This is a genomic window from Candidatus Dependentiae bacterium (genome assembly GCA_026389065.1).
Lineage (GTDB): Bacteria > Babelota > Babeliae > Babelales > Chromulinivoraceae > JACPFN01.
The window spans coordinates 1-57,671 of sequence record JAPLIP010000036.1 but is presented as its reverse complement, the minus strand read 5'-3'; the positions used below and the strand labels follow the sequence as shown (position 1 = coordinate 57,671).

General features: G+C 35.6%; 51 protein-coding genes, 1 tRNA gene, 1 other RNA gene and 1 pseudogene (1 of these 54 running past the window's edge). 27 read left to right on the top strand and 27 right to left on the bottom strand.

The window, feature by feature from the left end; genetic code table 11:
* The 6 genes in view from atpD to NTU89_02335 are tightly spaced (at most 42 nt apart) and all read left to right on the top strand, a layout consistent with a single transcriptional unit that may run on beyond the window.
* A protein-coding gene (gene atpD / locus NTU89_02360; protein MCX5923388.1) for a F0F1 ATP synthase subunit beta crosses the window boundary here: on the top strand, positions 1-473 show its 3' portion. It extends 967 nt beyond the left edge of the window; the window shows 473 of its 1,440 coding nt (coding positions 968-1,440); its start codon lies off the left edge, out of view; its stop codon occupies positions 471-473.
* Positions 474-475: 2 nt separating this feature from the next.
* Positions 476-721 carry a hypothetical protein gene (locus tag NTU89_02355; protein MCX5923387.1) on the top strand — a complete coding sequence of 82 codons (246 nt, stop codon included), beginning with the start codon at positions 476-478 and terminating at the stop codon, positions 719-721.
* Complete coding sequence (locus NTU89_02350; protein MCX5923386.1) at positions 718-2,316, top strand: DUF87 domain-containing protein; 1,599 nt, start codon at positions 718-720, stop codon at positions 2,314-2,316. The genes NTU89_02355 and NTU89_02350 overlap by 4 nt, the downstream gene beginning before the upstream one ends.
* 42 nt (positions 2,317-2,358) lie before the next feature.
* Positions 2,359-3,129, top strand: coding sequence for an ABC transporter substrate-binding protein (locus NTU89_02345; GenBank protein MCX5923385.1), 771 nt, complete (start codon positions 2,359-2,361; stop codon positions 3,127-3,129).
* Positions 3,129-3,788 carry an amino acid ABC transporter permease gene (locus NTU89_02340; GenBank protein ID MCX5923384.1) on the top strand — a complete coding sequence of 220 codons (660 nt, stop codon included), beginning with the start codon at positions 3,129-3,131 and terminating at the stop codon, positions 3,786-3,788. The genes NTU89_02345 and NTU89_02340 overlap by 1 nt, the downstream gene beginning before the upstream one ends.
* Positions 3,775-4,470, top strand: a complete 696-nt coding sequence (locus NTU89_02335; GenBank protein MCX5923383.1) for an ATP-binding cassette domain-containing protein — start codon at positions 3,775-3,777, stop codon at positions 4,468-4,470. Before NTU89_02340 ends, NTU89_02335 begins: the two co-directional genes overlap by 14 nt.
* 283 nt (positions 4,471-4,753) lie before the next feature.
* Here NTU89_02335 and NTU89_02330 read toward each other — a convergent pair whose 3' ends face one another.
* On the bottom strand, positions 4,754-5,776 hold the full coding sequence (locus NTU89_02330) for a hypothetical protein (GenBank protein ID MCX5923382.1): 1,023 nt from the start codon (positions 5,774-5,776) through the stop codon (positions 4,754-4,756).
* Between the two features lie 110 nt (positions 5,777-5,886).
* Positions 5,887-8,232, bottom strand: coding sequence for an endopeptidase La (gene lon / locus NTU89_02325; protein ID MCX5923381.1), 2,346 nt, complete (start codon positions 8,230-8,232; stop codon positions 5,887-5,889).
* A gap of 150 nt (positions 8,233-8,382) precedes the next feature.
* Here lon and NTU89_02320 point away from each other — a divergent pair, with 150 nt between their 5' ends.
* Complete coding sequence (locus NTU89_02320; GenBank protein MCX5923380.1) at positions 8,383-9,114, top strand: ATP-binding cassette domain-containing protein; 732 nt, start codon at positions 8,383-8,385, stop codon at positions 9,112-9,114.
* 25 nt (positions 9,115-9,139) lie between these two features.
* On the opposite strand, the gene NTU89_02315 is transcribed toward NTU89_02320, so the two are convergent.
* Entirely contained in the window at positions 9,140-9,904 is a 765-nt protein-coding gene (locus NTU89_02315; GenBank protein ID MCX5923379.1) for a hypothetical protein, read from the bottom strand.
* A gap of 141 nt (positions 9,905-10,045) precedes the next feature.
* On the opposite strand from NTU89_02315, the gene murJ reads away from it, so the two are divergent.
* The gene (gene murJ / locus NTU89_02310) at positions 10,046-11,620 is read left to right on the top strand and encodes a murein biosynthesis integral membrane protein MurJ (protein ID MCX5923378.1); all 1,575 of its coding nucleotides are present in this window, start codon (positions 10,046-10,048) and stop codon (positions 11,618-11,620) included.
* Between the two features lie 78 nt (positions 11,621-11,698).
* Here murJ and NTU89_02305 read toward each other — a convergent pair.
* Positions 11,699-11,775, bottom strand: a tRNA-Met gene (locus NTU89_02305).
* Positions 11,776-11,992: 217 nt separating this feature from the next.
* Here NTU89_02305 and ssrA point away from each other — a divergent pair.
* From ssrA to pth, 3 genes are all read left to right on the top strand, one after another.
* Positions 11,993-12,382, top strand: a transfer-messenger RNA (tmRNA) gene (gene ssrA / locus NTU89_02300).
* Positions 12,383-12,851: 469 nt separating this feature from the next.
* Positions 12,852-13,694 carry an OmpH family outer membrane protein gene (locus tag NTU89_02295; protein MCX5923377.1) on the top strand — a complete coding sequence of 281 codons (843 nt, stop codon included), beginning with the start codon at positions 12,852-12,854 and terminating at the stop codon, positions 13,692-13,694.
* Positions 13,687-14,247 (top strand): aminoacyl-tRNA hydrolase, encoded by a 561-nt coding sequence (pth, locus tag NTU89_02290; protein ID MCX5923376.1) that lies wholly within the window; start codon positions 13,687-13,689, stop codon positions 14,245-14,247. The genes NTU89_02295 and pth overlap by 8 nt, the downstream gene beginning before the upstream one ends.
* 13 nt (positions 14,248-14,260) lie before the next feature.
* Here the strand turns inward: pth and NTU89_02285 are convergent, their stop codons facing one another.
* From NTU89_02285 to NTU89_02275, 3 genes are read right to left on the bottom strand one after another with little or no spacing between them, the layout of a single operon-like run.
* Positions 14,261-15,100, bottom strand: coding sequence for a hypothetical protein (locus NTU89_02285; protein MCX5923375.1), 840 nt, complete (start codon positions 15,098-15,100; stop codon positions 14,261-14,263).
* Between the two features lie 32 nt (positions 15,101-15,132).
* The gene (gene alaS, locus NTU89_02280) at positions 15,133-17,736 is read right to left on the bottom strand and encodes an alanine--tRNA ligase (GenBank protein ID MCX5923374.1); all 2,604 of its coding nucleotides are present in this window, start codon (positions 17,734-17,736) and stop codon (positions 15,133-15,135) included.
* A 3-nt stretch (positions 17,737-17,739) separates the two neighbouring features.
* The gene (locus NTU89_02275) at positions 17,740-18,246 is read right to left on the bottom strand and encodes an HIT domain-containing protein (protein MCX5923373.1); all 507 of its coding nucleotides are present in this window, start codon (positions 18,244-18,246) and stop codon (positions 17,740-17,742) included.
* A 231-nt stretch (positions 18,247-18,477) separates the two neighbouring features.
* On the opposite strand from NTU89_02275, the gene NTU89_02270 reads away from it, so the two are divergent.
* On the top strand, positions 18,478-19,356 hold the full coding sequence (locus tag NTU89_02270) for a glycosyltransferase (protein MCX5923372.1): 879 nt from the start codon (positions 18,478-18,480) through the stop codon (positions 19,354-19,356).
* A gap of 1 nt (position 19,357) precedes the next feature.
* Here the strand turns inward: NTU89_02270 and NTU89_02265 are convergent, their stop codons facing one another.
* Together NTU89_02265 and NTU89_02260 are read right to left on the bottom strand one after the other, a co-directional pair.
* Complete coding sequence (locus NTU89_02265; GenBank protein ID MCX5923371.1) at positions 19,358-20,146, bottom strand: SET domain-containing protein-lysine N-methyltransferase; 789 nt, start codon at positions 20,144-20,146, stop codon at positions 19,358-19,360.
* A gap of 18 nt (positions 20,147-20,164) precedes the next feature.
* Positions 20,165-21,379: a serine hydroxymethyltransferase gene (locus tag NTU89_02260; protein MCX5923370.1), complete on the bottom strand. Its 1,215-nt coding sequence runs from the start codon at positions 21,377-21,379 to the stop codon at positions 20,165-20,167.
* Between the two features lie 141 nt (positions 21,380-21,520).
* Between NTU89_02260 and efp the strand changes: the two genes are divergently transcribed.
* From efp to NTU89_02245, 3 genes are read left to right on the top strand one after another with little or no spacing between them, the layout of a single operon-like run.
* The gene (gene efp, locus NTU89_02255; GenBank protein MCX5923369.1) at positions 21,521-22,087 is read left to right on the top strand and encodes an elongation factor P; all 567 of its coding nucleotides are present in this window, start codon (positions 21,521-21,523) and stop codon (positions 22,085-22,087) included.
* Positions 22,087-22,644 (top strand): transcription antitermination factor NusB, encoded by a 558-nt coding sequence (gene nusB / locus NTU89_02250; GenBank protein ID MCX5923368.1) that lies wholly within the window; start codon positions 22,087-22,089, stop codon positions 22,642-22,644. Before efp ends, nusB begins: the two co-directional genes overlap by 1 nt.
* A complete protein-coding gene (locus NTU89_02245; GenBank protein ID MCX5923367.1) occupies positions 22,637-22,840 on the top strand; it encodes a hypothetical protein in 204 nt (67 codons plus the stop codon). The genes nusB and NTU89_02245 overlap by 8 nt, the downstream gene beginning before the upstream one ends.
* Before the next feature lie 120 nt (positions 22,841-22,960).
* Here the strand turns inward: NTU89_02245 and NTU89_02240 are convergent, their stop codons facing one another.
* From NTU89_02240 to NTU89_02230, 3 genes are all read right to left on the bottom strand, one after another.
* Positions 22,961-23,260, bottom strand: a complete 300-nt coding sequence (locus NTU89_02240) for a hypothetical protein (protein ID MCX5923366.1) — start codon at positions 23,258-23,260, stop codon at positions 22,961-22,963.
* Between the two features lie 9 nt (positions 23,261-23,269).
* The gene (locus tag NTU89_02235; protein ID MCX5923365.1) at positions 23,270-24,100 is read right to left on the bottom strand and encodes an AAA family ATPase; all 831 of its coding nucleotides are present in this window, start codon (positions 24,098-24,100) and stop codon (positions 23,270-23,272) included.
* Positions 24,101-24,293: 193 nt separating this feature from the next.
* Positions 24,294-25,133: a hypothetical protein gene (locus tag NTU89_02230; protein MCX5923364.1), complete on the bottom strand. Its 840-nt coding sequence runs from the start codon at positions 25,131-25,133 to the stop codon at positions 24,294-24,296.
* 121 nt (positions 25,134-25,254) lie between these two features.
* Here NTU89_02230 and NTU89_02225 point away from each other — a divergent pair, with 121 nt between their 5' ends.
* Entirely contained in the window at positions 25,255-26,076 is an 822-nt protein-coding gene (locus NTU89_02225) for a class I SAM-dependent methyltransferase (protein MCX5923363.1), read from the top strand.
* 146 nt (positions 26,077-26,222) lie between these two features.
* Here NTU89_02225 and ndk read toward each other — a convergent pair whose 3' ends face one another.
* The 3 genes from ndk to NTU89_02210 form a co-directional block, all read right to left on the bottom strand.
* Entirely contained in the window at positions 26,223-26,630 is a 408-nt protein-coding gene (ndk, locus tag NTU89_02220) for a nucleoside-diphosphate kinase (GenBank protein MCX5923362.1), read from the bottom strand.
* Between the two features lie 17 nt (positions 26,631-26,647).
* Positions 26,648-28,516, bottom strand: a complete 1,869-nt coding sequence (locus NTU89_02215; protein MCX5923361.1) for a 30S ribosomal protein S1 — start codon at positions 28,514-28,516, stop codon at positions 26,648-26,650.
* Positions 28,517-28,653: 137 nt separating this feature from the next.
* On the bottom strand, positions 28,654-29,064 hold the full coding sequence (locus NTU89_02210; protein MCX5923360.1) for an iron-sulfur cluster assembly scaffold protein: 411 nt from the start codon (positions 29,062-29,064) through the stop codon (positions 28,654-28,656).
* A 128-nt stretch (positions 29,065-29,192) separates the two neighbouring features.
* On the opposite strand from NTU89_02210, the gene NTU89_02205 reads away from it, so the two are divergent.
* Positions 29,193-30,326 carry a hypothetical protein gene (locus NTU89_02205; GenBank protein MCX5923359.1) on the top strand — a complete coding sequence of 378 codons (1,134 nt, stop codon included), beginning with the start codon at positions 29,193-29,195 and terminating at the stop codon, positions 30,324-30,326.
* 78 nt (positions 30,327-30,404) lie between these two features.
* Here NTU89_02205 and NTU89_02200 read toward each other — a convergent pair whose 3' ends face one another.
* The 4 genes from NTU89_02200 to NTU89_02185 form a co-directional block, all read right to left on the bottom strand.
* On the bottom strand, positions 30,405-30,626 hold the full coding sequence (locus tag NTU89_02200) for a hypothetical protein (protein ID MCX5923358.1): 222 nt from the start codon (positions 30,624-30,626) through the stop codon (positions 30,405-30,407).
* Between the two features lie 167 nt (positions 30,627-30,793).
* Positions 30,794-30,940, bottom strand: coding sequence for a hypothetical protein (locus tag NTU89_02195; protein MCX5923357.1), 147 nt, complete (start codon positions 30,938-30,940; stop codon positions 30,794-30,796).
* Positions 30,941-31,281: 341 nt separating this feature from the next.
* Positions 31,282-31,527, bottom strand: a complete 246-nt coding sequence (locus NTU89_02190; protein ID MCX5923356.1) for a hypothetical protein — start codon at positions 31,525-31,527, stop codon at positions 31,282-31,284.
* Between the two features lie 101 nt (positions 31,528-31,628).
* Positions 31,629-34,253: a pitrilysin family protein gene (locus tag NTU89_02185; protein ID MCX5923355.1), complete on the bottom strand. Its 2,625-nt coding sequence runs from the start codon at positions 34,251-34,253 to the stop codon at positions 31,629-31,631.
* A 100-nt stretch (positions 34,254-34,353) separates the two neighbouring features.
* Here NTU89_02185 and NTU89_02180 point away from each other — a divergent pair, with 100 nt between their 5' ends.
* The 4 genes from NTU89_02180 to infB all read left to right on the top strand — a co-directional run bounded on the left by NTU89_02180 (position 34,354) and on the right by infB (position 40,449).
* A complete protein-coding gene (locus tag NTU89_02180) occupies positions 34,354-35,487 on the top strand; it encodes a ComEC/Rec2 family competence protein (GenBank protein MCX5923354.1) in 1,134 nt (377 codons plus the stop codon).
* A gap of 45 nt (positions 35,488-35,532) precedes the next feature.
* Positions 35,533-36,993, top strand: coding sequence for a clostripain-related cysteine peptidase (locus NTU89_02175; protein ID MCX5923353.1), 1,461 nt, complete (start codon positions 35,533-35,535; stop codon positions 36,991-36,993).
* Between the two features lie 466 nt (positions 36,994-37,459).
* Entirely contained in the window at positions 37,460-38,524 is a 1,065-nt protein-coding gene (nusA, locus tag NTU89_02170; protein ID MCX5923352.1) for a transcription termination factor NusA, read from the top strand.
* Between the two features lie 29 nt (positions 38,525-38,553).
* A complete protein-coding gene (gene infB, locus NTU89_02165) occupies positions 38,554-40,449 on the top strand; it encodes a translation initiation factor IF-2 (protein MCX5923351.1) in 1,896 nt (631 codons plus the stop codon).
* Between the two features lie 282 nt (positions 40,450-40,731).
* On the opposite strand, the gene NTU89_02160 is transcribed toward infB, so the two are convergent.
* Positions 40,732-41,595 (bottom strand): deoxyribonuclease IV, encoded by an 864-nt coding sequence (locus tag NTU89_02160; GenBank protein ID MCX5923350.1) that lies wholly within the window; start codon positions 41,593-41,595, stop codon positions 40,732-40,734.
* A gap of 143 nt (positions 41,596-41,738) precedes the next feature.
* Between NTU89_02160 and NTU89_02155 the strand changes: the two genes are divergently transcribed.
* From NTU89_02155 to NTU89_02145, 3 genes are all read left to right on the top strand, one after another.
* The gene (locus tag NTU89_02155; protein ID MCX5923349.1) at positions 41,739-43,658 is read left to right on the top strand and encodes a hypothetical protein; all 1,920 of its coding nucleotides are present in this window, start codon (positions 41,739-41,741) and stop codon (positions 43,656-43,658) included.
* Between the two features lie 42 nt (positions 43,659-43,700).
* Complete coding sequence (gene aspS / locus NTU89_02150) at positions 43,701-45,476, top strand: aspartate--tRNA ligase (GenBank protein ID MCX5923348.1); 1,776 nt, start codon at positions 43,701-43,703, stop codon at positions 45,474-45,476.
* Positions 45,477-45,634: 158 nt separating this feature from the next.
* Positions 45,635-46,333 (top strand): hypothetical protein, encoded by a 699-nt coding sequence (locus tag NTU89_02145; protein MCX5923347.1) that lies wholly within the window; start codon positions 45,635-45,637, stop codon positions 46,331-46,333.
* Here the strand turns inward: NTU89_02145 and NTU89_02140 are convergent.
* Positions 46,330-48,450 (bottom strand): AAA family ATPase, encoded by a 2,121-nt coding sequence (locus tag NTU89_02140; protein ID MCX5923346.1) that lies wholly within the window; start codon positions 48,448-48,450, stop codon positions 46,330-46,332. The genes NTU89_02145 and NTU89_02140 overlap by 4 nt on opposite strands.
* A gap of 165 nt (positions 48,451-48,615) precedes the next feature.
* Between NTU89_02140 and NTU89_02135 the strand changes: the two genes are divergently transcribed.
* The 3 genes from NTU89_02135 (at position 48,616) to NTU89_02125 (ending at position 52,230) form a co-directional block, all read left to right on the top strand.
* Positions 48,616-49,785, top strand: coding sequence for a glycosyltransferase family 61 protein (locus NTU89_02135; protein MCX5923345.1), 1,170 nt, complete (start codon positions 48,616-48,618; stop codon positions 49,783-49,785).
* Between the two features lie 31 nt (positions 49,786-49,816).
* Positions 49,817-50,974, top strand: coding sequence for a glycosyltransferase family 61 protein (locus tag NTU89_02130; protein MCX5923344.1), 1,158 nt, complete (start codon positions 49,817-49,819; stop codon positions 50,972-50,974).
* A 101-nt stretch (positions 50,975-51,075) separates the two neighbouring features.
* A complete protein-coding gene (locus tag NTU89_02125; GenBank protein ID MCX5923343.1) occupies positions 51,076-52,230 on the top strand; it encodes a glycosyltransferase family 61 protein in 1,155 nt (384 codons plus the stop codon).
* Positions 52,231-52,311: 81 nt separating this feature from the next.
* Here NTU89_02125 and NTU89_02120 read toward each other — a convergent pair whose 3' ends face one another.
* The 6 genes and pseudogenes from NTU89_02120 to NTU89_02095 all read right to left on the bottom strand — a co-directional run.
* Positions 52,312-52,587: a hypothetical protein gene (locus NTU89_02120; GenBank protein MCX5923342.1), complete on the bottom strand. Its 276-nt coding sequence runs from the start codon at positions 52,585-52,587 to the stop codon at positions 52,312-52,314.
* A pseudogene (locus tag NTU89_02115) lies at positions 52,517-53,106 on the bottom strand (macrocin O-methyltransferase). Before NTU89_02115 ends, NTU89_02120 begins: the two are co-directional and overlap by 71 nt.
* Before the next feature lie 178 nt (positions 53,107-53,284).
* Positions 53,285-54,448, bottom strand: a complete 1,164-nt coding sequence (locus tag NTU89_02110) for a hypothetical protein (protein ID MCX5923341.1) — start codon at positions 54,446-54,448, stop codon at positions 53,285-53,287.
* 49 nt (positions 54,449-54,497) lie between these two features.
* Positions 54,498-55,643 (bottom strand): glycosyltransferase family 61 protein, encoded by a 1,146-nt coding sequence (locus NTU89_02105; GenBank protein ID MCX5923340.1) that lies wholly within the window; start codon positions 55,641-55,643, stop codon positions 54,498-54,500.
* A gap of 48 nt (positions 55,644-55,691) precedes the next feature.
* Positions 55,692-57,203: an FkbM family methyltransferase gene (locus NTU89_02100; protein MCX5923339.1), complete on the bottom strand. Its 1,512-nt coding sequence runs from the start codon at positions 57,201-57,203 to the stop codon at positions 55,692-55,694.
* A gap of 9 nt (positions 57,204-57,212) precedes the next feature.
* Positions 57,213-57,671, bottom strand: a 459-nt coding sequence (locus NTU89_02095; GenBank protein MCX5923338.1) for a hypothetical protein, incomplete at its 5' end; no start/stop codon positions are given.

The following is a 57,671-nucleotide window of genomic DNA, read 5'->3' as shown; positions in this document are numbered from 1 at the left end:
TTACTGATCCGGCGCCAGCTACAACATTTATGCACCTTGATGCAAACACCGTTCTATCTAGAAAGCTTGTAGAGCTTGGACTATATCCAGCAGTTGATCCACTTGCATCAACATCAAAAGGACTATCGCCACACATTGTTGGCGAAAAACATTATAATATCGCTCGCCAAGTAGAATCAATTTTACAACGATATAAAGAATTACAAGACATTATCGCCGTTCTTGGTATTGATGAGCTTTCAGATAAAGATAAAGTTATTGTTCGTCGCGCAAAGCGTATTCAAAAATTTTTAACACAACCAATGTTTACCGCAGAATTTACCACCGGAATGCCTGGAAAATACATACCGCTCGCTCAAACTCTTCAAGACTTTGAAAAACTTGTAAATGGTGAGTGCGATGCTATTCCAGAACAAGCTTTTTATATGGTTGGAAGCCTTGAAGAAGTTTACCAAAAGGCAAAAAGTTTATAATTATGAAACTACATATTATTACGACACAAAGAACAAACGAGCTTGAAATTAATTGGGCAGAGTTCAACACCCCAACTGGAAACATGGTTATTCAAGAAGGCCACGCTCCAATGATTATCGAGCTATCTTCTGGATATGAACTCTTATACCAACTAAAAAGCGGTCAAACTGAATCTATGATGATTGTTCAAGGTGTTGCACATGTGACAAGAACAGGGGTAAAAATTTTATTACCTATCGATCTATGAACAAACCGCTTGGCTATATAATAGAAGGATCTTTAACTGATGGTTTTGTCATGCGAGTTTCGCAGGAAGCAAACATTGAAGAAGTTAAAGCTGGTAAATTTGTCGCTATCGCTGGCAATGAATATACTTTTTTTTCTATGATCACAAATCTTACGCTGCAAGTGACGCACCCTGATATTTTGCTATATCCTCCAAGCGAAAGCGAAGGATTTTTGCGAGATTTTTTAAAAAAGAAAAGCATTTATGCAACAGCGCAAGTAAAACCAATGATTACTTTAAACAAGCAAGGACGAACTCTTCCGGTTAAAACAGTGCCGCAACATTTTGCATCAGTTCATGAAGCAACCGAGCGCGACGTAGCTGCCATTTTTGGATCTGAAGCAGAAAAAACAAAAAAATATTTCAACATGGGCAGCCCACTTGATATGAATGCTCCTGTTTGCATAGATCTAGAAAAACTTGCTGAAAGAAGTAGTGGAGTCTTTGGAAAAAGCGGAACAGGAAAAACATTTTTAACCCGACTGCTTTTAGCAGGACTCATAAAAAGACAAGCTGCCACAATACTTGTTTTTGATATGCACAATGAGTATGGACTTCAGGCAAGGCAAGAATCTGATGCGAAATTTGTTAAGGGATTAAAATCTTTATTTCCATCAAAAGTCGCAATTTTTTCTTTGGACCCTGCTGCAACCATGCGGCGCGGCGCAAGCCCTGACGTCGTCGTACAACTTTCCTACGAAGATATTCGCGTTGAAGATGTTTTGTCACTTCAAGCAGAGCTTAATTTGCATAGTACAGCACTTGAAGCTGCATACTTAATTCATAATAAATTTGGAAAGGAGTGGTTGCTTGCACTTTTAGAACAAGGGCACGATGCAAAAGAATTTGCATCACAAACTGGAGCTCATCCTGAATCGATAGCAGCGCTTTATCGAAAATTAAAACGCATTGAAAAATTACCATTCTTTGTAAAAAAATTACCAAGAAGCGAGTCCGTCATTGACCGATTGCTTGAATACCTTGCAAAGGGAACACATGTAATTTTTGAGTTTGGAAATTTTACCTCTACTTTTTGTTATTTGCTCATGGCAAACATTATCACTCGAAGAATTCACCATGAATATGTAAAAAAAACAGAGCATTATCTAGGCACCCAAAAAGCCCATGACGAGCCAGAAAAACTTATGATTGTAATCGAAGAAGCTCATAAATTTTTAAATCCAATCGCCGCAAGCCAAACAATTTTTGGAACTATTGCTCGAGAAATGCGAAAATATTATGTAACTTTGCTCATTATTGATCAGCGACCATCTGGAATTGATGCTGAGGTATTATCACAAATTGGAACAAAAGTAGTTGCTCAGCTCAGCGACGAAAAAGACATTCAAGCTGTTTTAAATGGTGCGCCAAACGCTACAACGCTACGAGCTGTTCTTGGATCACTTGACACTAAAAAACAGGCTTTGCTCATTGGTCACGCAATCACTATGCCAATGGTTATTGAAACCAGAACTTATGATGAAAGTTTTTATGAAGCAATGCAAGATCCATTAATGGTTCGCCCAATTAAACAAGTGATTGACGAAATTTTTTGATCATTGTTTTATTTAAAAAAATATTTTGTTAGGCTACTTTTTATGAAGATATCAAGAATTATTATTATCATTTTTTCCTGCCTGATCTTTGCATACATTTTTAAATGGATAGCATCGTCTACACCTACCCCAAAAGACCAATCTGTTTTAATAGTTGGAACAAGCGCAGACTATCCACTTTATGAATTTATCGACGTAAAAACCGGCGCAATTATTGGATTTGACATAGACGTCGTCACTGAAATAGCGAACAGACTTGGTAAAAAACTTAAAATAAAAGACATGCCGTTTTCTGCTCTCATCTTTGGACTTTTAACAAACGATGTTGACATGATTGCCTCAGGCATGAGTCCAACACAGCGCCGAGCTCGCGTTGTATCTTTTACCCAACAGTATTTGCATGGCGCGCCACTTGTTATTTTAACAAAAAAATCACACTTCGAACCAACAAGCATCAAAGATTTGATTGGCAAAACCGTTGCCGTCAACCTTGGATATGTTGCAGATATGCACATGTCAACGGTACCAGGAGTCAATCTTATTAAATTAGATTCACCCGCAAAGTGCTTTATGGCTCTAGATTCTGGAAGCGTTGATGCTTTTGTCTGTGCACAAAGCCCAGTAAAAACATTTTTACAAAACAATTCTCATGCAGATCAATTTGCAACAAAAGAAATAGCTGGAACTGGTGAAGATTGCGCTTTTGCCATAAATAAACAAAACACACAGCTCTTAAATGAAATAAACATAGCGCTTAAATCAATAAGCGATGATGGAACGTTAGAATCTTTAAAACAAAAATGGGAATTTTAATGATTGATCTAGAAATACTTAAAGAGTATGGGCCACTATTTTTTAACGGGCTTACAATGTCCCTTCGCATCGCCTTTTTAAGCTGCTGCTTAGGCACTTTATTTGGTACGGTGGCTGGAATTATTCTTGCTGGATCTTCTAAGGTCCTTCGTTTTTTTGTAACATTATATGTAACAATTATTCGTGGCACACCGATGCTTATTCAAATTACTGCAACATATTTTCTATTAATTTATGCCGGCTTTCAAATTTCTGCTTTATATTCTGCAATTTTTTCCATTGGGCTAAATAGTGGAGCCTACGTTAGTCAAATTGTTTTATCTGGAATTAAATCTGTTGGCAAGGGTCAAATCGAAGCTGCAAAAGTGCTTGGATTTAGCCAAGGGCAAATCATTTCACTCATAGTCTTGCCACAAGCATTAAGAAATGTTCTTCCTGCTCTTGGAAACGAATTTGTAACGCTGGTCAAAGACTCTAGCCTTGCCTCCATCATCGGAGTTTATGAATTAACAAAACAAGGCGACATTGTCATGAGTCAAACATATGATTATCCAGCCGTTTATTTAATCATAGGTCTTTGTTATTTAAGCATAACAACCATAGTTAGTTTATTAATTTCTATGCTTGAAAAAAGGTTAAACAAACATGCTAGTCGTTAAAAATATTACAAAAAAATTTCATGATAAAAAAGTAATTGACGACATTTCTTTTTGCGTAAAGCCGGGAGAAATAGTTGCCCTACTCGGACAGTCTGGTGTTGGAAAATCAACAATGCTCAGAGTACTTAGCAACCTAGAAACAATTGACAACGGGAGTATGGAGCTCGACGGAAAATCTCTTGATTTCAAAAAAGTTGGTATGGTTTTTCAGGACTTTAATTTGTTTTCTCACATGACCATTGAGCAAAATTTAATTTTGCCTCTCATGAAAGTTGCGCTAAAAACAGAACAAGAAGCACAAAAAATAACTCGCGCGCTACTAGATCAATTTAATGTTTTATCAAAAGCTAAAAACTACCCTGTTTCGCTTTCTGGCGGACAAAAACAACGTGTCGCAATTGCAAGAGCTCTTTGCATGAACCCTAAAGTCCTATGTCTTGATGAACCAACTTCTGCGCTCGACCCAAAGCTAACAAGTGAAGTAGCTCAAATAATTACGCAGCTTGCGCAACAAAAAATTATGATTGTTATTGCAACGCATGATATTGGACTTCTTGAATCACTTTCAAGCACAATACATCTGATGAAAGATGGTAAGATTATTGAAACCGCATCAACGCAAGAACTGCAGCAAAACAGTACTTCTTTTGAAAAAATAAAAAACTTTATAATGGGAAAATAGCTAGCTACCGCTTTTTTGTTTAAATAGGAAATAATGACTTTATTTCTTTCTTGACAATGAGATAGGAGCTTGTTACTCTTTTTCTATAAAAAACGTCCCTAATCGAATGATACCTTTGAGTATCATTCACCCCCCTAACCCTTCAGCTTTTCTAAGTTGAAGGGTTTTTCTTTTGATGCATTTTCTTAATTTTGTTGCGCAATGAAAAACATAAAAAAACAACGCACGACAGAAACAATATTGCTGTCGTGCGTTAAAAATTATAAATTAAAATGATTATTTTTTATCTTGCATCATCTGCTTGCATTCTTATAAAAAGATCAAAAACAAAACTAAGCCGAGCTAGTTTTTCTTCAATTATTAATTGATCATAAGAAAAGAAAAACAACTGAGAACAACGAATTGCTTTTGCAGACTTAAGTATCTTTAAATAGCTACGCAAACAAACCATCTCTTCTTGCAGGTCGCTAAAAAATAGCTGACACAGTTGTTTTTTAGGACTGCTCGAGTGATTTAGGTAATGTTTTTTTTGCAAATCTATATTCAATTGAGATACCAAATCTTGATTACTTGCAAGCGCAAGATGATGTAAAGGGACAGCTGATTTCCAGTTGCACCAAGAATCATGGGAGCTTAAAATCTGATTTGCTAGATGAATGCGATAGGTAGTCCAGGCATATGAAAAGCACACTGCAAGCCCAAAAATCTTTAATTTGTTATCCAATAAAAAAGCAAAAGAGTGTAGACCTGGTTCATCACGCTTTTTATCGACGGCAGCACCGCTTCCATCGTTTACAATAGAAGAGAGCTGAGTAGAATTTTGCTCATCTTGCTTAACCATAGAGCCCTGCATAGAGTTTTGAAGATCCTGTTTAATCTCAGAATCTTGAACAAGATTTTGCGCAGTGTGATCGATCCCAGAATCCTTCATAGAATTTTGCGCATCCTGAATAGATTTTTGCACAGCGTGTTCAATTTCAGAATCCATAATGGAGTTACTGACATCCTGATCAGCATCGCAAGAGACATCAAGGTCCGTAGCAGAATCAACTGTTGCACCCGCTTGAGTTTCTTGAGTAGCCGTATTTGTTGCTGTTGCATTACCATTATTTACAATAGATTTGTCATTCATATGAAAATGAACAACAAAAACAGTTGGGCTTCCAGGAAACTGTATCGACTGTGTGGGATTGGTATATGGATCTTTTATATAAACTTTTTCAGCACGCGATGCATCTGACAATTCCACGATTCCATGCTGAAATGAGAAAAAAAGAATAGAAAATAGTAAGGTTTTTTTATTCATAGAAAATGTCCTATTTGTGTATACTTTGCTTATGTTTAGAGACGAGGGCTACCTCTAGATAATTGGTGTTATTATCTAGAATAGCCCTCATTTATGCTTTTAACAAATGATTATTTTACAAGTGGCATAAGAACATGAGCGAGAACCTCATCTGCATGCTTTACCCAAATAATATTCATGTCTTCAATAATATCTTTGATACTATTCCAGTCATTTCTATTATCTTCTGGTAAAATTACCGTTGTAAGATTATTTCTTTTTGCGGCAAGTACTTTTTCTTTCACTCCACCAATTGGCATAACTTCACCACGCAAGTTCAATTCACCAGTCATTGCAAAAGAAGCATTAACTGCACGACCAGTGTAAGTTGAAAGCATTGAAGAAAGAAGAGTGATTCCTGCAGACGGACCATCCTTTGGAACAGATCCTGCCGGAACATGAATATGCAAATCAAATGCCGTAAATTTTAATTGATCAATGTTATGCTCTGCGGCATGCACTCGAGCATAACTTAAGGCTGCTTGCGCAGACTCTTTCATTACTTCGCCCAAGTGACCAGTCAAAATTAATTTTCCTGTCCCTGGCATAAGCACGGATTCAATTTTTAAAACATCACCACCAAAAGATGTCCAAGCAAGACCATTTGTCATACCAACCATGTTTGTTTTATCAAGCCTGTCTGCTGGGTACTTTTTAGGGCCTAAAAATCTTTCTAGATTTTTTTTGGTAATTGTTACAACTTCTTGATTTTCTACAAAAGCTCTTGCTGCCTTAGCGCAAAGTTTTTTAATAATTTGTGCTAAGTTTCTCACTCCAGCTTCTCTGGTATATTCATAAATAACCGTATCAATTACCGACCTTGCAAGTTGCAACGAGTCTTCTTTTAATCCTGCTTCTGCAACAGCTTGCTTAATCAAATATTTTTTAGCAATTTGCTGTTTTTCTTCAATCGTGTAACCAGAAAGCTGTATCAACTCCATACGGTCTAGAAGAGGCCCAGAAATAGCACCAGCATCATTACAGGTTAAAATAAACATCACAGAAGAAAGATCAAATGGAACACCTAAATAGTTGTCGTAGAAATCTTTGTTTTGATTTGGATCTAACACCTCAAGAAGCGCCGCAGAAGGATCACCCTTAAAATCAGCACCAAGCTTATCTACTTCATCAATTAAAATAACTGGATTCATAGATCCAGACTTTTTTATAGCCTGAATAATTCTTCCTGGCATTGCTCCAACATACGTTCTTCTATGCCCACGAATCTCAGATTCGTCTTTAACGCCACCTAGAGAAATTCTATGAAAATTTCTACCAAGAGCATTTGCTATAGATAGACCCAGTGATGTTTTTCCTGTTCCTGGAGGACCCGCAAAACAAATAATTGGACTTGCTCCATCAGATTTTAAATTCTTTACCGAAATAAAATCTAAAATGCGATCCTTTACATCGTCAAGTCCATAGTGATCTTTATCTAGGACTTCTTTTGCATGTTGAATTTTAAGATTGTCTTTTGTATAGACACCCCAAGGCATAGAAAGCATAAGCTCTATATGATTACGAGTTATTGTCGCTTCCATTGAGTCTGGAGAGATACGCTCAAGCTTATCAATCTGTTTTTCAATCTCTTTTTTAATATCATCGGGAATATTTTTAGTTTTCATAGATGCCTTTAAATCATCTATTTCATCTACCAAGTCTTCGCCAAGCTCTTTTTTAATTGCCTTAAGCTGTTCACGCAAATAATATTCGTGCTGATTTTTATTAATAGAATCACGCGTGTTCGTTCGAATACGCTCTTGAACTTCAACTATCGATATTTCTTTTGCAAGTTCTTCATAAACACCCTGCAATAAATCATCTACATTTGTACACTCTAAAAGCATCTGAGACGCATGGCTTTTCACTTCAAGATGCGACAGAACAAACTCTGCTATCTTTTCTGCATCATGCATTTTAGAAAGTATTGCATAAAAATCTGGTGTTATGGTTTGACTCGTGATCGAAAGCTGCTCAGAAATATCTTTAATATTTTTAATAATTGCCTGAGTTGCTTGAGTATTTTCATTATTGAATGGAATTGGTGTAATTTCGGCCAGTAACATATCATCTCGTATCGTTAGATCTGTTACCGATACGCGCTGTATGCCCTGTACCAAAACTTTAATTCCATCATTTGGTACATTGATGACACGCATGATTGTTGCAACTGTTCCAACTGTATACAAATTATCAGTGTCAATTTCTTGACCCTCTTCCCCTGAATCACGAGCAGAGAGCAAGAGAACGTACTTCTCTGTCTCAACCGCCTGCTTAATGCCATTCATGATTCTATCGTCAAGAACCAAAAGAGGCATAATCATGTTTGGAAAAACGGTAACATTTATTGTTGGTACTACCGGAATAACTTTTGGGACAGTTTCTAAAGAGTGATCTTCTGCGAGATTGATTTCCATACTTCCCCCTTCAAGGTTTTGGTGACTTTCTCCCAATTTCTTTACAGCAGTCTAAGCAACGAGTCTTTGCAAAAACAATAGCTTTACTGTTTTTTCTATATAAATGAGCATCGGTAACTTTTTTTCTTGAAAAAAAGTTACCCAAGACTTATGATTAAAATTCGCAAACGTTCTATGTTTCGATTTTTTTATACAAAGGGCCAAGCCATAGAAACGCAAATTTTTTCTATCAAAAATCTTTCGAAAAGCTTTCTACAGGCTGGCATCACCATAAAAATACTTGATAATGCCTCTTATGAATTTAATGGTAACAAGTCATATGCCATCATGGCACCATCAGGAGTTGGAAAATCAACTCTTTTACACATGCTTTCTGGTATCGATCATCCCTGCTCAGGCTCAATAAGCCTAGGAGATCAAAAAGCTTCCGAGCTTTGTTTTCATAAAAAAACGGATCTTTTAAAAAAATCGATAGGGATTGTCTTGCAGCAATCTTACTTAATAAACGAACTGACCGTAATTGAAAATGTTATGCTCAAGGGCATTATAAGCCATGGACAGGCAGATGAAGATAAAAATCATGCTACTAAGCTTCTTAAAGAAATCGAACTTGAAACCAAGGCTCATGCATTTCCAGAATCTTTGTCTGGTGGTCAACAACAAAAAATTGCTATTTTACGATCAATCTTTCAAGCCCCTGAATTCTTACTAGCAGATGAGCCTACGGGAAACCTAGACGAATCATCTGGCAATCAAATTATCCAGCTACTTTTGCACTATCAAAAAAAATATGCCATGGGCCTAATCATTAGCACCCATGACATAAAAATTGCAAATCAATGTGATATAATTGTGCGAATTGAAAATCAAAAATTAATTTAACTATCTATTCTATTGCGACAAATATCTATCTATTTGCATTCGCTTCAAGCATCTGATGAGTTCTCATCGTTTGAAGCTCTTGTGAATACTCAGGCATCTCTGATAAAAGCTCCGCAAAAAGCTCTAACTTCTCAAGCATTTGGTTCAAAAGTTCTTGCTCAGGACAATTTGTATATTTTTTATCTTTTATAAAAGCAATTTGACGAATCATCTTTTGATAACAAGCAACGCATGGGAACATACTGATATGAACAAATGTTTGACGAGCGTTACGCAGTACGTCTGCGCCAGTGACAGCATCTGCAAGAGCATTCAGTTCTGCATAGGTTGTTAAAATAGAAGCGACTTGAATTTGATTAAATCTTAATTTTTGCTCAGAAGTCCAGTTCCATGGGCATACCCATGAACCATATGAATTATAAAGCGACTGCTCTAAAAACATAACTTCTTTTTTTAATGTTTTACTTGCGATAGTTGCAAGCGCAGAATTATCGACAGTTTTAATATTGTTAATCTCTATGCATCTTGTTAATTGATTGTAGCAGTTACTCACTCGAGAAGAATACTCACCATGCCAGCTTACATCGTAAGCGATTTTTCCAGACAGAGCTAACCCTGCAACAACAAAAACAACACTGTCTTCAATTTCTTGCTTGTTCATCAAGCGAAAATTGACACCAAAAAAATTAAAGACCTTGCTGGTCTTAAGCTGCGCAGAGTAAACGGAACTGTCAAAACATGGCGCAAACAGCATTGCGAGCAATGCTAAAAATAATTTATTTTTTTTCATAAAACCCTTACTTAAATAAGCACTAAAATAACATAAAGTTAATCTTATCAAAAATAGCCTTTTTAGCAAAACAATTTATACTAAATCCCATACTACAAAGCATTAATTTTGCTTAAGCCATATATTTAAAGGTTAACAAAAATGTCACGCTCTATTCTTAAACAAAGTTCTAAAATTGGCGCCTTTGCACTGATAAGTCGATGCATAGCATTTATTCGCGAAATTCTTTTAATTAGATTTTTAAGCGTTGGTGAAACTTCTGATATTTTTTATACGGCTTTTCGAATTCCAAACACCATGCGAAAAATATTTGCAGAAGGAGCTCTGGCTTCAGTACTTGTACCAGCTCTTATCAACGCTCAGCACAAAGATGGTAAGCAAGGCCTCAACCGATTAACCACTCTTTCATTTTTAATAATAGAATCTTTGGTATTTCTCATGTGCCTTGTGATATTTTTTCAAGCTCCATGGTTTATTTCACAAATAGCTCCTGGATTTCCATCTGAAAAAGCTGCTCATTCTGCAGACCTTTTAAAAATTCTAATTTCATTTATTTTATTTTTCTCTTCAAGCTCTGTCTTTGCATCAGCGCTTCAAGCACAATCAAAATTTTTTATTCCTGCTATCGCTCCATCGATATCGAATGTTTTATATGTTGCCGCAATTTTTATTTGCCTACACCTTAATCTTTCGGTTGCAAGCTTTTGCTATCTGATGATTGCATCATCAATACTATATTTTATAACTCATATCTTAGCCTACGCTTACGAAGGCTTTTACTTTCAATCGCCAGACACAGAGACCTGGAAACAGTTCAAAAAAGTTTTGGCACAATTTTTACCATGCTTTTTAAGCGTTGGGATTTTAGAAATTAATCATTTTATAAATACAGGATTTGCCTCATATCTACCAAGCGGGTCGCTAACCCTTTTAAGATATGCGTATCAATTTATAAATATTCCAATAGGAATAATTACCGCATCCCTCGTTACCGTGCTTTTGCCACACTTTTCAAAGCTTCACCTAGAATCTCCAAAAGAATTAGCCTCGCATTTAATTGAAGCCATAAAATTTATCATTTGGACAACTATGCCGATATGTTTTTTGCTTGGTTTTTTTTCAAAAGAAATCTTTCAAACTTTATTTGTCGGTGACCCTGCAGCCATTGCAAAAATTGCAGTCATTCAATCAATCTTTTTGGCTTACTTGATAGGACTACTGTTTTTCTCTTTAAATAAAGTACTTCTAAGCGTTCTTTATGCCCTGCAACTTACTATTATACCTATGCTTTCAACCCTGATGTCAATTAGTATCAACATCGTTTTAAATCAATCACTTATGCAACACTACGGAGCTGCTGGCATAGCCTTTGCATCATCTGTCGCCGCAATTGCTCAAACTATATTTTTTATAGCTTTTTTGCATATGCACCTCAAGCTTACATGGCCAAAAAGTGACTGCTTAGACTTTTTAGCCAGAAGCACCCTGCAGCTCATTACATGCTGCGCAACTTTTTGGGTCTCATATCTTGGAATGTACAAAATAATCAGCCTGATGAACTTCTCGCTAGACCTGTATTTTATAACCGTAAACCAAACATTCTTTTTACAGTCTGTGGGAATATGGATCTGGGTCGGCCCACTAGCGGCTATTTTCTTAGGCCTTTTGCACCTTACAAGAAAATCTTTTGGGATCAAACTTTCATATTTTGATTAAATCAGACAAGCCCAAAGAACAAATATTTTTAAAATAAGCAAAAAAATAAGCACCCTGAGAATTCAGAATGCTAAAAATTGGTTGCGGGGGTTGGATTCGAACCAACGACCTTTGGGTTATGAGCCCAACGAGCTACCAGGCTGCTCCACCCCGCGATATTCAAACTTAATAATTACAGTCTACAGACTTATAAGGTAAAGTCAATCAATAACCCTGTAAAATGCAGATCTGCAACTATTTTTACAAAAAATGACCGCTTTTTTCAAATAACGCTCAAATATGCCCTACGGTGCAAAAACAGACATAATCTTTTGACCGTGGCCACAAATGTGTTATGCTGATTTTACAGTAATAATTCTTTGAAAAAATACCGGGGGCGTACTGGCTTCGACGTATTTATGATGGTTGAGAGTGCATGTCGAGCTTTTGTTGAGTGCTCGTTAATAAAACAGCAAAAATAATAAATGCAGAACTTAAAACTGTGGGCGCAGCTTACTTAGCATTATTCTTAGGAATGTTTGCTGGTATGTTTGTTTCCTTAAGACGCCGTGAAGACGACTATTCTTCATTGTCTTTCGTATTATAAACCATTAGTCCTATCTGCACGATATTAGCTTTTTCATAGTGCAGATGTATAAGAAAAAGACTTTCTTGCAATGCTATGTTACCAAGGCAGCAAGTTCGTATATTTGGTAAATAAACATGTAGTACTTTTGACTTGACTCTCTACGGACATGGGTTCGATTCCCATCGCCTCCACCACTTCACTTTTTTTATACACGTTATAGATAATTTTACAGATCCAGCCAAACTTGGACCATCATAGGAAAAAGTGAAGAGCAAGCTAGCTTTATTTTTTACTGATCAACCAACTTCATATCAATTCTTAAAAGATTTTTCGTAAACTCTTTAAAAAAACAATCTAAATTTTATAAAAAAACTTAACCATTTTGCTGCCAAAACAATCTGGTAATGGACCGATCAAAAATAATTTTAAAAAAAGATTGTTTTTAGATCAAAGCAATCCTTATAGTTATTTTATGATTTTGATGAAGGGTTAGTGGGGAATCAAAATCAGTCGCCAAACTCAATCTCTTGGTAAAAATAAAAACACACAAATCTTGTCAGTCGGTTTATTGTAATAATTGACGAATTTCTATAAAAATATTATAGTCTGGTCAATAAAAGTTAACTTTTAAAAAACTAATTTTATTACAATAAAAGGACTCTCATGAAAAGCACAAAAAAAATACTACTACTTTCAACCATTTCTTTATTTTCAACATCAGTTGCTATCTCAAAAGAAGAAGTACATGTAAGCGCTTCACATAAAAACAAAATCGAATCAGTTATAAAAGAAGAAATTGTTTGCATCAGCGGCAAAGATGTCATGGAAAAATCAGAAGCCGGCGAAGCTTTACAAGCAAAGCTTCACAGCGCACAAGAAGAAGCAGCAAAACCGCTTCAATCTGAAAGCAAAAAGCTAGAAGACAAGCAAAAAGAACTACAAAAAGCTCAAACTGAAGCTCAAAATAGACAACAAGAATTACAAGCTAAAAAAGATGCTCTTGATGCTGATGTGGCAGAATTCGAAAAAACAGCAGCAAACTTATCAGAAGAAGCGCGCAATAAAAAAATTGATCCTTTGCAAGCTCGCGGACAATCACTCATGGATGACAAAAGAAAATTCGACAGAATGGTTCAGTCGCTTGAAGATGAAAGCGTAGAATTTAACCGTATGCAACAAAAGCTACAGGCTGAAGCTAAAAAGGTTGAAGCTAAAATGCAGGCTCTTTATCAAAAAGAAATGGGCGCATTCGATGCAATGGTAAAAGAAACTATTCAAGAAGTTGCTCAAGCACAAGGATGGTATCTAGTTTTAATGCAAGAAGCTTTGGTGTATTCACATCCAAGCAAATCAAAAACAGAAATGATCATTGCTGAGCTTAACAAAAAAACAAAAGCTTTAAATCAAGCAAAAAAACAGGCTATTGAAAAAAACAGCGCTAAAAAAGATACTTCTGCTGTAAAACCAAAAGCTGACTCAACAGACAGCGTAAAATCATATGGTTAATAATCAACCAACTTTTTCAGAAATTAAAGCTATCGTAGGTCTTGGAAATCCAGGACCTACCTATGCTTTTACTCCACATAACATTGGATTTTTAATTCTGGACGAACTGTGCGAGCAAAATAATGGTACCTGGTCTGAAAAAAACAACATGCTTATTTCTAGCATTAAAATAGTTGATAAAAAAAATAACGAGCAAGAAATCCTACTTGTTAAACCACAAACATTCATGAATAATTCTGGTGAGGTTTTAAAACATTTACAAAAGCGTGGGATCAAGCAAGAAAATTTATTTGTCGTTCATGATGAAATTGATTTTCCCTTTGGAAAAGTCACCATCAAACAAGGTGGTAGCGCTCGCGGACACAATGGGCTCAGGTCACTCATCGCTCATGGTGGAGAAAATTTTATACGACTACGTACTGGCGTTGGACGACCAGACAATCCAGCAGAAGTTGGAAATTTTGTCACCAAAAAATTTAATGAGTCCACAGATCAAGTCCACGAACTCATTTCAAAATCAATCGAAATTATTCTAAAAACTATCAATAACTAAACCTAACCTTCGCTTAGGTTAGTAAATCAAATTGCAAATGCGCTGATTTCTGATCTTCAGGCAGAACTTCAGATAGTTCCTTCAAAGCTCTAGGAAGATAATGATTAATCGATCGATAATCCCTATGCCCAATCGAGCTTCCATTCACTGTTAATTTAACCTGAATAACTTGATCACTTTCTAAAAATGTTTTTTTAGAAAACCAAGGAACGTTTGCATCGCTATTCTGTAATTTTTGAATATCTAAAGACTGCATCCAGTCAGACTCAGAATAAAAAGAATAAACTCTTTTTAGAAACAGGCTATTTACATATTCTCTGGTTAGCTCTTGAATTGGAAGACCTAAAAAAACAATTTCTAACTCAACATCTGATCTCAAAAAAGGCAAATAAGAAATCATATTTAATATGACATTTCCACCATGAGAAAATCCAACCAGCCTAACGGCAATGTTATCATAATCACTGCCAAGGCTATCAATTAATTTGTTTAATTGATCGAATAATTTTCGTCCTTCAATTTGTCTAGTTTTTGGACTTAAAATGGTTGAAGGCCATCCATACGTATAAAAAGTATCAACATTCCAAGAGCCATTAGATGCCGCACAAGCATGGGCCAACTTATTAAAATAATAATTTTCTGCAAGCTTTAATGCAAGATTCAATCCTGGCTCTACATACAACCATGGACGAAAGGGAGAGCTTGCATGCATCCATATTTTTTCTGGCCCAGGATTCGTTCCGTGAACCCAAACATTTATTTCTATTGTTTTAGCTTGCGCTAAAAATGCATAAAAAACAGCTACAAAAACAAAGTATATTTTTGTAGCTGTTGATATTTTTCTTCTATTCATAATCAAAATGTTTATTCCCAAGCTCTTTTATTTTAAGGTCTTTGAGCAAGCCAAGCTTTAATGCCTTCAAGGCATTTTAAACCGTTAATAGCTGCTCCACCGCCTTGAACCATCGATTGATTTCCGCCACCAGAAAGATTGCAATTTTCTTGCAGCCAAGTTTTAAATTCCTGCATAGAAACTCTTGAAACCAATGATTTATCTAGCGTGGTCAAAAATATTGTTTTTAATCCATCCGCTTGAATTAAAAAATAAAATCCTGGTTTTTGCTTTTGCAGTTGCAAAGAAATGTCTCGAAAATCATCTAGGCTGTAGCCGTTAAGATCTAAATAAAGAAATGGAATATTATTAATCATTTCTACAGAGTTAGCCCAGCTAGAAATCTGACTTTTTAAGCCAGCAGATTTAAAAACTTTAATTTCTTTTTGCAAGTCTCTTACTTCGCTTCCAAGATCTGTAACAGAATCAATTATTTTTTCTGGCTTTGTTTTTAAATCAAGACATAATTTTTTCATCAATGAAAAATCTTGCTGAAACTCCGCTAAAGCTTTTCGTCCAGTGATTGCAACAATTCGTCTTTGTCCTGCTGCAAGTGAAATTTCTTCTGTAATTTTAAACATTCCAATATCGCCAGTTGCCTTCACGTGTGTTCCGCCGCAAAGCTCTGCTGAAAATTTATCTATAATAATTGCTCGAACATTGTCCATGTTGTACTTGTCACCAAAAAAGGCTGTTACGCCACGAGCTATAGCATCTTTGTAGGTAGTTTGATCTACAACCACAGAAATATTATCCCAAATTTTTTGATTTATTAGTTCTTCAACGGTTTTAATTTCATCTTGTGATAAAGATTTGTGATATGTAAAATCAAATCTTAAATAGTCTGGCGTCACAATCGAACCAGCCTGCTTAACACCATTTCCAAAAATGTTTTGCAATGCTGCTTGAAGCAAATGAGTTGCTGTGTGATTTTTCATAGTGTCAAAGCGAATTTGCTTGTCAACGGTCATGGTGACAAGATCACCAATCATGATTTTTTCCGGTGCTATAATTTTTATAAAAATAGCATCATTAATTTTTTTCAAATCTAAAAGCGATGTGTGCTTGTTTCCAAATTCTACAATACCCACGTCATTAATCTGGCCACCACACGCAACATAAAAAGGTGATTTTTTTGCTGCAATCCAGCAAGTTGCTCCAACTTCAACGCTTTCAGCCAAAACATCATCAACTAAAATTGCAACAATTTCAGAATCCTCATGCAATTTTTGATAACCAGTAAATTCTGTTTTTACCGACTCATCTAAAACGATTTTTCCAGCGCTCGAATCTTTCATTTTTTTACCAGAACGCTGCCTTTGAGCTTCCATGCTTTTTTCAAAGCCTTGCTCGTCAACCACAAATTCCGCCTCAAGCGCAATAAGCTTTGTTACCTCTAATGGAAATCCATAAGTGTCATAAAGCATAAAAGAATAATCGCCAGTTATTAACTTGGTAGAATTATTTTCATGCATATAATCTTGTAAGATTCTTTTTCCACGAACTAAATTGTCTGAAAATCTTTCAATTTCAAGCTTCAGCACAGAAGCTATTCGCTCTTTGTTTGACTCAAGTTCTGGATAAACACTTTTCATGTCATCGACCAAAACCAAAGAAAGTTCAGGGAAAATATTTTCATCTGTTAATTTTTGAGCAAAAAGAGCAGCTCTTCGAATAATTTTTCTTAAAACATAGCCACGCCCATCATTACTTGGCGCACAACCATCTGAAATTAAAAACGTAGAAGACCTTATGTGATCGCCTAAAACATTAAATGATGCACGAATTTCTTCGCTGCTATTTTGATAATTATGACCAGTAAGAGATTCTATTTTATTAAAAATTGATTCAAACGCATCGGTCTCAAACACTGATTCTTTTTTTTGAACAACTAGTGCAAGTCTTTCTAGCCCCATGCCCGTATCAACACCTGTTTGCTTGAGCAAAATATCTGTGCCATCAGCTTGACGACTAAACTGCATGAACACATTGTTCCAGACTTCTAAAAATCTATCGCAGCCGCAATCAGGGCTACAATCTTTGCCTCCACAGCCAACTTTTGACCCACGATCAACAAATATTTCTGTGCACGGACCACAAGGACCAACGTCACCCATTTGCCAAAAATTGCTTTCACCTAGTTTGAAAATTCTATCTTTTGGAATATGCATGATTTCATGCCAAATATCATACGACTCTTGATCGCTATGATGAACCGTTACGTAAAGCTCTGCTGGATTTAAGCCAACCTCTTTAGTTAAAAAGTCCCAAGCATAAGCGATTGCTTCTTTTTTAAAATAATCGCCAAAGGAAAAATTTCCCATCATCTCAAAAAATGTTAAATGTCGTTGCGTAAACCCAACATTTTCAAGATCATTGTGCTTGCCACCAGCGCGAACACATTTTTGAATAGAAACTGCTTTTTTATAGCTTCGCTTTTCATTGCCCAAAAAAACATCTTTGAACTGATTCATTCCAGCATTTGCAAACAGAAGAGTTGGATCCTCTGTTGGAATTAAAGAAGAACTTACAACTTTTTCATGTCCATGACGAACGAAGAAATCAAAAAACTTTTTGCGCAACTCTAGCGATTTCATATTTTACCCGTTAAAACTTTTCTCAAAATGAGGCTTTAATTTTTTATATATTTTTTCTAAATCAACTGAAATTTGTTTGCTATCGCCAATGGTTGTAAAAAAACCAGTGTCTCCTGCGTACCTTGGAACTATATGCATATGAAGATGTTCAGGAATTCCTGCGCCAGCGGCTCGACCAAGATTAGCTCCAAAATTTATCCCTTGACAGCCCAGCTGATCTTTAACTATTTTCATACTTTTTGCCGCAGCACTCATAAGATGAGCAAGTACTGATTCTGGCAATAAATCAAACTCTGACTCATGATTTTTAGGCAGAACAAGAATGTGTCCACCATTATAAGGATAGAGATTTAAGACAATAACCAGGTCGCTGCTTTTAAATAAAACAAATCGCTGCTCATCTGATTCATCTTTTGTAAACAACTCACAAAAAACGCAATCTCCAGATTCTTTTCCACTAATCTGAGAGTGAACATATCGGTCACGCCAAGGAGCATATAATTTATCCATACCACATACCCTTTACTTGCTTACTCTTGCTAGCAGAGTCTATTTTATTGTTTCAAATCACTGATAACATCTTATAATTTTTCTTATTTTTTGCATAGACAAAGTTCCAAGCACCTAAATCATAAATCAGTGGTCCATAAATTTGAAAAAAAAGCTCTTTATGCTAAGCTCTGATCAAATCAAATAGTGTCAAAACAACCATCTATTCGAACTTATAAAGAAATTAAGCAAATGACAAAAAACAAAATCGGCGCCTTTATATTTAGATTTTTTACAACAATCCTTTTAAGCTCATCTTTTATAGTACCAGCACAAAAAATTTGTATTTTAATTCCAGCCTACAATGAGCAAGACCGCATTGGAAAAACGCTGTGCGCATACGCAGATTATTTTAAAAACAAGCCTGAAAAAGTTAAATTTCTTGTCGTCGCAAATGGTTGCAACAAGGATGATAAAACCGTTCAAATTTCTCAAGCCTTAAAAAAAACCTATAAAAATATCGACGTGATAAATCTTGAAAACGGCGGCAAGGGCTACGCTTTAAAAAATGGATTTTTATGGGCACTTAAGAAAAAATTCGACTTAATTGGATTTGTAGATGCTGACATGGCAACACTTCCAGAGCATTTTTATGACCTTATCGAAGCTTGTAATCAAGGTTACGATGGCGCAAATGCAAGCCGTTATGCAAAGGGTGCAAAAATTTATCCTGAAAGACCGCTCATTAGGCTAATCGGAGGGAAACTTTACAACTGGGTCCTTCGCAAACGATTTGGATTTACCTGCAAAGATACACAATGCGGAGCTAAAATTTTTACACGCGATACCATTGCAAAAGTTGCTCCACAAATGGAAGAAACTGGCTGGTCATGGGAACTTGAATTTTTTTACCTATGCCAACTTGAAGGCAAAAAAATAAAAGAAGTGCCAACCGTTTGGAGTGATCAACCCGGAAGCCACTTAGAAATTTCTACCAAAATAATTAAAGAGTTTACTTCTGCGCCTGGCCGCATCAAACAACGTCACGCGGCAAAAAGAAAAGCTCTGCACAATGCTCTAAAAAAAGAAAAACGCCTTTCAAAAATTAACAAAAAAAGCCGGTCATTTTAACCTAGTCCTGAAAACTTTCTGGCTGCACATTACGCGTTGTCCAATAATCATCTCCATAGCTTACCGTAAGCTGCTGACCTGCAGCAATATCTTTTTGCGCTATGTAACACACATGCAACTTGCCATCAGCAATCAAATAAACCGCCCTTGTGTTTGGATCTTTTGCATGATTTATAAATCGTAGCTCATTACCGCGGTATTTCCCGTCAAGGATTAACCGATCCCCGCTCGGTACCATTGCTCCATAATCCCAAGCAAACTCAGTATCTTCAAGCGCTTGTCCTGAGCACACTTCGCCAGCATATGTACCAATAAAATCGCCTGACTTTATAAACATTGTCGCAAAAATACCATGCCCAACTTTTTTTGAAATAAGCGAAATATACATAGAAGCTAGCTTTTTATTTTGTATGTCATTTCGATATTTTTCAGATAGCTCTAAAATGTTTTTGCTATCAGATTTATAATGCGCAGAATCTTTTGGATCAGGTAGCTCAGACGGTGCACACTTTATATCCATAAAATTAATATACTGACAGCCAATTGATTTAAAGAAATCACGCTTTTGTCTTTCACTTGCGTACACTTTATGGTCCTTTTGATTTTCAATTGTATCATCACTGCAATCAAAACCCATTTCAACATCATTTAACATTTCACTGATAAGCCCAGGCTCTTGAGCATCCAAAGCTTTGCAAGGCACAGCTCGGTTAACTTGATTTTTGCTAATAAAAATAAAAAAAAGCCCAAAAACACCAAAACAAATACTGATTTTTTTTAATCGAATCATAATTTTCTCCTTTTTTATTTAGACCCATTTTTCAGTAATTTCTCGCACTTTTTTATCGTACTCACCAGCACTTTTTTTACTAATAAACCCTTGTAAGACCGTATGAATTAAATCAACTATCTGCTCGCAGTCTTTTGCGGTTGCCCCACGAGTGGTAACTGCAGCAGTACCAATTCGAATACCGCCAGCAAGAAGCGGTGAATTTGTATCCAAGGGAATAGCGTTTCGATTTACAAAAATTTCAGCTTTTTCTAAAATCTGTTCTACTTGTTTTCCAGTCAGATCAAATGGCCTAACGTCAATTAAAAACAAATGAGTATCTGTTCCGCCAGAAATAACTTGGTATCCCAATTTCACAAACGACTGAGCCATAATTTGTGCATTTTTTACAACCTGCTTTTGATACTGTACAAATTCTGACGATTGCGCTTGCTTACACGCAACACCCTTTGCAGCAATAACATGCATAAATGCGCCACCCTGAATTCCTGGCATAACAGCTCGATCAATCATGCTTGCAAACTCTTTTTTGCATAAAATTACTGCACCGCGTGGACCACGAAACGTTTTATGAGTTGTCATCGTAACAAAATCAGCACATGGAAAGGGAGATGGGTGAATTCCTGCCGCAATAAGGCCTGCAATGTGTGCAATATCAGCTAAGAAGTAGGCACCAACCTCTTTTGCAATTTTTGAAAATCTCTCAAAATCGATAATTCGAGAATAGGACGAAGCGCCTGCAATAATTAATTTTGGGTTATGTTTTTTTGCCAAATCAAGAACTTGATCATAATCAATCAGCCCGGTTTTTTCATCAACACCATATGAAATAATATTATACAGCGATCCTGATAAATTAACGCTATGGCCATGGGTTAAATGCCCACCAGCAGAAAGCTTCATACTTAAAATAGTATCTCCCGGCTTGAGAACCGCAAAATAAACTGCAAAGTTAGCTTGTGATCCAGAATGAGGCTGAACGTTTGCATGCTCAGCACAAAACAACTCTTTAAAGCGCTCAATTGTCTCTTTCTCAATATCATCTACAAATGCACAGCCGCTGTAATAACGAGCTCCCACATTTCCTTCAACATATTTATTTGTCAAAACAGAACCGGTCATGCTCATTACTTCCTTAGAGGCATAATTTTCAGAAGCAATCAGATTTATTCCATGTTGTTGACGTTTGCTCTCTAGGTCCAATAGCTCAAATAAAATATCTTGTTTTTTCATACATACTCCACAAAATCGCAGTCATCAAATCTCATGACAACTTAGCACAAAATTTGTCCGTGTTTACTTTTTTTATCGATTTTTCTATACTTATAGAAGTATAAAAATGATTAGAGCGCGTTTGGCAAGGAGTTCATCCATATGATTTCAACAACAGATTTCAAAAGAGGCAAAAGAATCCTCTTCCAAAATGAACCTTACATGGTTATCGAATTTATCTCGGTAAAACCAGGAAAAGGTGGAGCATACATCAAAACAAAAATGAAAAACATGATCACTGGATTAATTCGAGAAGAAACATTTAGATCTGGTGAAAAATTCGAAGATCCAGGACTAGAGTACAAAGATATGCAATATCTTTATAATGAAGATACAATCTATCATTTTATGGATCTTGCTTCTTACGAACAATACGCTTTTAATAAAAATCAAATTGAAGAAGCTATGGATTTCTTAAAAGAACAAGAATCTTACAACATCATGTATTTTCAAAATAAGCCAATTGCGGTTACCCCTCCAATGTTTATGGACCTGCTCGTAACAGATGCACCTCCTGGACTTAAAGGAAACACTGCTCAAGGTGGTGCAACAAAGCCAATCGTTTTAGAAACGGGAGTTACCATCCTTGCACCTTTGTTTATCAAAGAAGGCGACATTTTAAAAGTTGACACACGAACCAAAGAATATATTGAGCGGATTAATAAATAATGGAAAATGATAAGCCCGCACCTATAGAAAATCCTATACCTCAGCCAGAAAATGCTTGTGAAACACTTGATCAAGTTATTCAGTCTAGGCGCAAAGTTAGATCGCTCGTGTTTCATATTTTATATGCAGTTGATGCATTAGATTATGAAGTTTCGGCTAGTAGCGTTGCTGAAAAATTAAATAGCGAATACGAAACGGATATTCCATTAAATGGGGATATTGTAAATACCGTTGTTGGAATTACTCAGCACAAACAAGAGCTAGACAATACGCTTATTCCATTTTTAGAAAACTGGAAATTTGAACGTATCGGAAAATGCACTCTTCTTGTTTTGCGCTATGCAATTTGGGAAATTTTATATACGCAGACCTCGCACAACATTATTCTAAATGAAGCAATTGAGCTTGCAAAATGCTTTTCTGAAAAAGATGCTTATAAATTTGTAAATGGAATTCTAGATAAAATTTCTAAACAATACAAAAGTAAGCACGCTGTAATTGAACCTGAAGAGCCACAACCTGAAGATGATGAAGACGATGAAGCCGACTATGAATAACTACTCTGAAAAAACATCTACCCTTGTTGCATTTTTGGCTATTAGTGCATTTGTATTGTTTCTTTGGAATTGTCCAACAATAAGAAATGCTCAAATAGGTTGGTATTCTTTTTGGCTAAATTTAAATCCGCTGTATTATTTAATTCCAGTATGGATATGGCTTCGTTTTACATATCTTTCTGATTCAAAAAAATAATCTTTATTTTCAATCAAAATAAAGACCTGATCAGCTTTAACAAAAAGAGGCATGAGTCTATCTGACTCATGCCTCTTTAGTATTTTAACTCAAAAAATCTAAAAAAGATTCATGCTAATTTTATTTTCGTTTTTCTGGAATAGATCTAACTTTTTTATCTTTAAAAAACTGCTCGCACATTTCATCAAATACATCTTTTATTTGTAAGCGCTCCCAGTAGGCATGCGATTTAATTTTCTCAAGATACTCCTGTTTAAGTATAAACGTTGCGCGAATTAAATCTTCCTGTAGCCCTCTTTTTGCAGCAGGAATAGCATAATCGAAACTATTTTTAAACAGTGGCATAGTCTTAGCTTTTCCATCTGGCTGCTCAGAAATCCACTCAAGGCCTTTTGGAATTGTGCCCAATCTTTTTTTCATGACGATCCCTTATCTTTCAAGCATTTTTTCTTTAATTACAGGCATTGCCATATTTTTAATATCTCGATTAATAAACTCTTTGCTCAGCAAATCATAGTCATAGCTTCCTGAACAGTTTTCATTGTATTCAAAGATAGTTTTTCCAAAGCTTGGGGCTTCGGCAACAGCAATGTTTTCATGAATTTTAGTAGCAAATAAACCTTTTTCAAACTTATCTTGCAAGCACGAAAGTACTTCATTATGAATATTTCTACGATTGAATCGAGTGCAAACTACTCCACAAATTGCAAGCTGTGGATTCATACTTTTTTGCAAGCTGTCGATAGTGTCCATAAGCTGAGAAACTCCTTGCAGCCCAAAAAATTCTGGCTGAACAGGGATCAAAACTTCATCACTTGCCACAAGAGCGTTTATAGTCATGAGGCCAAGGCTTGGCGGGCAATCGATTAAAACATAATCATAATACGCATCAACATCTTGGAGCATTTGTTTTAAAAGAAGCTGTTTATTTGGAATAGCACGAACAAGCTGATCAAATCCAGAAAGTGCAATAGTTGCAGGGATAAGATCAAGAGTCATTTTTTTATTTTTGTTTTTTATTTCTCTAGAAATTAGCGCGTCTTGTATATTACATTGGTTTGTTAAAAGCGCAAACAGATCACACTCAACATCATTTTTTTGCTTACAAACTACACCAAGTGCCGATGTTGCGTTACCCTGCAAATCTGCATCAATAAGTAAAACTTGCTTGCCAGCGCGCACAAGGCCAGCTGCTAAATTTACAGATGTGGTTGTTTTTCCAACGCCACCCTTTTGATTCATTACTGAAATAATTTTCACAGACTCTCCTTTTTATAAAATGATTTCATATCCTCTAAATTCACTAACATGCTCATTTTTGTAAATCAATATTTTTTATATTTTTCAAAATCATATAAATACAAGAAATACAATAAAAACCAAATATCCATTGTAAAACCAGTAATCAATGTATACAAAGCAACAGGCCTTCTAGATCAATTAGCCAATAAAGCTAAAGCTCACCACCTTTGTCTGTTTTTTGCGTCCTGAAAAAGGCCATGGTTGCCAACCAATGAACTTTTTTATCTAAATCAAGCAACCTTTTTTGATCATGTTGAATTTCATAAACAGGTAACTCATGATCAAAAAAAGATATCATCCCTGGAAAATTAAAGGTAAATTTTTCAAAATTTTGTAATTTTTTATTAGAAAAATACTCTTCTATTTTTAAAATATTTTTTGCAATCGAAGGGTGATGTAGCTGGCTATGATTTGGATGCTCTTTTTGAAACATAACCGAAATGTTCACAATTCGATCACTTTGAGCAAAGCAACGATCGCAAGAAAGATTAATTGGCTGAACATAGTCTCCAAACGAAAATAAGTTGTAAAACTTACCAACAACTGACATATCGGGATAGATTTCTCTTGTCATGTCAACAGGACACCCCAGTGCGTAAAATTTAGCGACTTTAAAGAAATTAATCCTCCTTGAAATACTTTGAGCTATAATTTTTGAGGCAAGGATTCCAACTGTAACGCCGTGACTATGTCCTATCAAAATTACAAAATCATAAACTTCGATTTTTTTTGCTAATTCTTGAGCCGCCTCAACTTGGGCAAGGTACCCTAATTTTCCAGACCACGAAAATGAAACTATTTCATCAACAAGTCCCAACTCAAAATTGCAACTTTGAACCGATTTAAAAAAGTCTCCATGTGGCTTGTACCAAGATTCATCCTTTGCCCAAGTTCCATGAATAATAATACAGGCTGACTTTGTATACAAAGTAGAGGAGGTGTTCAAAGAAAACAGAGCAAACATCGTAACAAGCAAGCTAAATCGAAACATAGAAACCTTTAATATCAATATTTTATTAAAAAACAATGCCAAATATCTTGGCAAAAACCTTGACACTTTTTTGTTCTTTTGCTGTTATCTTCATTATTATTATCACAAAACAAGGAATTAAATGACAAGTCGCAGCCTATTTATAATGCTATCAATATCTACACTTCCAAGCATAATCAATACATATAACATTGGATACAATGGAAATGACGCAAATGTCTCATATGAAACAAGCTGGGGTAAAGAGCGTTTCGTAAAAGAAGATTACATTAAATATTTTCCATACTACAAAAAACATATTGAAAACATCACAGCCATGCCGCTATCTTTATCAGAAATTCAAACGCTTCCACATCCATACTCAACACTAAAAAAAGTTCTTCCTTTCAATCCGTTTGGTATGTATTTTAATGCTGCGTTTATGCACAAACTTTTTGAGCACAATGACATCGTTAACGTCGTAGAAATTGGATCCTATTTTGGTGTTTCAACACGACACATTGGATCACTTCTTCCAGAAAATGGAAATCTATTTGCCATTGACGATTGGGCATATTTCGCAGGAATGTATGAACAGTTTTTAAGCAATATTGTTTCAAGCGGACTAGAAAATAAAATCACACCAATAAAACAAAAATCACAAGATGCAGTTTCAACGATCACAAAAAACATTAAGTATTTTGACTTAATTTATATCGATGGTGATCATGAAACAGAAGGCGTATTAATGGATATGTATTTGTATTTCCCTCTTGCTGGCGAGCACGGCATTGTTTGTGGAGACGACTGGCTACTGACAACTGTTAGAGAAGCTGTGGTAGAGTTTGCGCAAGAAAATAATCTAACGGTTTATGGTGCTTGCAACTTCTGGTTCTTGAAAAAAGAAGGCGGATTTGAAATCAAATCTCACCTAGATGGGCAGGACGAAATCTGGAATTTTTAGTAATTTTTTTTAAAAGTTATACTACATCTCTACTTTAAAAAACTTTCCAAAGTAGACTCAAACAATATAATTTTAAATTTAAGATCAAAAAGAAAAGGGTGCTAAGATAGCACCCTTTTCTTTGAAATCACTTTATAAGTAATTGCCTAACAGCAACCACCAAAAAATATTTTCAGTTCACGTGCAGCACTCGTTAAAGAGTCTGAACCGTGAGCTGCATTTTCATCTAAGCTTTTGCCAAACAAAGCACGAACTGTGCCAGCCTGTGCGCTTGCTGGGTTTGTTGCACCCATCAAATCACGCCATGCTAAAACAGCGCCGTCTTTTTGTAGTTTCATAACAATCACTGGAGATGATGTCATTGTTGCTACCATACCGTTGTAAAAAGATCTTTCTTTGTGCTCAACATACAAGTCATCAGCTTGCGCTTTAGTCATTGTAATTTTATCAAGACGCACAATTTTAAAACCAGCCGCTTCAATCATATCAATGATTTTACCGCTATTGTTTTCTGCAACCGCATGAGGCTTAATAATCGCAAATGTTTGTTCCATGTTTTAACTCGCTTCGATTATTTTCTTGATTTTTTCTTTTTGTTTTCTTTTTCTTCACCGTATGATTCATCTTGTTGACGAGCTGCATGCTTTTCAAGCTCGATTTGCAACGAAGATTTCATACGAGGCGCCATAGAAGCTTTTTGATCGACATAGTCGTCTTCTTCTACTTTTGGCGCTTTTTTCTTAGGCTGTTGTTGCTGTTGTTGCTGTTGTTTTGGAGCAGGTGCTTGATGATGCTGTTGCTCTTCTTTTGTTTCTTCAAGCTTCAAGCTTAAACCAATCTTACGCTCACCAGCGTTGATGTTAACAACACGAAGCTCATAAGTTTGACCAACTTCAACAGGGCTTTCTTTGCGTTGCTCTAAATCAGAATTATAGATCAATCCTTCAACTTTATTTGAAAGTTTGACAAATGCACCGTAGTTACCAATTTTGGTTACTGTGCCCATAACTCTTGATCCAATAGGCATATCTTTTTCAATTGATTTCCAAGGATCAAGTGAAAGTTGTTTGATACCAAGAGCAACTTTTTTGTGATCTTCATCAACTGAAAGGATGACCGCTTCAACTTCTTGGCCTTGTTTATATAGATCACTTGGATGTGCAATATGCTCAGTCCATGATAAATCTGAAACGTGAACCAATCCGTCAACGCCTGGAATAATTTGAACAAAAATACCGAAATCAGCAATATTGGTAATTTTACCTTTAATGCGATCTTCTTTTTTGTAATTTTCTTTGATTGTTGTCCAAGGATCTTTTGACAACTGTTTGATACTCAAAGACATTCTTCTGTTTTCAATATCTAAAGATGCTACAAGCACTTCAATTTCTTCACCAACTTTAAATCTGTCTTTCAAGTTTGAAATACGATCAGTCCATGAAATTTCTGAAATGTGTACCAATCCTTCAACGCCTCTGCGAATTTCAACAAATAGACCGTAATCAGCAATGCTTGCAACGTGTCCTTTGATGATTGAGCCAACTTGAATCATCTTGTCAATATCTTGCCAAGGGTTGTCGCCAAGTTGTTTCATTCCTAGAGAAATTTTGCTGTTATCTTTATCAATAGAAAGAACTTTTACCGTAACATTTTCGCCAATTTTCACCAATTCACTTGGATGAGAAATTCTGCCCCATGTCATATCAGTAATGTGCAACAATCCATCAACTCCACCAACATCAATAAATACACCATAGTTTGTGATATTTTTCACAGTACCCATGATAACTTTATCAACTTCGATAGTATCAAGAATTTGTTTACGAGATTTATCACGACACTCAGAAAGGTATTTTCTGCATGAGATGATAATGTTGCCACGTTTTTTGTTAAGTTTAACGATCTCAGCAATAATTGTTTTACCAACAAAATTGTCAAAATCAGTAACGCGGTATAAGTCAACTTGTGATCCAGGCAAGAACGCCGGAACGCCAACATCAACACTAAGTCCACCTTTAACTTTGTGAGTGACCACACCCTCAACCGGTTTTCCTTCTTCGAACAACTTGGTAATTCTATCCCAAGCGCGAACTGTTTTTGCATTTTCATAAGAAAGAACAACATCACCATTAACGTTTTCAAGTTCGTCGATGATAACTTCGAGATCTTTGCCAACAGCAATTTCTCTCATTTCTTGTTCTGAAAATTCATACAAAGGAATGATACCGTTTGATTTGTATTTGATATCAACAAGCACACCGTTTGAATCAATTAATATAATTTTTCCGGTTACCAATTGACCAGAATTATATTTACTAACTTCACTTTCAAACAGGTCGATCATTGACTGTTTTTGCTCTGCAGAAAGAACCATATCGTCCGATGAAGGAACAATGTAGGCTTTCGCAAACTGAATTGGTTTTATACGCTCTTTTGACATATTTTTTTCGACACAATTTTTATCTTCCTAAAAATTGCAAAATGTTATTAAAAATAAGATTATTAAGTCTTTGTAAAGATATCAGATTTTATCTAAATTTTCAAATTTTGAGCCTAAACAAGGGCTTTTTTTAAGAGTTAAAGAGCTGAAGCACTAGACCTATTTTTTTCCAAGTATTGACTTGCTCCCTTGGTCAGAGCCATGACAGACAAAAGTCCGCATCGTAATCGATTTAAGCCAAGCCTTGTTCCAAGCAATTTTTCAACAAGCTCTTCATCGAGCTTCGCTACTTCATGCAAATCCATTCCAACGACAAATTCTGTAAGCTTTGAAGCCATGGCCATGCTTAAAACGCATCCAGATCCCTCAAATCTCATTTCTACTATTTTACCATTTTCAATAATTCCACAGATTTTAACACTGTCGCCACAGGAGGGGTTGTGTTCATCTGAAAAAAAATCTGCTCCATCTAAAATACCGTAATTTCTAGGGTTTTTAGAGTGATCAATTAAGTCTTGTTTGTACAAATCTTGATTCATGTTGTTCATATGCTCTCAATCACGAAATAACGACAAACAATTTTGCAGTTACTTAAAATTATTGCTTTTAGCTAACCATTTTTTTTAAACTACCCTGAAATAGGTAGAACAATATTATATCAAAAATAGGGGATTTTATGAAAAAACTTATTCTATGCTCTTTCCTTATATCAATCTTTAATCTAGCAGCTTTTTTAAACGGCTCCGATTCTTCAAGAGAGGGCAGAAAAGCTTATGCTCAAGGCGATATAAGTCCTGATTTTATACCAAGCCCTTTCTGCTTAAGCCCTCGAAGAGAAGAAAGCAAAAGAGCTTTTCAAATAGACCTTTCGCCAGAGCTTAATGAACTCACAATTAGTTCATTAAATAACGAACTAGACAAATCAGAGCTTAGCTGCACAATGGCAATGTCACCATCCTGCCAAAAAAAACTACTTAAAGCTCATGTAAAAAACAAAAACTATCCAACTAGCCCATTTATCAAACAAGAAAAACCAACCCTAAATCAACTAAGGCTTCTAGATTGCGTAGAGATTTCCTTAATATCTAGCGCAGCAGCAGGAGCTTGTTATGCAACCTACAAACAATCCGGTGTAATTCTTAATGCTCATAATTTTTTTCAGCCACAAAAAAGATTTATTCCTGGAATGGAAAGTGCAGCAATAGGATCTGCGCAACTTTTATATGCTGGCGTTTCAAGCGCTACTGCACTTATCGCACTATCAGCAATTGCATACAAAATAAACAGAATGGTGCATGCTTCTTGTAGATATAAGCTAGAAAATCAAAATAGAGATTTTGCTCAGCAAGTAGAAAAACTATCTGAAGACTTTCAAGCTTACCAAGTAGCAACAGATCACATCTTCAACACACTGCTAGAAAAGATAACCAAAGCCGACAAATCTCACCGAAGGCTCGCTATGCAAACCCAAGAAGGTTTTATTTTACAAAGTCAACACATTGACAGCGCAAATAAGGCATCTGTTTCCACCTATGAAGCTTTACGAATTTTAGCAGAGACTCAACAACCACGCGCCGCATCCCTTTCAATCAATTCATCACCAGTGCCATCACTGTCCACCTCCCTACTGTCCGGCCAACTGACCACAGCCCTTAATCAAGCACAGTCAGCAGTTAATCAAATAGCGCAAGAGCACTCAAAGCGCGCAACGCCAGTCATTGATATTTCCCAAGAAATAACCCCAATAGCTCCAATTCAGTCGATACCAATTAAACCAAAAAAAATAAAATCTGGCGGTTGCTGCTGCTAGAAATAGACTTTTTATCAAAAAAAAGGGCGCTTTAAACAAGCGCCCTTTTTTACAAATTCTTAAATTAAGAAATTGTTTTTAGTAAGATGATTTTTTCTTTGAATCATGTGATTTTTTAGAATGCATATCTTTTTTTGCATGATCTTTTTTCATTGATTTTTTTTTGTCATCTTTTTTCATATGATCTTTTTTCATATGTTCTTTTTTAACAGGCTTGTTTTCATCTTTTTTAGATTTTTTACAGCCAGTTACAACTGTTAACAAAGCAAATGCAGCAAGTATACTCATGAATTTTTTCATATTATTCCTTTTTTAAAGAATGCTAAACGATATCACTGCAAGCACTCTAAAAAAAAATATTTTCTTTCTTTTTCAAGAGAATCATTTTATTTTGCATATAAAATCAATCAGAATAGTAAAAAGCTAAAAACTTTTTATTGATTTTAGCTTTTTAATGTTCTTAAAAATTAAGGTTGTGGCGCGTCCGGGAGATTTGAGCGATCATTTTTTTGCTGATTATTCGACACAGCAGTACCATCACTAGTAATAGAAGCGCACCCTCCAAGAAAACTCAACAAAAATAATAGCCCAAAAACTTTAATAACATTTTTCATACTCAAACTCCTTTTTAATTTAAAAACAATCGATTTAATCGTACGTTCAACATAGCAAAAAATGACATTTTTTCAAAGACTTGCTCTAAGATTGTTTACCATTAAAAAATCGGCATTTTCATCTATTTTCATAAATGAATAAACCATGCTCGCGATCTTCCTTGCTGCTTTTCCAGCAATTTTAAAACCACATCTTTTATAAAATCTTAAAAGCTTTTTGTCGTTATTTTTTTTAGTTTCATCGTCTGGCTTGCAAATTCTATTATCAACTATCTCAAAAGAGCCAGGCTGAATATAAACTTTTTTGGCTCCAAGGCTTTTGATATAATCACACGAATGATTTAAAAAAACTCGCCATAACCATTGTTTCTATGCTCTGTGTAGATATATAAACTATAAAAAACATATGCCCTAGAACCATGGATTTTATAAACAAACAAAAACCCAACAGAACTATCACCATGAAAGAAATTTATTTTAAAAAGCTTTTTTCGTTTCCCCCTCGCAGTAAAATCAACCCTTAGGTTTTCTTGCGAAAAGACTTGAGAGGAAAACAGTAAAAAAATAACCGCTGCAGCAATTTTCATAAACCAACTATACCCTATGGCTCCAGGACCTATAAAACAGTAGTCGCAAAAAGAGAAAATGTTTTATTTGTTTTATCTTTTTGCGACTACTAAAATAGTTCTTAAATTCTGCCGATTCTAACGCAAACTAATTTTTCACTGTTTAAATATTTCTTAACAGACTCTTTCATTCTATTGATATCGATTGCACGAATGGTATCAATTCGATTTTCAAAATAATTTTCAGGCAATTCATACTTTTGTAAAAACAAGAAGGTTGATGCCATGTTTTCATTTGAATCAAAAAGCGTCGGAAACGTATTTATAACAACTTCTTTTGCTTCATCAAATTCTTGATCTGTAATCGTATCAACCGCACTATCAAGACAATTTGCTATGGCATCTTGAGCTTCTTGCAAACGATCTTTTGAAACAATTGTTTTAATAAAAATCATACCTGGCTGTTTTCCCGAGCCAGAAACAACCGATCCGCCAATCGTGTAAAAAAGACCGCTTTGTTCACGCAAATCAAATAATCTAGAGCTCATTCCACCGGTTAAAATTTGATTAAAAACTAGCAAGTCATCGTAGAGTGGATCGAGCCGATCAACTGACAAACCAGCAAAAACAACAGCTACTTGATCTCGGTTTTTTTCAATGCTTATTTCTTCTTTTTTCACCGGCAAAATAGCTGGATAATCCAAATCTGCTATGAGGTTACCAGCCCATGAAGACCCGAGCGAATTTTCTATAGATTCAATAAGAGTTTCTGGATTAAAATTTCCAACAATTGATAAAATTGCCTCCTGGGGAGAAATCATATTTTTATAATAATTAACGCATTCTTGAGGGGTTAAACTATCAAGACTTTGCTCGCTACCCCAGGCCATATTTCCGTATGGATGATTGCCATAAATTTTTTCTGAGGCCACCTGAGAAATACACTTGGTCGGAGTGTCCCAAAATTGAACAAGCTGTGACTTTGTTTTGCTTCTTATTCTATCAAAGCTCTCAGCGCTTAATGTTGCATTCTTAACGATCTCACCAAGAAGCTCCATTCCTTTTGAAACATCTTGCGAAAGCATAGTGATTAACACTTGTCCTGGATTTGATGAAATTGAGATTCCATACGACTCAGCATGCTGGGTAAACAAAGAGCCTGGATAGGCAGAGGAGCCTTCGAGCATCATCTTAGAAACTATATACCCAATGCCGTGTTTTCCAGCTGGATCATGGTGATGATTTGCCTTTAAGCTTAAAATGCATTCAACCAAATCAACATCAGCATTGTGATGAAAGAGAACCTGTAAGCCATTTTTTAATGTGACTTTTTTTGCAACAGGAGAGGGCTTTTTTGCTAGCTTTTCAACATTAATGGTATGGACATATGACCCATCAACCACATCTGATGTGCGCTCTTTTCCAAATAAAATTTTAGTGTCAAGCTCATCAGAATCTTCTTGTAGTTTTTTCAAATAACCAAGCTCTGACTTTGGAGCTTGTATGATTTTTCCCTCATGGCATAAAGTCGGTCTAAAATATTCTTTTAAAAGACTTTGAACCTGATTTGAAGCATCATCTTTTTCATAGTTACAATAGGTAAAAGGATACTGTTCATCGCCCGTTGCAGTAAAAGATTTGCCAATTGCATAGGCTTGTTTTTGCACATCTTCAAGCAAGTCTTGATAATCAACTTGTGCAAGCTTTAACGCTCTTTGCAGCTCAAAATCAGGAATTCCGTTTTCAGACAAATCACTGATTTCTCGTAAGATAATTTCTTTAATTTGATCAATGCCTGATTCTTTTTTAGGCTTAAATTCGATAAAGAAAATTTCTCTATCGAATAAATCGTAGCTCATAGCGTGGATCGAGATTGCAATCTCAAGCTCATCAACCAAAATTTTGTGAAGTCGAGATCCTTTTCCGTTTGTTAACAGGTAGGCCAAAAGATCATACAAAAATTCTTTTTGTGCCGTAGCTCCAGGCAAAACAAATGCCAACATACAAGTTGCTTGCGCAACATCTCGATAAATTGTAATTGATTTTGCTTGCAAATCCTCATCAACGAAAAAGTCAGGCTTTTCAATGTCTGCACCTCTGACAATGTTTCCAAATGCTTTTTGCGCTTGTTCGAAAGCATCTTGCACATCAATATCACCAACTATTACAAGTGCAGCATTTTGCGGGATATAATATTTTTTATAAAAATTAACGAGTGTTTGTCTTTGCAAGCTCCATAAATCTTGTTTGTACCCAATGATAGGGTAGTGATACGGATGCGACTCAAAAATGTTGGTTACAAGACTATCTGCAAGAGTCCAAGAAAAATCATCTCGATACATTTTAAGCTCTTGAATAACTGCTTTGACTTCAGAGTTCATATGCTCTTGATCAAAAGTACAATTCTGCATGCAGTCTGCAAAAACAGGTAAAACCTTTGCCCAATTTGCAACAGGAAGATCAAACAGATACCCAGTGTAATCATAAGAGGTAAAAGCGTTGGCATACCCCGATAATTTCTGCGTGATCATGTTTATATCTGACTCGGTAAGCAAATCCTTAGTGCCTTTAAAAATCATATGCTCAATAAAATGAGCCATTCCTTTTTCACCATTTACTTCATGCTTTGATCCGACATTGTACCAAAGCTGTAACGAAACTTTTGATGATTGTTTTTTAGGGCAGACCAAGATGGTCAAGCCGTTTGATAGGGTAAATTTATGAACTCGCTTATCTATATTTTTCATTTTTTATTCTTTTTTTAAAATTAATTTTTTCTTGTTTTAAGCTTATTTATTTGCCTTTAAGTCTAGAGAAAAAATCATTTTTTGCTATAATTAATCCACTATGAAAACTTCTTTTGACTTCTTTTACGCAGTTCCTTTTCCACATGTCATTGCAACAATAACCGTAGCAACGGCTCTATCAATTCTGGCAATACTTTCTGGCTACTGGATGGCAATCCCTATTGCCTATGCTGCGCTGTTTTTTTATACCGCATTTGAGCAAAAGCAGCACCAAAGCTTTGTTTTAATTTTATGCATGTTGTTTTCAACCGGTGCATTTTTACAAATCAAGCAAATGCGCAACAATTATAATTCTCAGAGCGAATTGCTACACAAGTCTCTCACCCTACAAGGGGTTATATGCCAAATAAATAATTCAAGCCTGGCAAAAGAACAAACAACAATTTTGTTGCACGCAACAAGCGCAACAAACCACGAATTAAAAGAATCAAAAATATCAAAAAATATTTTAATCTACGCACCAACCAAAAGAACTTTCCGGCTGCAAGAAGGGCAAACAATTGAAATAAGCCAGATAAAACTAACTAAGCCAGAAGTTGGATGCGAGTACGAATCGTACCTTATAAAAGAAAATATTTGGGCCTCTGCATTTATAGCATCAAACAAGATTATCATTAAAAATGATGCCGGGCTGCCAATCCATAAAAGATATTTTAATCTTTTTACATCACAGCTAAGCAAACGTGCCACTAGCCTTTTTAGCCCACTGTTTCTAGGAAGACGAGAAAAAAACTTAGATACTGTTGCAATGCAACACAACTCCATCTACCTTGGAATTGCGCATCATATGGCACGCTCCGGAATTCACCTAGTAACCATTTTTGGATTGCTCATGACATGCCTGCACTACCTAAGAATTAGGCACTCATATAGATATTTTCTGGGAACACTTCTATCAATTGGATACTTTGAAATAACCTACCCCAGCATTTCATTTGTTCGTGCTCTATTCATGATTCTTTTTCAAATGTTTAGCAAAATGAACAAGTTTACCTACTCAAGTATCCACGCCTTAACAACGACAACCTTAATAATTCTTATGCACAACCCGCTTCAAATTCTATTTCTAGATTTTCAGCTGAGCTTTGGGGTCACATACATTATCATATGGCTTTTTAGAGCTAAATACTCAAAAACAGTTGCCTTTGCTCCTGCAAGCTTTATACGATCCTAGTATAAATAATTTTTCACCATACGCGCTTATTAAAAAAGGAGCCATATGAAGCACTATGCAAAAAAAGCAAAAATCTTTACCCTATGCATTTTTACCATGCTGCAAACAGATTTGTCACACGGTCGGTTAGACCCTAGGCTTATATCAACAGATGAGCTCTTTGAGCTTGCCATAGAGTCACAAAAGGAAGACTTTTATACAGAAAAAGATTGCGCAGAAATACGCTCAATACATTCAAAAAAGCCGCTAACTTTTATGGTTTACATGGCAGCCGATAATGACCTTCATTACTTTGCATGGAAAAACCTAAAGCAACTAGAATCTATTGGTTCTAATGAAAACGTAAACATTGTTGTTCAGCTAAACACACCTGGAAACTCAAGCCCTACAAGACGATATGTGGTAAAGGCGGGAAGAAAACTACTGGTGCTCGGAGAGGACTCTCCAATGCAAAAACTTAACAGCGGAAGCCCGAATACTCTGATCGACTTTGTAGCATGGTCTGCTTCACACTATCCAGCAGATGAATACGCTTTAATTCTTTGGAATCATGGATCTGGCGAACAGGACCCAAGCTTTTCTAGAACGATTAATCCATGCAATTTGTTTTACGCAAACCCTACAGATAACATGCTAGAAATCGATAGAGGCGTTGGATACATAGCGCTTTTATATCAAGAAGCTTTAAAAAATATACTACTCGATGGAAGGCGCGGGATTTGCTTCGATGACACATTCAAAAGCTATATAAATAACCACGACTTAGAATTTGCATTACATGAAATTTATAACAATGTTTTATCTAAGCAAAAATTAGCAATCCTAGGGTTTGACGCATGCCTCATGTCTATGATAGGAATTGCATCGATAGCAAAAAAATATTCTCAATACATGGTTTCATCGCAAGAGGTAGAGTATGGAACAGGTTGGAATTATGAGCTAGCCCTAAAGCCACTGCTAAAACAAAGCCTAAGCCCAAAAGAACTTGCCCAGCAGCTTGTGTTTTCATATGAGCAAAACTATCAAAAAATAATAAATGAATATACCCAATCAGCACTTGATCTTTCTTTTTCTCAGGCGCTAGAAGATAGCATCAGCAAAGTCTCAGAATTGTTAATAGAGGCTTTGCAACATCAAACAAATCATAGCGCTTCAGACATATTAAGAAAGTGCAAATCAACAAAATACTGCACCTGCTTTGACGAACCAAGCTACATAGACCTTGGTCACTTTTTTTTAAATATACAGCAGCACGTTCAGCACATAAGTATCAAAGATAAATCTCGCGAGGTAGCCCTTCAAAGAGAATTGAGCAGCGCCCTGCAAGAAGGGTTAGACATAATACCTCAATTTGTAGTTGCTAACTGTGTAGGCCAAAAACTAAAAAACGCTCAAGGGATTTCAATTTACTTTCCAGAGCACTCAATATCTCAAAATTATTTAAAGTCACCATTTGCCATGACTAACTCTTGGAGTCATTTTATACAAAAGTACATTTTTGGGTAAATAATTTTATGTGGATAAGTGGTGGATAAGTGGTGGATAACTTGTGGATAACTCACCCCCCCTATCCCCATCCAATGATCAAATACTGGCTCTGGATCAGGAAATCCAAGTGTGCAACATTGCGATAGCGCGATCCAGAGCCCACAAAGGCACTACCCCCCATGAGTTATCCACATAGTTATCCACCACTTATCCACATGTTTTTAAAGAAAAAAAAGACTATTAGAACAACAAAAACACCTAGTTTGGTTGCGAGTTATCCACATAAACACGATTCACCTATTACTATAAGATATAAATATCTATATATAAATAATAATAATATCAAAGAGATGATCCAAAAAAAACGGGGTAGCTATCTTTCTACTTTTCATTTTTATTTTTTTGGCTATAATATTTTATGTTACTTATCAAAAATATCTTTAAAGAAAATTGTAATTCTCAAAATCGGGGTCCTTGTTATAAAATGTTAAATAAAGTTATTGCAGAACTTGTTGATGAAAAAGGTTTAGACCAAGCGTCTTTGCAGAGTGTTATTTGTGAAGGCATTTTGGCAGCTTATTCTAAAAAGTACCCAGAAGCGATTTTGAGAGTCTCTGTAAACAAAAAAACAGAATCAATTCTTGTTGAAGTTGAAAAACTTGTCGTTGCTACCGTTGAAGATCCAGTCATGGAAATATCGCTAAAAAAGGCTCAGGCCGTACAAAGCGGTATTACGCTTGGCGATAAAGTTTGGATAGCGTTTGAAGAGCCTATTGGGCGTGTTGAAATATTAAAAGCTCGTCAGGTTATCGCGGCAAGACTTAAAGATATTGAAGCTTTAAGTGTTTACGAAGCGTTTAAAGACAAAGAGGGTCATATCGTGCAGGGCGTTGTTCATAAACATGAGCAAAATGGTGCGCTTGTTATGCTTAGAGACACCATGGCCTTCTTGCCAAGGTCTCTGTCTATTCCCACAGAAACTTATGTTATCGGTCGCCCTATCCGGGCACTTTTAAAAACAGTTCATCAGGAGCATCGTAGCACTGGACAGCTTATTTTAGATCGTTCATCTGGTGAGTTTTTGGCTCGCTTGCTTGAATTAGAAATCCCTGAAATTTATGATAAATTGATTGAGGTTAAAGCTGTTGCTCGTCGAGCTGGATACAAGAGCAAGGTTATTGTGTCGCAAAACGATCCAAACATTGATCCTGTTGGGACATGTATTGGTGTTGGCGGCGGCAGAATTAAGCCTATTTTAAAAGAGCTTGATGGTGAAAAAATAGATGTTTTCTCGTGGGGAAATTCAAAAGAAGAGCTTGTTGCTCTTGCTTTGCGTCCCGCAGAGGTTAACAGAGTTGAATTATTAGATGATAAAAGAGCTCGCGCTTGGGTCAGTGAAGACCAAAGAGCGCTTGCTATTGGTAAACTTGGTCAAAACATAGGCCTGGCTTCAGAATTGTTGGGGTTAGAAATTGAGCTTGTTTCTTCTGGTCATGGACTTGAGGAAGTTGGCTTAGGGTCTCAGGATACTTCAGGGTCAAAATTTTAAAACTACGCTACGTATAGAGTTGTTGGTTCATGCGAATTAAAGATTTTTCTAATCAGTTTGGTGTCTCAGTAAATGAGCTTGTTGTTATTTTAAAAGAGCGTAAAGCTGGTTCGTATGGGGACGACTTTATTTTAAGCGATGATCAAGTAAGCTTCCTTCGGAGGCGCTTTAGTCATGTTGAATTTGTAAAGCCTTTTTCTCATGGACTTTCTCCTCAAGAAAAGGTTATCGTTCAAGATATGACGGTTGGCGAGTTAGCCATTAGAATGAAATGTTCTGTTTCTGGATTGATTTTGCAGCTTTTAAAGCGCGGAATTTTGGCAAATAAAAATCAAATTGTAAAAAAAGACCAAATTATAAAAGTTCTTGTTGATCTTGATGTTGCGCATGAAGGCCTTAAGGTTGACTCTGATTCTGTCTTAGAAAAATTTTTAGACGCAAAGAGCTCTTCTGGTGACGAGCGAAGATTGCCTACGGTTGCTGTTGTCGGTCATGTTGATCATGGAAAAACAACGCTTCTTGATTTCATTCGTAAAGCACGAGTTGCTGACGGTGAAAAGGGTGGAATTACTCAAGGTGTTGCAGCTTATGAAGTAACAACGAAGCATGGAAACTTAGTCTTTTTAGACACTCCTGGTCATGAAGCATTTTCATTAATGCGTGAACGCGGTGTGTTGATTGCTGACTTGGTAGTTTTGGTTGTTGCTCTTGATGATGGTGTAAAGCCTCAAACTATAGAATCTATAAAAGCTATTAAAAGCTTTGGCGCTACAACGGTTGTAGCATTAAATAAAATTGATAAAGTTTCTCCTGATCGAATTGACATTGTAAAGCGTCAACTTTCTGATCAAGGATTGTTGCCAGATGATTGGGGCGGAGAAACTCCTTATATCTCTATCTCTGGAAAAACTGGTCAAGGTGTTGATGATTTGCTAGAAGTTATTCGTTTGCAATCTGATATTCTTGATTTAAAAACAAGTTCGACAGATTGCGCTCGTGGCTTTATTTTAGAGTCTAAAATGGAGCATGGTCGTGGAGCTGTTGCAACAGTAATTTTACAGCGCGGAACAATTCATCGTGGTGATCATTTTGTATGTGGTTCTTCTTATGGAAAAATCAGCTCAATGAAAAACTATTTAAGCAAAAACATTGAAAGCGCTGGTCCTTCAGTTCCGGCACAAGTGGCAGGTTTTTCTGCGTTGCCTATGCCTGGTGATGTTTTTGAGTTTGTGTCAGATGCGTGTGCTGTAAAAAAACATAAAAACATTCAAGTTAGAACAATTGCTGACGCAACTAAGGGTGGTCAAGAAAAAACAGAAGGCGAAGGCGGAATTAACATTATTCTGAAGGCGAACACACTTCTGTCAAAAGAAGCTTTAATTACAAGCATTGCAAAACTTAATCTTGAACAGCCTGAAAAAATAAAAATAGTAGATGTTGGCGTTGGTGATATCAACGAAAGCAACATAGAGCTTGCAAAAACAACAGGATCTTTAGTTTACGGCCTTGGTGTTAAAATTGATAAAAGTGCTAAAGCTTCTATCAAAAAAAGTACCGTAATTAAAACATTTGATATTATTTATAAGTTGCTTGAAGACGCTAAAGAAGCTGTACTTAAAAGCCATGTGCGAAAAGTTGAAGAAAAAACTTTGGGCGTTGCTCGAGTTAAAGCTATTTTCAAAATTAAATCAGTTGGGATGGTTGCTGGTGCTGGCGTAGAAAGCGGAAACTTAGAACAAGGTTGCAAGGTTAAAGTTTATCGCGATGGCGAAATGATTGGCAAAGGCGTTATTCGAACACTTCAACGAGATAAGTCAAAAGCATTAACAGTCACACAAGGACATGATTGCGCATTTGCAGTTGAAGGGTTTACAAGCTGGAAAAATGGCGATGTTGTACATCACATTGTTGAGATTGTATCATAAAGTCTGCGTTGCTTTGGATTGTTATTGTTGCGCAACTTTAAGATTTACTCATTTGGCGGCTCTTTCTTGTTGCTATGAATTAAAATAAATAAAATTTTTGTCAGTAAGATTTGAAAGGAGATAGTATAAAACTGTCTCCTTCCTTTTTTTGATAGTAAGGTAGTATGGTTGGAGAACTGCTTATTGTCGGTGGTGGTCGTTGTTTGGGCTTTTAGGGGCACGCATTCCACCATCGATTTTTTTTGTTAATTTCCTGATTCGGGTGTTAATTTAAATCTGTTTTTATTCGTCTTTGTAGCTTTTTAAAGTTTCGATATTTCTTTTGTGGTCTTCTAGGCCTGTTTCTATTGGTGTTTCCACTATTTTTGGAATGTCTATAAATCTGGGGTCTTGCATGATCATTTTAAATGCATTTTTGCCAATCATTCCCTTTCCGATATCTTCGTGTCTGTCCACCTTTGATCCTAGCGGTTTTTTTGAATCATTTATGTGAAATGCTTTCATGTTTTTTATTCCAACAGTTTCGTCAAAATTTTTCCACATTTTTTTATAAAGATCTGGCGTGTCAAACCTATATCCAGAGGCAAATGCATGACATGTGTCAAAGCATACGCCAATATCATTTTTGTTTTTTACGTGATTAATTATTGTTGCGATTTGCTCAAATGTGTTGCCAATGGTTGATCCTTGTCCGGCCATTGTTTCTAAAAGAAGCATGACTGTTTTTGGTTTTGCTTTTTCTAGCGCACCGTTGATCTGATCTGCGGTAAAAAGAAGAGACTCTTCTTCGCTGCTTGAGTGCATTGTTCCTGGGTGTAAAACAAGATATGGAATTTTTAAATCGTCGCAGCGTTGCAGTTCTTCGACTAGTGCTGCAATAGATTTTTCCAAAGTTTCTTTTGTTTTTGAACCAAGATTTATTAAGTATGATGCATGCGCAACAACGACAGAAATATTTGAATTGTTTTGAGTATTTATAAATAAATCTATGTCGGGTTGTGTGATTTTTTTTGACGCCCATTGCCTGTTGCTTTTTGTAAATATTTGTATGCATGTTGCGCCAATTTTCTCACCTTGCTTAATTGCATTATAAAATCCATCAGCAATTGAAACGTGCGCACCAAGTAAATTATTTTTTTTATGCATAAACATTCCTTTATTAAATCTATTTTAAAAACCGATCTAGGGCTTTTTTTGTTTGACAAAAATCATGTTTTTGTAGATAGTTATAGCATGTGTTGTACCATATCTTTCAATAAAAATATCTTAATCTTTTTGGATAAATTCGTATGAAATTCCCAACTCTGCATCTGTCGATAAAGTCTTTGATTTTATCATTTTTTTTCGTTAGTTATTTAAGTCCATTTACTCAAAAATTATCAAAGGGCTTGGTTTATAAGACAGATGATTTTTCAGCTAGTTGTATGGGCAGATATACTCAAGAATATTTTGGAGCTCAAAACACTCAATTTTTAAATAACGCTATTCCTTGGGATTGCACATCATACGAAAGGTCAACAATTGACTTTACTATCGATGCCTTACACGGATCTGTTGAGCAGCCTAGGCTTTTATTTCATGAAACATTTCGGGTTCGTCACAAATGGGGATTTGAAACAGATGCTAAGGTTGGTGATTCTGTGGCAATGGTTGTTGATGTGCCTGTTCCTGTTAAGGGAAAGTCTGCAGACAAGCATTTAATTTGGTCTCGTGAAGCTTGGGTAAAAATGGCTCTTGGAAATTTAGATTATCCAAACGATAACTATTTACAGGTTGGATTGATTCCTTTTGAGGTTGGTCGTGGAATTAGTCTTGGAGCTGCATATGTAGTCCGTGGATTTTTGGGATTCTCTCCTGGAGACTCTATTGATCAGTTTGCTCCAGCTGTGCGCCTAAGCTTAAATCCCATAGCAGAAAGATTTGTTGTTGATTTTTATACCGCAATTCTTCAAAATTACACGCTTGGATACAGAAGCAATAGCGCGCCTGTCAGACAGGGTGACTTGGAGGCTGGATGCCTGGCAAGAGGATTGCCTGGCCAGTCATATGTTTCAGCGATGCGCAGTATGGTTAAGCTACTTGACGGAGCAAAAGAAAAATTGTCTGTTGAGCCATATATTGTTTTCTTACGGGGTCCTGATCAAGCTCTTGAGTTTTTAATAGACGCGGAGTCTTTGTTAACGACCTATGGTTGTGCAATTGAGGGCGTAAAGGGTCGACTTAACTGGGGGCTTGAAGGAGCTCTTAACCAGGGAAGCCAAGGCCTTAAGCCGTGGGATAGAAATTTAATAAAGTTAGCAAACAATCTTTCCACTGGTGCAATTTCAGAGCAGTATACAAAAATTTATACACAAGATCCTGCAATTACAAAAAACCCAACGTCTGCTTATGTAACATCAACAAACAGTGCTGCGGTAAAAGGCTCTCGTAAAGGCTCAAGCTTTAATGGAATGGAAATCGCTCCTGGGCTATGGAATGCATTTGATAGATTTAGACCAGCACAGCAATTTAATCTTTCTGGGTTTTTCTTAATGGGTGATGCTTCGTATGAATGCATCGAAAAAGTCTTAGTAGCTACGCTTGGTGCTGGATACGCATCTGGATATATTGGGCCACAGCTTAATACAAATCTTTTGACAACGGATCAACTTATGAATCAACAGTTTACAGGGTTTATTCCTGTGCAGTCTGTTTATTCTGGTAAGCGCTTAACTCAGCTTGTTGTTTTTAACAAAGGGATTCCTCGTTTTAACGTTAAAAATCCAAGCGCCATTACTATAAATCAAAACCTTAATCACGTTCTTCAATCTGATAGTATTGATGAAGTTACAAATATTATATTTTTTGGTGGAGCTGTTGATTGGAGTCCTCAAAATTGGAGTGATCATAAAGTAAAAATTTCTCCAAACGTAATTGGATATTGGTCGCCAGATGTGTCTAACTTTGTAGTTAAGCCTGCGGTGCTGTCTCCTCTTTCTGGAGCTGTTGTAGTTCCAGCATTGCTTCAGCCATCAAGTAATTCGCTTGGGATTGAGGTTACAACAAAACTTTCAGCTGATATATATAAAGAATTTAATATCTATTCGTATTTTGGACTTTTCTTTCCTGGGCAACATTATACGGATATGTGTGGAACTTTAATTGGTGGCGTTCCAACAGGAAATAGCCCTGCATATATTCTTGACGTTGGTATGACTTACAATTGGTAAAATTTAAATTATTGAAATAATTGCATTGATTGGATAAAAATAATGGAAAAAAGAACTACTTATTGTGGTTTTATAGAGCAACAGCATGTTGGTCAAGAAGTTACACTTTTTGGCTGGGTTCATAGACGTCGTGATCATGGCGGATTAATTTTTATTGATTTGCGTGATCGTGAAGGAATTATGCAAGTTATTTTTAATTCTGATTTTGACAAAGCAGCTCATGAGGCAGCACACGGCCTGCGTAGCGAATATGTTATTTCAGTCACTGGAAAAGTTGTTGCGCGCGATAGCAATTTAGTAAATAAAGATTTAAAAACGGGCGCTTACGAGCTTCAAGTTGCGTCTTTATATATTTTTAACAAAGCAGTTGCTCTTCCGTTTATGATGGAAGAGGCTGATCATGTCGAAGAAGAATTAAGATTGCAGTATCGATATCTTGATCTTCGTCGTGAAAAAATGTTTCAAAACTTGCGCTTGCGAAGTGATGTTTCTTTTTTTATCAGAGAGTTTTTTAGAAAAGAAGGCTTTTTGGACGTTGAGACACCTATTTTGACAAAAAATACCCCTGAAGGTGCTCGGGAATATTTAGTTCCATCTCGCGTTCATGAACGTAGCGTTTACGCACTTCCGCAATCACCTCAAATGTATAAACAGCTTTTAATGGCATCGGGCGTTGATAGATATGTGCAGATTGCTCGCTGCTTTAGAGATGAAGATTTGCGCGCAGATCGCCAGCCTGAATTTACACAAATTGACGTAGAGATGTCATTTGTCCAAGAAGAAGATGTTATGCAAACAATCGAAAGATTGCTAGGTCATGTTTTTAAACAAAGCATGAATCTGGATATCCCAAAAAATTTTCAAAGAATTACCTATGATAAAGCTTTTGCAGACTATGGTTCTGATAAACCTGATTTGCGTTACGATTTAAAAATTCAAGATTGCAGCTCATTGTTTGAAAAAACTGAATTAAAGTTTTTACAAACAGTTTTGCAAGCTGGTGGCAAAGTTGGTGGAATTTTAGTTTCACAAAAACAGTTCACGCGCTCTGAGCTTGATGGATGGGTTACAAAAGCTATGCACCTTGGAGCAAAGGGCCTTTTGTGGATTCGATTTAATGATCAAGGCGAAGCTGAATCACCTGTGTCAAAGTTTTTACCAGAAAACTTTTTGCAACTTGTTAAAACAATTATGCCTCAAGCAAAAGCGGGCGATACGATTTATTTGATTGCTGGAAAATATTTAGAAGCATGGACTCTTTTGGGTCGTTTGCGTTGCGCACTCGCTGCTGAACTTAATTTGATAAATCATGCAGAATTTCGTTTTTGTTGGGTAACTGATTTTCCATTGTTTGAGTATGATCAGGATGCAAAGCGTTGGAATTCAGTGCATCATCCATTCACAAGCCCTCAGCCGGGCTGGGAGACACAAGACTTTGGCGACATCAAAGCTCGTGCATATGACGTAGTTTTGAATGGCTATGAGCTTGGTGGTGGTTCGATTCGAATTAGCAATATTGATTTTCAAAAGAAAATGTTTACAATCTTGGGCCTTGATGAGGCAAAGATGCAAGAAAAATTCGGTTGCTTGCTTGAAGCGTTGCAGCTTGGTTGCCCTCCACATGGAGGCCTGGCGCTTGGATTGGATCGCATCATGATGCTTCTTACTAATTCAAAATCTATACGAGATGTTATTGCATTTCCTAAAACCCAAAAAGGCCTTGATGCTATGATGCAAGCGCCTGGACAGGTTGAAGAAAAAGATTTAGAGATTTATGGCCTGAAGTTTTTGCCAAAAAAACAAGAAGCTAAGTCTTAAAAAAATAAAAAAACAAAAAGCCCCGAAGTTAATCTCGGGGCTTTTTTATTAATGCTGTTTGATCAAAGTACGTAAATTGCCCCTAAGTCTTGATTTTCAGACTTCTGTTTTGATATATGACTATTCTAGGTAGGGTTTTTTAGATTTAGGGGTAAGTCATGAAAAAAAGCATGTTTTTATTATTTGTCTTTCATGTTGGCACGATTTTTGCCAAGAGTTCATTAATAATTTTATATGGTGGTTCGTCTGCTGGGAAATCATCCGTTTCTCGTGAATTGTGCAAGGCTTTGCCAGGTAAGTGGAAGGTCGTAGGCATTGATATGTTTGATTTTTCTCAGTCGCGTGGAGTATCTCCAACAAATTTGGCCATGTGGAGGCAAATTAGTAAGGATATAGACAGTGGATACAATGTTATTGTTGATACCATTTCACCACAATTTGTGTTTGATAAATCGAAGGCTCAAGAGTTTGTAGTTATAACTTATTGTCCACCAGTTGCTTTAATAGACCATGTTGCTAAGCGCAATAAGGGGACAAATGATCGTGATCACAGAAAAGTAAAAAGCGTGCTTGCTATGTATTACAACAAATTTAGAACTACTCTAAGCGAAAAAGAGTCTATCGATGTGTTGCGTAAATCTGATTTAGAAAATGCTACTTCTAACAAAAGAGCTCTAAATAAAATTAAAAAAGATTTTTTTTCAGGCAATCGTACAAAGGTTTTTATAGCCTCTGTTTTAAGTCAGTATGATTGCTGCGTAAACACGGGCAAAATGTCAGTTATCTCATGCGTAAGAAAAATTCAACAAGGCTTTGATGCACACATAGAAAAACAAAGCCTTGTTGAAAAAAGTTAATTGATAATTATTTTATCACCGTGTAGGTCAAAATTCATTTCTTTGACGCTTGGATGTTCGAGTACATATTGTGAAGCGGGTACAACGATGTATTGGTGAATAGCTCGTTTTAGTGGTCGAGCTCCAAACTCTTGCTCAAATCCATGCTCGGCTACAAACTCAAGGGCTTTTTCAGAAAATGATGCTTGAATTCCACGATCTAACAAGCGTTGCTTAAATGCTTGAAGGTGAGATTTTGCAATATTGCTAATAACTTTTTGATCAAGCATGTTAAAGAAAACAATGTCATCAATTCTATTTAAAAATTCGGGTCTAAATATTTTATGCAGTTGTTTTTCTATTTCCTTTTGTACTTTTTCATCAACAGTTTTTGATTGTAAAATTAAATCAGATCCAATATTTGATGTCATGATAATAACGCAGTTTTTAAAATTAATGGTTCTGCCTTGGCCATCTGTCAGTCTGCCATCATCAAGGATTTGTAAAAAAATATTAAAAACTTCTGGATGCGCTTTTTCAATTTCATCAAAAAGTATAATGCTGTAAGGGCTTCGTCTCACTGCTTCTGTAAGCTGCCCACCTTCCTCATGTCCAACATATCCAGGAGGTGACCCGATGAGTCGAGAGACAGAATGTTTTTCCATATACTCAGACATATCTATGCGGATAAGTTTGTGCTCATCGTTAAATAAATAGTCAGCTAAGCTTTTTGCTATTTCTGTTTTTCCAACGCCTGTTGGCCCGAGAAATAAAAACGATCCAATCGGTTTGTGTGGGTCGGTAAGTCCTGCGCGATGTACCTGAATTGCGTGAGCAATCTTTTTTAGAGCTCCATCTTGACCAATTACTCGCTGCTTTAAAGTGTCTTCCATTTCAAGAAGTTTTTTTGACTCACTTGCCTGTAATTTTTCAACAGGAATTCCAGTCAGGCGTGATAAAACTTTTGCAATATCTTCTTCGTTTACTTCTTCTTTGAGCATGTGTGAGCCGTTATTTTGTATTTTTTGATATTGGCTTTGGAGTTCTTTTTCTAGCTGTACAATTTTTCCATATTTTAATTCTGATGCTCGAGCAAAGTTTCCAACGCGCTCAGCCTGCATAAATTCATAAGTTGCAATCTCGATTTGCTCTTTTATGGTATTGATTTTTTCTAGGGGCTCTCTTTCAGACTTCCATTGATCTAAAAGTAATTTATGTTCTTTTTTAAGATCTGATAGTTCTTGGCTTAAATCTTTTAATCGATCTTGTGATGCTTTATTATCTTTTTCTTTTTCGAGGGCAACTTTTTCAATTTCAAGCTGCCTGATTTTTCGCTCCATTTGGTCAATTTTTTCTGGTTTAGATTCAATTGCCATTTTTACCATTGAAGCAGCTTCATCAACTAAATCAATTGCTTTATCTGGTAAAAATCTATCAGGTATGTTTTTTGCAGAAAGTTGCACAGCCTGAACGAGCGCAGCATCCTTGATTTTAATACCATGGTGCAGTTCATATTTGTCTTTTAGTCCACGCAAAATAGAAATAGCATCTTCAATTGAAGGTTCATCAATTAAAACTTTTTGGAAGCGACGTTCAAGCGCAGCATCTTTTTCAATATATTTTTTATATTCTTTAATTGTTGTTGCGCCAATGCAATGAAGCTTTCCGCGAGCAAGAGCAGGCTTTAGTAAATTTGAAGCATCCATTCCGCCGCCAGATGATCCAGCGCCAACAAGCATGTGAAGCTCATCGATAAATAAAATCACTCCGCCTTGTGATTCTTCTATGGCTTTTAAAATTCCTTTGATGCGTTCTTCGAATTCTCCTTGGAACTTTGTTCCAGCCATTAAAGATCCCATATCTAGAGCATAAATTACGCTATTTTTTAAACTTTCTGGCACATCGTTATTAATTATTCTTTGCGCAATTCCTTCAACTATTGCAGTTTTTCCAACGCCTGGGTCGCCGATGAGCACAGGATTGCTTTTTGTTCTGCGTGAAAGAATTTGAATAACTCTTCTTATTTCTTCATGGCGCCCGATAACCGGATCAAGCTTGCCTTGCTGTGCTAACTTGGTAATGTTTTGGCAAAATGTATCTAAGATTTCATATTGGTTTTCTTGTTTTTTATCACTCATTTTTTCCTCTCTAAGCTTTAAATAAAAATGATTATTATTGTTATTTTTATCCAGATTTTGCAACAGTTCAATCAAATTATAAAATCATTCATATTTTGACATTAATTCGCGCTTTCTTTACTATTGATTGATTAAGTTTTTAGTTTAAAAAAAAGAGTAAAGTAAGTGAAAAAAATAACTTTGTTATTGTCAGTATTCTCATCTGTTATTTCATTAAAAGCCCAAGACATTTCTTTTGCATCACTTCATGACGTGATGCTATCTAGAAAAGATATTTCGTATATTAAACACCATGATCCATTAAAGTTTTGTTATGAAAAATTGTCCGTTTCTACGTCTACAAATGAGGCTCAACCGATAGAAGGAATTTTATCTGAGACTTTTGTAGTGACAATTCCAAAGGGAATAGTTTGCTCTGATTTTGGGATGATCAAAATCGATAATCACATAGTCAAAGATTTTTTTAACCAACTGGTTCCATTTGGTGCGCAGGTCAATGATTTTTTAGCTAAAAAAACAGATTTGAATAAAGTGACAAAAATATCAGGCAGGGTTGCTGTAATTACAACGTCGCTACATAAAGTCTTTTCTCATTGGTTTAATGACGTGCTACCAAGATTAATAATATTGCAAGAATCAGGGATTGAATATGATTGGCTGTTTGCTCCAAAGTATGCACCATATATGAAAGAAACATATGAGTTATATGGCATTCCATTGGAAAAAATTATAGAGTGCACAGGGGAAGATCAATGCATTCAGGCAGATGAATTGATCGTTCCATCTATGGCAATACGAAGAGATGTTTGTGCAACTGATCCAGTTTATGATTGGTATCCAGCAACTGCATATTGGCCATATTGGATGACAGATAATATTAGGTCTAAGTTTTTACCAGAGGTGAAAAATATTGAAACAAACTATAATTTTTCAAAAAAAGTTTTTATTTCTAGAAAAGATGGATTTACTAGGTCAATAGTAAATGAAGATGAGATTTTTGTACTGTTTGAAGAAAAGGGATTTAAGCGTTACTGCCTTAGTAAAATGTCACTCCTTGAACAGGCTGTTTTATTTAATGGAGCAGACGTAATTGTTGGCGCTCATGGATCAGCACTTGCAAATATTATATTTTGCAAACCAAATACCATGATTATCGAAATTTTTCAAAAATTATACGATGCTCATTTTTGCAATCTTGCACAAGATATGAAATGTAATTATTTTGGTTTAAAAACTGAATTTACAAGTCGTGGCCACGTGGCCGATAGCACTATCGTTCCAGTAGATATTATTAAAAACTTTATATCCCTACATGTAAATGAAATATCATATTAAGTTAATTTTTTAGCTAAAAAGGTTGGAGTACGTGAAAAGAATTGTTAACACATGGATACTAAGTCTTATTTGCTTCGTAAGCACATTTTTACAAGCATCACGGATTTATCAAAGGTCTTTGTCAGAGTTTGTAAAAGAGTTTCCGCAGTCAAGTTATCTGCAATGTACAAATAACTATTCTTTTAATCATGCTCCTTTTCCACTGTATCCAGAGGATTCTAAATTTTTTCCATCACAAGGTGAGCATGCTGACATTTTTCTTTTAGAGGCCTCAAAGGCTTCTGTGTTGTTTGATGTTTCAGGATATGTTTACATCAACGATTCTTTTATTAAAGAAACTCAAATTAAAAATTTAAGCTCTTTTCATAAAAGTAATTTTGTTGATAGAAAAAACCCTTCAAGAATTACAAAAATTCCAGGTCGAGTTGCCATTGTTTCTCATTTATATCCATATTGCTATGGCCATTGGATATTTGATGTGCTTGGTCAGCTGGCACTTCTTGAGATTAATAATATAGAATATGATTATTTGTGTATTCCTTATTATACAAAATTTATGCAGCAATCATTAGATATTTGGGGTATTGATCGATCAAAAATTGTACCAATTGTTTATGGTGCTACTATACAAGCTGACTCTGTAATAATGGCAACAGCAATATCTCAAGATAAGCCAGGAGTTCGCGTCTCTTGCAATTATTATCATGATTTTTTATTGATGTATGTTCGAAATAAAATGATTGATGGTGTAAATTCTTTATCAGAAAAGTCTTATAATTTTCCAGAAAAGATATTTATTTCTCGTAAGGGAGCTAAGGGAAAAAGATCTGTGTTAAATGAAGATGAAGTATTTGAACTATTTAAGCCATATGGCTTTGTTAGATATGAGCTTGAGCATTTGTCGGTATCTCAGCAGATTTTACTATTTAATAATGCAAAAACAGTAATTTCATTTGTTGGATCTGGAGCTGCAAATATTTTATTTTGCAAGGCTGGAACTAACTATGTAGAGATTACTCAAAAAATGGTTGATGCTACATTTTTCTTTGTCTCTGACACATGTAAATTAAAATATAGCTTTATTAATGATTCTACTTTTGTAGATAATGGTGGTGGTATCTGGGCGTCTCCAGAGCCATTCCCTTTGCACAAAATTGAAAAATTTTTAGTTGAGCACCCTGATTTATAATATTAATAATAAAAAGAGACAAAAGATCTTTGGCTTAATTTGTAGCAAAAAATAATTAAAAAAATGAATAGATTTATTTTAAATGAAAAAGGAATTTGTTGATGAAGTTTGTGCGTAATATTTTATTTGTGAGCTTTATTTGTTTTGTAAGCACATTTTTACAAGCATCACGGATTTATCAAAGGTCATTGTCAGATTTTGTAAAAGAGTTTCCGCAGTCAAGTTATGTGCAATGCACAAGTAACTATTCTTTTAATCATGCTCCGTTTCCACTGTATCAGGATCATGTTAACTATTTTCCGTCGCAAGGTGAGCATGTTGATATGTTTATTCTAGAGGTTCCTCAAGGGACAGCTCTTTTTGATAAAACAGGATATGTTTATGTAAACGATTCTTTTGTTAAAGAAACTCAAATGGGTGGATTAAATTTTTTTAACAACCAAGATTTTATTGATCAAGAAGCGCCATCAAATATTTTGAAAGTTTCAGGTCGTGTTGCAATTGTTTCTCGTTTGTACCCTTATTGCTATGGACTTTGGTTTTTTGAGATACTTAGCCAGCTAGCATTGCTTGAAGTTTATGGCGTTGAGTATGACTACTTGTGCATTCCTTACTATGAAAAATTTATGCAAGAATCATTAGATCTTTGGGGAATAGATAGATCAAAAATTATACCGATGGTAACGACTGGGTGCATACATGCAGATGTTATTATTATGCCAACGTCCGTATCTGGATGTAAGGTACCACCTTCTTGGCTCGTAAATCACTATGTAGATTTTTTAATGAAACATATTCACAATAAAATTTTAGCTGGGGTTGAAGCTTTAAAGCTTGATACTGAGCGTTCAGAAAAAATATTTATTTCAAGAAAAGATGCTGGTGGAAAAAGAGCAATCCCAAATGAAGATGAAGTGTTTGCTTTATTTGAGCCACTTGGATTTAAAAGATACGAATTAGCTAGGCTGTCTGTTGCAGAAAAAATTTCATTATTTAATAACGCAAAAACAATAGTTTCGTTTTTGGGATCAGGTAGTACAAATATTATGTTTTGTAAGCCAGGAACTCATTACATAGAAATTACACAAAAAATGGTTGAGGCTACATTCTTTTATGTTGGTGAAATTTTTGGATTAAAGTATAGCGCTATCGATGATTCTCCTGGTCTTGAAGTTCATCATGGACCATGGACAGCGCCAGTTCCGTTATCTTTGGAAAAAGTTAAAGAGTTTTTAGTACAGAATCCTGAGCTGTAAAAGAATCAATAAGAATTGAAAAGAAATGGAATTGCTAATTTTTATAGCAATTCCATTTCTTTATTTACTACATGAAATAAATTATTCTTTTGTTCGCTTCCAAAAAGCGCCTATATTATCCGCTGTTTTACATAGCTCGTCAGTAATATTAAATTTGTTTCTAAAATCATGTACTGCTTTAGCGCAACACGGGATATTGTAATCATCAATAATTACCCATCCACCAATTGATAGCTTTGGGTATAGGCTAGTAAGAGCATCCATTGTTGATTCGTAGTAGTCACCATCATCCACCAATTGATAGCTTTGGGTATAGGCTAGTAAGAGCATCCATTGTTGATTCGTAGTAGTCACCATCAAGTCTCATAACCGCTAGTTTTTCCATTGGCGCATTAGGAAGAGTATCTTTGAACCATCCCTTTAAAAAACAACTTGGCTTTCTAGCAGCCCATAAAGACTAAAATTATATTGAACCTGGTGTAAAGGAATCGCTAAAACATTGTTGTAGTTAGTTAAAATTGCAAAATCTTTATCATCTGGATAGAGCTCGGTATTTACCTTTGGCATTCCTTCAAAAGAATCAGCAACGAAAACTTTTTTTTCAGTATTTTCATATGCTTTTAAAATTGATCTCATAAATATACTAGCACCACCTCTCCATACGCCTGTTTCTATTAAATCTCCAGGTATATTATTTTGTAGCACATCTTCAACACAAAATTGTAAATTATTTAACCTATGCAGGCCGATCATTGTATGTGCTGCATCTGGCCAATCAAGGCCATTTTCGCGAACTTTTTCTTGATATGGGTTGCTATGGTTTTGGCTGGCATATGCAGTGTCTTGATATATAGAATTAATTAAACATTTTTTCATAAGATCTAAATAAAGATCTTTGCTTAAATCTGCATGGAGGGCAGGGCATAGTAATAAAAAAGCGGCATAAAGAACATCTGTTATCCTTTGTATTAGTAATAAAATATAATACTTTGGGTTAAATTTATTTGATGCACAATTGTAATTTATAACATGTTTTGTTTTTATTCCTTAAGTGTTAAAATTGTCTTTTTGGCGAACCAAAAATTTGTGAAACCTGTTTAGAAAAACTAAAATATTCTTGTTTTACGGAGTTTAGAATTAATTCCTGCTTTGCGTACAAATCTTCATAATTATCCAAGGCATTTCGTATCTTAGCTTCAAGAGTACCATCAATTACATCTGTATCTGAAAATCTAAAATAATCGTCGACTGGAAATGATTCATAATCTGTTGCGCAACCTTGATTGTGAATAAAAATAATACAACCCCTAAGCAATGCCTCACGTGGAATTCTGTCTTTGCCTGGAAAGTGTCCAAAGTCTATATAAACTTTTGATGTATCTAGAGCCCAAAGCATTCCAAAAGAGTTTAAATTTTGAAGACGAATATATTTATACATAGGATTGTTTTGAGTGAATAACTCTCCAAGGTGCCGTCCTTTCGATGGATAGTACGCAATGCAATTTTCTTTGGCTGCAACAGGTGAAGCGTTGAAATAAGATTTATTAATATAATCACCAAGCAAAAAAGACTTCGCTCCCCACGAGCTTAATATTTTTTGTATCCAAGGAGCTTGTGCGGCATGAGAACAGTCTAGCAAACGTAGGCTCTTTTTATCTATTAGGTCTCTGCAAGTATTTGACCTATCAAATCCATGCATATTATTTATAGAAAGCCATGCGATCATTTTTGAGGCACCATTAAAAAATGGTAAAAAATCACACATGCCTTCTGGTAGAATTATCATAGTAGACTTGTCTAATATTACGTCATTTTTTAGGTGCTCTATTTCGTATTCAGCTTTGTATATATTTGGTGTAAGGTCGTCACTATTGCCACAAAGATACCATGAGCTATTTTGATATTTTCTTTTAATCATTGACTCACTTATGAACCAAAGCAGATAAACGTTAAACCCTAATTTTTTTAATTCTAAAGAAATTTGACATAGGTTTTCGGGGCCCCCAGTAACTAGCGCTGGGCACATAATAACAACTGTTGATATTTCATTTTTAATTAATATCCCTTCTTCTGTGGTTAAAGCATTATTGGAAGTTTTTAAAAAATCATATAAAGATTCTACTTTATCTTTTTGTGCAAATTCATCTTCAATTACTGGAAAAATATTTGACCAGATTGTTATGCTGAATAAAAAGCAAGCTATTGTTTTAATGTTCAAGGTGGCCTCAGCTTTATATATAAATTGTAAAATAGTATCTTTAAAAGCCTTAATCAATATTTAAATCACCTATCATTTTTTGAATAATATCGAGCGGCATACTTGTGTTATCACTCCATCCGGAATAGTAATTCGGTGAAAATTCTATTGTTTTAATGGGCGTATAATTTAAACCAAGCTCTTGTGATAAATACCAAAAAGTACAATCATTCAGCCCTTGGAAAAGTTCTATAATCTGAGTTTTGGGTGTACAAAATATACAGTTTGCCAGGCCAGTACCTTGTGGTGAAATAACAATTTCTGCATTGTGAAATAATAAAATTTGTTGAGTTACGGATAAATGCTCAAGTTCATAGCGCACAAAGCCATGAGGCTTTAGCAATGCAAACACATCATCTTCGTTTAAAAGTTTTCTTTGTGGAGAATCTTTTCTTGAAATAAAAATGCGTTTACTTTTTTCGTGCTCAGATGGAAATTCTTTTGCCGCAGCAAGCAGTTTATTTATAACATATTTGATAAGGTGCGGCTGCACATAACAAGAAAAATAAATACTATTTAAGCTGCTATTTGAGACAAGAGATGGAATTATAATCTCTTTTGCTTGCAAGTAGGTATCATCGTTTGAAGGCGTAAGTATTTTTTCTTGTGGGATTCCCCAAAGATCTAAACTACCTTTTATGTAAGCTCTGTCTTGCGGGGTGTAAATATAATCATATGGCTCGCCGCTTATTTCTAAAAGGGCTAATCTGCAAAGTACTTCTGTCAGCCAATGGAAATAATTTCCGTATGCAGGCTGCGTAATGACCGCAACTCGTTTCGCAAAGTATTGTGGCTTATAGTTATATTGTTTTACAAGTTGGAGGTTGTGCATAAATTTTTTCCAAATCATTTCATCGATAAAGTGATTATTTATGACAGTAAATCCATTTTTTGATTGTAGGGTTCCGTTTGGAATGGTTATGACAAATGTTTCATCGAATCTTCCCTTGTTTGGATGCCACGACTGATTCAAAGACAAGGGAAACTCTGCATAATTAAAATCAACAGGATCAAAACATTTTGTATATTTAATTGATGGATTTTCTTGAATGATTTGTTTTATTGGAAGGATATCGAACCACCAACAATTAATTTTTAAGTGAGAAAAACTAGTTAAAAAGATTAATAATATTTTGGTGTAATTTTTTTGTGACATTGTTTAAAATCCTAAAAGTTTTTGTTTAAATTAATGGCTTTGTAAATATTATTTAATCCATGTAGAAGATATGTTGTTTTTTAAATATGCTTCATATTCTTCAGATGGCATATGATTCTGAAAGTCTTTGAGCCATGGAAGATGTAGGCAGGTATAGTTTCCCGCAACTCTTATATTGTAGCCAAGATAAAACTTGTGGTTAACTAAACAAAAAGTAGTATCGATTGGAGCTTTGTATAGCTCTAAGGAGTAATTTAATGGGTAGATTAATCTTGTTTTCCAGAATTGACTCTCCCATTTTTTAATAGTGCAGCCATTACAGAAGACGTCTGTTCTTATTTGGTCAGAGTTAATGTGCAATGCAAAGCCAACTTTATGAGCCTTAAAGTGATTTGATAGGGCCACCAAAATATTAATAAAATCATTGGGTAGATTAATGTTAAATTTTAAGTCTGGATCTGTCATTATATGAATATCACCAATTACACTTTGTATAAATCGATTTGCAATAATGCGATGTCCATGATTAATTTTTTGCCTTAGAAGTGTGTACTTGAAATCATTTGCATAGTAATTTAACAATGGCTCGTAGCTGCTATTGTTGTCTATAATGATTATATCGGTCGTGTATTTTTCTAATTGAGAAACCATATGCTTAATATAGGTAAGTTGATTATATCCAATAATTACAATTGGCATATTCTTTTTTATTAAAGTTCCCGCATCGCTCAACGGCTCAAAGAGGATAGAAGTGAAAGGATTTTTTTTAATATAGTCAGCAATGTTAAGACTTGGGCAGCTTGTTTTAAAAAATTTAAATAAATATTCGAATTCGGCAATGTTTTTATTTTCCCACCAATCTAAATGAAATGAAATATACGCCTTTGCTTTATTGTTATAAGCAAAATGCAGCAGGTCTTCGAGAATGCTCTCTTCGCCGCCTTCAATGTCGCACTTAATAAATGATATTTTTTTATTTTCTATTGCATCGTTTTCATATACAAAATCATATATTAATTGTTTAAAAGTTGTGGCTTGAATGCTGTAATCATTTATATTGTCTGATTCCTTTTTTACATGTGAAGTAGATAGATTAAGAGCGTTTTCTCTTGGCCCAAAAACAACATGATCGCTTGTTTGCTTTACTGGTTTTTCACAAATAGTAACGTTTGAACATTGCGATGCGCTTAAATTGTTTTTCAGGCATTGCAAAGAAGTACGATCTGCGTCCACAGCAATAACGTGCCCAAAATTTTTAGATAACCATATTGCGGTCGTTCCAATCCATGCACCAAGATCAATAGCTACCCCATTAGGATCTTTTACTTTGTCGAAAACTTCAAAAGTTTCTCTTTCCCAGCTGGCAAATATGTTTTTAACGAAGTTATCTGTTTCTTCATCAAAAGGAACAAAAGAATGTGGTACATTTTTTTTATCAATATTTATGAGACCATTGCTTGCATTTGTTGCAATATGTAAAACTATAAATAGTGACGCAGCTAGATAGCGATAAAGACATAGATTGCTCAATGTGCTTTTTCTTGCGTGATCAGACTCCATTTTGTTTTCCTATTGTTTATCTATAATCATTTGTTGAAAAATAGATAAGTTTTTTAAAAGTTGTTCTTTTTTTTCTACTAAAATTAATGAATCTGTGGCGCGATTATCAAAATATTTTAATGCGTGCTGCGTTGCCTCGTGTCCAACTTCATATTCCCTTATATTCCATGCAGCAAAGGCTAAAAGCTCATATCGCACTATGTCATAAAATATTGTTTCGACAAAAACAATTTCTTGTTCGGGCTGTTTTATTGTTGTGGCATGCTTTGCAAATAAGTATGCAATTGAATAGTCGCCAACATGTATGTAATGGTATGCGATTTGAATCAGTGGCTCGATACGAGTTGGTCGTAGGCTAAAAGCTTTTAAATAATATTCCATTGCTTTTGTCCAATTTTCCAGCAAGCCGTAGCTGTATGCAAGCTTGTAATGAGAAATATAATATTCATCGCTATTGTCTATAATTTT

Bases quoted from the DNA above. Each gene is read 5' to 3' on its own strand.
- NTU89_02175 (MCX5923353.1), top strand. From the start codon at position 35,533: ATGAAGCACTATGCAAAAAAAGCAAAAATCTTTACCCTATGCATTTTT.
- NTU89_02320 (MCX5923380.1), top strand. From the start codon at position 8,383: ATGATTAAAATTCGCAAACGTTCTATGTTTCGATTTTTTTATACAAAG.
- NTU89_02230 (MCX5923364.1), bottom strand. From the start codon at position 25,133: ATGTTTCGATTTAGCTTGCTTGTTACGATGTTTGCTCTGTTTTCTTTG.
- NTU89_02145 (MCX5923347.1), top strand. From the start codon at position 45,635: ATGAAAAAAAGCATGTTTTTATTATTTGTCTTTCATGTTGGCACGATT.
- pth (MCX5923376.1), top strand. From the start codon at position 13,687: ATGGTTAATAATCAACCAACTTTTTCAGAAATTAAAGCTATCGTAGGT.
- NTU89_02225 (MCX5923363.1), top strand. From the start codon at position 25,255: ATGACAAGTCGCAGCCTATTTATAATGCTATCAATATCTACACTTCCA.
- aspS (MCX5923348.1), top strand. From the start codon at position 43,701: ATGGAAAAAAGAACTACTTATTGTGGTTTTATAGAGCAACAGCATGTT.
- NTU89_02180 (MCX5923354.1), top strand. From the start codon at position 34,354: ATGAAAACTTCTTTTGACTTCTTTTACGCAGTTCCTTTTCCACATGTC.
- NTU89_02285 (MCX5923375.1), bottom strand. From the start codon at position 15,100: ATGAATAGAAGAAAAATATCAACAGCTACAAAAATATACTTTGTTTTT.
- NTU89_02155 (MCX5923349.1), top strand. From the start codon at position 41,739: ATGAAATTCCCAACTCTGCATCTGTCGATAAAGTCTTTGATTTTATCA.
- NTU89_02205 (MCX5923359.1), top strand. From the start codon at position 29,193: ATGAAAAAACTTATTCTATGCTCTTTCCTTATATCAATCTTTAATCTA.
- ndk (MCX5923362.1), bottom strand. From the start codon at position 26,630: ATGGAACAAACATTTGCGATTATTAAGCCTCATGCGGTTGCAGAAAAC.
- NTU89_02120 (MCX5923342.1), bottom strand. From the start codon at position 52,587: ATGGTGACTACTACGAATCAACAATGGATGCTCTTACTAGCCTATACC.
- NTU89_02260 (MCX5923370.1), bottom strand. From the start codon at position 21,379: ATGAAAAAACAAGATATTTTATTTGAGCTATTGGACCTAGAGAGCAAA.
- nusA (MCX5923352.1), top strand. From the start codon at position 37,460: ATGTTAAATAAAGTTATTGCAGAACTTGTTGATGAAAAAGGTTTAGAC.
- NTU89_02270 (MCX5923372.1), top strand. From the start codon at position 18,478: ATGACAAAAAACAAAATCGGCGCCTTTATATTTAGATTTTTTACAACA.
- NTU89_02335 (MCX5923383.1), top strand. From the start codon at position 3,775: ATGCTAGTCGTTAAAAATATTACAAAAAAATTTCATGATAAAAAAGTA.
- nusB (MCX5923368.1), top strand. From the start codon at position 22,087: ATGGAAAATGATAAGCCCGCACCTATAGAAAATCCTATACCTCAGCCA.
- NTU89_02200 (MCX5923358.1), bottom strand. From the start codon at position 30,626: ATGAAAAAATTCATGAGTATACTTGCTGCATTTGCTTTGTTAACAGTT.
- NTU89_02330 (MCX5923382.1), bottom strand. From the start codon at position 5,776: ATGAATAAAAAAACCTTACTATTTTCTATTCTTTTTTTCTCATTTCAG.
- NTU89_02245 (MCX5923367.1), top strand. From the start codon at position 22,637: ATGAATAACTACTCTGAAAAAACATCTACCCTTGTTGCATTTTTGGCT.
- alaS (MCX5923374.1), bottom strand. From the start codon at position 17,736: ATGAAATCGCTAGAGTTGCGCAAAAAGTTTTTTGATTTCTTCGTTCGT.
- NTU89_02265 (MCX5923371.1), bottom strand. From the start codon at position 20,146: ATGATTCGATTAAAAAAAATCAGTATTTGTTTTGGTGTTTTTGGGCTT.
- NTU89_02100 (MCX5923339.1), bottom strand. From the start codon at position 57,203: ATGGAGTCTGATCACGCAAGAAAAAGCACATTGAGCAATCTATGTCTT.
- NTU89_02195 (MCX5923357.1), bottom strand. From the start codon at position 30,940: ATGAAAAATGTTATTAAAGTTTTTGGGCTATTATTTTTGTTGAGTTTT.
- infB (MCX5923351.1), top strand. From the start codon at position 38,554: ATGCGAATTAAAGATTTTTCTAATCAGTTTGGTGTCTCAGTAAATGAG.
- NTU89_02350 (MCX5923386.1), top strand. From the start codon at position 718: ATGAACAAACCGCTTGGCTATATAATAGAAGGATCTTTAACTGATGGT.
- murJ (MCX5923378.1), top strand. From the start codon at position 10,046: ATGTCACGCTCTATTCTTAAACAAAGTTCTAAAATTGGCGCCTTTGCA.
- NTU89_02240 (MCX5923366.1), bottom strand. From the start codon at position 23,260: ATGAAAAAAAGATTGGGCACAATTCCAAAAGGCCTTGAGTGGATTTCT.
- NTU89_02140 (MCX5923346.1), bottom strand. From the start codon at position 48,450: ATGAGTGATAAAAAACAAGAAAACCAATATGAAATCTTAGATACATTT.
- efp (MCX5923369.1), top strand. From the start codon at position 21,521: ATGATTTCAACAACAGATTTCAAAAGAGGCAAAAGAATCCTCTTCCAA.
- NTU89_02210 (MCX5923360.1), bottom strand. From the start codon at position 29,064: ATGAACAACATGAATCAAGATTTGTACAAACAAGACTTAATTGATCAC.
- NTU89_02315 (MCX5923379.1), bottom strand. From the start codon at position 9,904: ATGAAAAAAAATAAATTATTTTTAGCATTGCTCGCAATGCTGTTTGCG.
- NTU89_02340 (MCX5923384.1), top strand. From the start codon at position 3,129: ATGATTGATCTAGAAATACTTAAAGAGTATGGGCCACTATTTTTTAAC.
- NTU89_02185 (MCX5923355.1), bottom strand. From the start codon at position 34,253: ATGAAAAATATAGATAAGCGAGTTCATAAATTTACCCTATCAAACGGC.
- lon (MCX5923381.1), bottom strand. From the start codon at position 8,232: ATGGAAATCAATCTCGCAGAAGATCACTCTTTAGAAACTGTCCCAAAA.
- NTU89_02105 (MCX5923340.1), bottom strand. From the start codon at position 55,643: ATGTCACAAAAAAATTACACCAAAATATTATTAATCTTTTTAACTAGT.
- NTU89_02355 (MCX5923387.1), top strand. From the start codon at position 476: ATGAAACTACATATTATTACGACACAAAGAACAAACGAGCTTGAAATT.
- NTU89_02275 (MCX5923373.1), bottom strand. From the start codon at position 18,246: ATGGATAAATTATATGCTCCTTGGCGTGACCGATATGTTCACTCTCAG.
- NTU89_02125 (MCX5923343.1), top strand. From the start codon at position 51,076: ATGAAGTTTGTGCGTAATATTTTATTTGTGAGCTTTATTTGTTTTGTA.
- NTU89_02190 (MCX5923356.1), bottom strand. From the start codon at position 31,527: ATGAAAATTGCTGCAGCGGTTATTTTTTTACTGTTTTCCTCTCAAGTC.
- NTU89_02295 (MCX5923377.1), top strand. From the start codon at position 12,852: ATGAAAAGCACAAAAAAAATACTACTACTTTCAACCATTTCTTTATTT.
- NTU89_02215 (MCX5923361.1), bottom strand. From the start codon at position 28,516: ATGTCAAAAGAGCGTATAAAACCAATTCAGTTTGCGAAAGCCTACATT.
- NTU89_02160 (MCX5923350.1), bottom strand. From the start codon at position 41,595: ATGCATAAAAAAAATAATTTACTTGGTGCGCACGTTTCAATTGCTGAT.
- NTU89_02345 (MCX5923385.1), top strand. From the start codon at position 2,359: ATGAAGATATCAAGAATTATTATTATCATTTTTTCCTGCCTGATCTTT.